Here is a 57,671-nt window from a genome sequence, read left to right as displayed (position 1 = left end):
TCTGCACCAGCCACTGCCCGGGCTCGAGCGCGAGGCTGTGCAGCAGGCTGACGGCGCTGAACGGCATGGCGACCAGCTGCGCGGCCGCCGCATCCGGCAGCCCAACGGGAGCGGGGATGAGCGCGGCCGCCTTCGCGACGAACTGCTCGGCCCAGACGCCGAAGATGCCGCCGGCGATGACCCGATCGCCCACCGCGAGGGTGTCGACGCCCTCGCCGAGGGCATCCACGACCCCTACAGCTTCGGTGCCGCTCGGTGCGGGCAGCTCCGGCACGAAGCCGTAGGTGCCGCGCACCGTCCAGAGGTCGTGGTTGTGGATCGTGGCGAGGGTCGTGCGCACGCGCACCTCACCGGGGCCGGGCTCTGGCACCGGGCGATCCTCGACGCGGAGGACGTCCTCCGGCTCGCCGAACTGGTCATGGACGATGGCGCGCATGGGCGCTCCCTTCGGTTGGGGTCTGCTGATTGCCGCTGCGGAGTCGGCGGCGGATCGCCGCCCAGGCGCCCGTCGACCACAGCGCAGCAACGACCAGCAGGGGCTGGAACAGGAGCCGGATCGCGCGGGCGGCATCGGTGTCGAGGCCGAAGCCGTCGCGCCCCTCCACCAGCTGGGCGATGTTGCCCGGGAAGACGGCGACGAAGAACGCGGCGACAATGATGCCCACGAGCGGCCGCGCGCGCCGCGGCGCGAGCACGAGCGCGAGGCCGAGCACGAGCTCGACGACGCCGGAGGCGACCACGACGAGGTCGGCCTCGAGCGGCAGCCACGGTGGCACCTGCGCCTGGAACTCCGCACGCGCGAAAGTCAGGTGGCCGGTGCCGGCGAGCATGAGGAACGCGCCCAGCAGCACGCGAACGATCGCGCGCGCCACGTCAGTCGTCCGAGACCACGACGGTGACCTCGATGTTGCCGCGCGTGGCGTTCGAGTAGGGGCAGACCCGGTGCGCGGCATCCGCGAGCTCCTGAGCGAGGCCCTCCTCGACACCCGGCAGCACGACCTCGAGGTGCACGCCGAGCTGGAAGCCGCCGTTCCCGTCGGGCATGATCTGCACGCGGCTGCCGACGCTCGACCCGTCGAGGGTCGTCTTCGTGCCGCGCGCGACCGCCTGCAACGCCGAGTGGAAGCACGCGGCGTAGCCGGCCGCGAAGAGCAGCTCGGGATTGGCGCCCGCACCCGAGCCGCCCATCTCCTTCGGCACGGCCATCTCCAGGTCGAGCCTGCCGTCGATCGTCGATACGCGGCCGTCGCGGCCCGCTCCGGTCGACAGTGCCTCTGCGGTGTACAGCACGTCCATGCTGCTCCTCTCGTCTCGACGGCGCAGATGCGTCGTCATGGTGTGCGGGTCACCGACGACGGATCGTCGGTGACGGCGTGCATCGATGCCGTGATGCCGTGCAGGGTCGCCAGCATCCGGTCGCCGTCGACGTCGCTGTCGAGGCCGAGCCCGCGGGCGACGGCCGGCGGGATGTGCGCGAGCTCGTTGCGGAGCGCGGTCCCCCGAGCCGTGGCATGCACCTCGACGACACGCGCGTCGGCGTCGCTGCGCTCACGCGCGACGAGGTCGGCGCGCTCCATGCGGGCGAGCAGCGGCGACAGCGTGCCGCTGTCGAGCTGCATCGCGTCGCCAAGGGCCTTGACGCTCTGCGGCCCCTCGACCCACAGCGTGACCAGCACGAGGTACTGCGGGTACGTCAGGCCCCATGGCTCGAGCAGCGCCCGGTACGCCTGCGTCGTGGACCGAGCCGCCGAGTAGAGCGCGAAGCACACCATCCGCTCGGTCACGGCAGGGGTGGGCATGACTCGAGCCTCCCATGGATTTCAGTTGTGCACAACCTAACGGCCGCGCGAGCCCCCTCAGGCATCCGGTTCGCGCCGCGCCCGCATCTGCGCGAGCGGCAGAGCCAGCCGCGGGTTGCTCGCGAGCGCTGCCTCGTGCCGTTGCAGGAAGTCCCAGTAGCCCTCGGTGAACGCCGACTCCTTCGCCGCGCGCGCCGACGGCCACCAGCGGCCCATGCGCTGCAGGTAGGCGCCGCCGGAGACGTAGGGCTTGGTGCCCACCAGGCCGCCGTCGGCGAACTGGCTCATGCCGAAGACGTTCGGCACCATCACCCACTCGTAGGCGTCGACGAAGAGCGCGAGGAACCACCGGTTGACCGACGCGGGCGCGTAGCCCTCCAGCAGGAACCAGTTGCCGAGCACCATGAGCCGCTCGATGTGGTGCGCGTAGCCGTGGCGCAGCACGCGCTCGAGCACCACCCGAACCGGGATCGGCAGCTCCTCGGGAATACCGGTGCCCGTGTACCACCAGGGCTCGAGCTCGCGCGTGAGAGCGAGGGCGTTCGCGCCGTCGAGCTCTGGATGCGCGCGGTACATGCCGCGCATGTACTCGCGCCAGCCGATCACCTGCCGCACGAAGCCCTCGAGCGATGGCAGCGGCACGTCGCCGGAAGTCTCGAGCACCGCGTCCACGACGTCGTGCGGCGTGAGCAGGCCGAGGTTGAGCGAGGGCGTCAGCACCGAGTGGAAGAGCACCGGCTCCTCCGCCGCCATCGCGTCCTCGAAGCGACCGAAGTCGGTAAGCCGCTCCTGCACGAAGTCGTCGAGCCACGCGCGCGCATCCTCGTGGGTGACGGGGAGCCAGAACTCCCGAGCGTCGCCCGGATGGTCCCCGAACCGCTCGCGCACCTCGTCGATCACCTCGAGGGTGATCTCGTCGGGCTCGATCCGCGGGACGGGCGGGATCTCGAGGCCGCCCTTCGGCAGCGGCTCACGGTTGTCGAGGTCGTAGTTCCAGCGGCCGCCCGCCGGGCTCTCGCCCTCCATGAGAATGCCGGTCCGCTGACGCTGCCAGCGGTAGAAGTCCTCCATGCGTGCCCGCGGGTGATCGCGGAACCACGCGTCGAGCTCGGGCTCTGGCGTCAGGAACGCGCGGTCGGCCCAGCGCCGTGTGCGGATGCCGGCGCGCGCGGCGATGCGGTCGATGCGGCGGTCGACGCCGCGATCGGCGGCGCGCATCCACGCCAGGCCGTCGGCGCCATACCGTTCGATCAGGCGCGCGACGCCGTCGGCGAAGGAGAGCCCTTCGCCGTGCCGAATGCTGCGCACGGTCCGACCGTCGCGCTCGAGCCGGTCGACCATATGGCGCATCGCCGAGAGCACGAGCACGATCTTGTGCTGGTGGTACGGCAGCCGGTCGAACAGCGCTGCCGACTCGACGAGGAACAGCTCGTCGATGTCGTCGTCGTCGAGCGCCGGATGCTGCGCGAGCAGCTGCGTGCCGAGGATGAGCGCGGCCTTCACGCTGCCTGTTCCTCCGACCGCTCGTTGCGTCGACGGTGCTGGAACAGTTCGCCCGACCGCACGATCCGCAGCGCCGTCACGAGCAGCACGCCGCCGATGACGTTGAGCAGGAGCACCGGAAAGAACCACAGCAGCCAGTCGAGATAGGTGATGTCGGCGCCGCTCAGGATGGCGGCGAAGGCGAAGAGGGTGTCGAGGATCGAGTGGAAGAGCTGGAACCCGGCGAGGATGAACCCGCCCGCCACGGCGGCGACGATCTTCGCCGGCTCCGAGTCCGTGCCCTCCTGCATCCTCGTCATGAGCGTGATCACGCCACCGCCGAGCAGCGACAGCGCGATGAACGCGCCGTCGATCGGAGCATCGAGGAAGTGCATGGCGGTCTCGGCCACGAGCTCGTGCCAGTCAGGGAAGGCGAGCGCGACGAGCCCCATCATGAGCCAGCCGCCGACGAGGTTGCCGAGCAGCGTGCCGCCCCACAGCTTGGCGAGCTGGCCGAAGGTGCCCTCGCGCGCGATGAGCGCGGCGATCGGCATGAGGAAGTTCTCGGTGAAGAGCTCGCTGTGCGCCATCAGGAGCGCGATCAGGCCGATGCTGAAGGCGAGCCCGGCGAGCAGCTCGTCACCGGTGGCGTGGAGGGTGCCCAGGTAGGCGATGACGCCGACGCCGACCTCGATGCCGCCCAGCAGGCCGGTGATCGCGGTCGCGCGGAACGTCCGGTGCAACCGCTCCGCTCCCTCGCCGACAACGTCCTCGAACTCCGCCTCGAGCTCCTCTTCGACGGGGCCGTCGTTGGCGCCGTCCTCGCGCCGCTGCGCGGCCCCAGGCCCGCCATCGTCGCTCACGGCAGCACCGCCGCGCGCCTCGCGTCGAGCGCGAGCATCCGCTCCCCTGCCGCAGTGTGGTCCGTCATGCTGGTGCCCCGTTCGCCGAGCCAAGGCTAGCGAGCGTCGACGTGCGGCTGACTCAGGTTCGCGATGCGACCAGATGGTCGGCCAGCAGGCCGAGCGCCTCGGCGCCCGCGAGGTCGCCCGGCAGCAGCGGAGTCTGCACGATGGGGATGCCTCCGACCGCGTCGCGCAGGCGCTCCAGCTGGCGCTCCTCCTGCACCCGGCGCGCGGCGAGCAGCGCACCGGCGTCAGCCGGGGACCGGCGATTCAGCACGATCGCGGCGGGGTCGATGTGGAGCGCCGTGAGCTGGCGCACGACCTCGATCGACTCGGCGACGGGCAGTCGCTCAGCGACGCTCACGACGATGAACGAGGTGTGCGCCGCATCGGTCACGAGGCGGCCCATGAGCGAGAAGCGATCGCGGCGGGCGATGAGCGTCCGCCGTAGCTCGGCATCCGCGCTCGGCTGATCGTCTCCCCTGCCGACGACGCTGCGCGCGGCGGCGGCGAACCGCTCCGACCGGTCGCGGCTCGCCAGCAGCGTCTCCATCCAGGTCGTCAGCTGCGCCGGCAGCGCGAGCAGGCGCAGGGTGTGGCCGGAGGGTGCGGTGTCGAAGAGCACCAGGTCGTGGGTGCCGCGGCTGGTCTCGATCAGCTCGGCGATGCGCTCGAGCACCGCCGATTCGTGGCTGCCCGGTGCCGCCTTCGCCTGCTCCAGGTGCTGCCGCGCCTGCGCGTGGAGTCGATCGGGCAGCAGCCGCCGCATGGTGTCCGCGACGTTCGCGAAGTGCCGCTCGATCGTCGCGTGCGGGTCGATCTCAACGGCGTCGACGAAGCCGGCACTGCCTGATCCGGCGCGGTCTGGGCTGGCGCCGTCCGGGCCGGCGCCGTGCGTGAACACGCGCGTCGGAGCATCCGAGAGCTGCGCGTCCCAGACCTGGCCGAGGTTGTGCGCCGGGTCGGTCGAGACCAGCAGCACGCGCCCGCCGTCACGGGCGCGAGCCAGCGCGAGCGCCGCCGACACGGAGGTCTTGCCGACCCCGCCCTTGCCGCCGACGAAGAGGATGCGACGCGAGCGCGCGAGGCTCAGCAGCATGCGACGTGGTCGAGGGGCGACGCGGGGATCCCGATGCGACGATGCCAGGCGTGGAAGTCGCTCCAGAGTGCGGGCGCGAGCTCTGCGGAGTAGTAGGCGGCCGGGTCGGGCACGCCCAGCGACTCCCCCAGCACCACGATCATGAACAGGTCGTCCTCGTCGCGCTGCTCTCGCAGCAGCGTCTGCCGGTACGGGCCGACGTAGAACTCGTGCAGGCCGTCGCGGAACGCGGCCCAGCGCCGGGAGCGTCGCTCCCGGCGCTGGGCCGGATCCGAAGGGACGGCCATCGGGTCAGACGCGCTCGCGTGTCGACTCGATGGAGGCGTCCTCGTCCTCGAGCTCCGCGGGCTCCTTCGCCGCTCGGCGCATCGCCATGACGGCCTCGACCGCCACCCACACGCTCGCCACGATGATGATCACGTCGAGCGCGAACAGCAGCCAGTCCTCGTTGCCGGGCGCCGTGAAGCTGAACAGCTGCTCGATCGCCGCCCAGAACGACAGCACGAACACGAGCACGAGCGGGATGAGCGCAGGCAGCGGGTTCCGCCGCTTGCGGATCAGCATCACGGCGATGATCGACAGCGACAGCGATGCCATCAGCTGGTTCGTGGTGCCGAACAGCGGCCAGATGCGCAGGCCGCCCTCGCCGCCGAGGCCCTGCGAGAAGGTCAGCCCGAGGCCCACGACCACGACGATCAGGGTCGCGGGGATCTTCCCGATCTTGACCTTCACGGCGTCGCCGATCTCCTGCACGATGAAGCGCAGCAGTCGCATGCCCGTATCCATGGTGGTGGCTGCGAACAGCACCGCCATGGTGGCGAGCACCGTCGCGCTCAGCGCTGCGGGGAGCCCCAGGCCGTTCTCCATCAGCGCACCGCCGCCCTGCACGAAGGCATTGACGCCGCCGGAGCCGAACGAGCTGTAGATCTCCTCCCATGCCGCGGTCGACTGGATGCCGCCGACGACGGCCAGGATCGTGCCGAGCGAGAGCATGCCCTCGCCGATGGCTCCGAAGTAGCCGACGAACCGGGCATCCGTCTCCTTGTCGAGCTGCTTCGACGTGGTGCCGGAGGAGACCATGCCGTGGAAGCCGGAGATGGCGCCGCACGCGATCGTGACGAACAGCAGCGGGATCATGCTCGGCGTGCCCTCAGGCAGGTTCATGTTGATCATCGGGGCGACGATGTCGGGCTTGGTCGCGCCGAACAGGGTGGCGATCACGACCGCACCGAACAGCAGGATGAGTCCGATGAAGAGCTGCACGCCGTTGATGTAGTCGCGCGGCTGCAGCAGCACCCAGACGGGCAGCAGCGATGCGATCGCGCCGTAGATGAACAGCGCGAGGATCCAGACGGTCGCCGGGCTCATGCCGAGGAACGACTCGGGCAGCACGACGGGCGTGGTGCTGCCGATGACGATCAGCCCGTAGAGCGCGATGACGCCGACGACCGTCACGGGGATGAGCGGCCACCGCATGCGGTAGACGGCCACGCCGACGAGCAGGGCGACGATGATCGCGCCCCAGGTCGGGATGACGGCGGTCGGCGTGCTGATCAGCAGGTTCTTGATCACCACGGCGAAGGCGGCGATCACCATCAGCAGCAGCAGGAAGATGACGATCAGGAACAGGTTCGCGCCGCGCTTGCCGATGTACCGGCCGGAGAGGGCTCCGATGGAGCGACCCTTGTTGCGCGTGGAGGCCCACAGCGTGCCGAGGTCGTGCATGCCGGCGAAGAACACGGTGCCGATCGTCACCCACAGCAGCGCGGGCAGCCAGCCCCAGATGACGGCGATGGCGGGGCCGACGATCGGGGCGGCGCCCGCGACCGAGGTGAAGTGGTGGCCCCAGAGGATGAACTTGTTCGTCGGCACGTAGTCGACGCCGTCCTGCAGCTCGTGCGCCGGCGTCCTGAAGGCCGGATCGAGCCGATACACCCGATTCGCCAGATACTTGGAGTAGATGAAGTAACCGGCGGCGAACATCGCCAGGCCGATCAACATGAGCACAAGGGAACCCATCGGACTCTCCCCTTCGTCGCGGATTGCGTCACTGCGTGACTGCGGCACCCCTGTTGGTGCATGCTATCGATCACCCTAGCGGCGCCTGAGCACCTCCAGAGGATTGACCGCGCCACCGGCGCAGTGTCGTCAGCCGACGGTCACCGAGACCGTGTGCCAGCCCTCCGCACCGTCCGGGACGACGGGGACGATGGCGCCGCTCTGCAGCTCGCCGGTCGCATCCGTGGCCCGCACCGAGAGCTCGTGCGCGCCGGCGGCGGCCTCCCACTCGTAGACCCACTGCACCCAGGTGTCCTCCGAGATCGCGGTGGCGAGCCGCGCCGGCTCCCACGCACCGCCGTCGACCTGCACCTCGACGCCGCGGATGCCGGTGGACTGCGCCCACGCGACGCCCGCCACGGCCACAGTGCCCGCGCTCGGCCTCATGCCGCGCGCCGGCACGTCGATGCGCGAGCCGATCTTGACGGGGCCGCGCTCCGACCATCCGCGGTCGGTCCAGTAGGCGGTGGAGCGCTCGAACGAGGTCACCTCCAGCTCGGTCACCCACTTCGTGGCCGACACGTAGCCGTAGAGGCCGGGCACGACCATCCGCACCGGGAACCCGTGCTCCGGCGGCAGCGGCTCGCCGTTCATGCCGACCGCCAGCATGCTGCTGCGGTCCTCCTCCAGCAGGATCTCGAGCGGCGTCCCGGCCGTGAAGCCGTCGACGCTGCGCGAGAGCACCATGTCGGCCCCAGCGAGCGGACCCGCCTGGGCGAGCAGCTCGCGGATGGGGTGGCCGAGCCAGACCGCGTTGCCGACGAGGTCGCCGCCGACCTCGTTCGAGACGCACAGGAGGGTGATGGTGGTCTCGGTGAGCGGCAGTGCGAGCAGCTCGTCGAACGTCAGCTCGATCTCGCGCTCGACCATCCCCGTCACCCGCAGGCGCCATTCGGATGGGTCGACGTTCGGCACGCGCAGCGCCGTGTCGATGCGGTAGAAGTCGGCATTGGGCGTGATGAGCGGCGTGAGCCCCTCGACGTCGAGCGACGCCGAGGCTGGGATCGGCGGCGCGGCGGTGGCCGGCCGGGGCAGCGAGATCGCCGCGCGCACGGCATCCACGGCGACGGTGGCAGCGTTGGCGAGGCGAGACCCGATGCCCACCACGATGGCGCCGGCGGCGGTGCCGCCGACGAGGAGCAGGAAGCCGCGGCGCGAGACGGCCGCTGCTGTCGCGGCCGGTCGACCCGAATCGACCCCGGCGCGCTGGAGCTGCGACGACCATGCTCGAAGGCGGCCGATGGTGAGGCGCAGCAGCATGCATGCACCCGCGGTGCCGATCACTGCGGGCACGGCGGAGAGTGCACTCGCCTCCGCACGCGTGACGACGGCGACGGTCGCCACCGCGCCGAGCACCGCCAGCGCGACCGTGCCCCACGGGGGTGCCGAGAGCTCGAGCCTCCCCGCTCCGGCAGCCACGACCGCGATGAGCACGATGAGCACACCGATCAGGAACGCCTTGTCGTTGATGCCGAACAGCGCGATCACCGCGTCCTTGACCGGCGGCGGCGCGAGGTCGATCACGAGCGACCCGACCGCGAGCAGCGGGCTGGCCTGCGGTGCCACCAGCAGCGCGGCGAGCTCGGCAAGGGCGAGCCCCGCGGCCCCGCTCGTCAACCCCGCGAGCAGCGACCAGAGCCACTTCCGCTGCGCGTGCACGTCCTCAGCGTACGCGCGGTGGTCGACCGAGCAGCCCGGACGCCCACTCCCGGGTGTGCGGGAGGCCTTGATCAGCATCGAGGGGTGACGCACCGTGCGAAGCGTCGTCGACATGTCCCCCGCACTCACCGCTGTGTTCTCGATGTTCACCCCCACAGGTCAGTGTTTTGACGCGATGAAGTAGACGTTGAACGGATCTGACTCCACAGTCTGCGTTTCGACGCGCCCGAATCCGGCTTCCCGCAGCATCCGGTCTGCCAGTTGCACTCCCCACGCCGCGCCAAGGCCATCGCCGCCCAGCCCGAGCGAGACGCTCATGCAGTGGAACGTTGACATGGCGTACAGGAACCCGCCCCACGGGACGTTGATGTTGTCTTCGACGTTGCTGGAGGCGTTGAACTCCACCATCAGCAGACGTCCGTCATCACGCAGTGCTGTGCGGATGTTCTCCAACACCGTGCCCGGGTGCGCCTGGTCGTGCACGGCGTCGAATGCAGTGATCAGGTCGTATCGGTCCACGGCCTGCAGTGTGGCGACATCGGACAGCGTGAAGTCAGCATTGGACAGCTGCATCTGGGTTGCCTCGGCCCGCGCCTGAGAGATCGCCGGCTCGGAGAAGTCATACCCGGTGAATCTGCTGTTCGGAAATGCTGCTGCCATCAGGTTGATGGCGCGCCCGCTGCCGCAACCGATGTCCGCGACGTCGATGCCGGCAGCCAAGCGTGACGGCAGTCCGGGAACCAGCGGCAGCACACCATGCACGAGGGCGGCATCGAAGACCGCGGCACTCACCTCGGACATGGTGCGGTGGAAGCGCGGATAGTCGCTGTAGGAGAGGCCACCGCCTGTGCGGAAGCGGTCGATGATGAGCTGCTCCACTTCACCCATCATCGCGATGTACTGCGTGATCAGCGCGATGTTGTTCGGGCCGGCGGCCCGAGTGAGAATCGCTGCGAAGTCGGACGGCAACGCGAATGTGCCCTCCGTCGGGTCATAGTCCACAATCCTCGCCGCAGTCATCCCGTGGAGCCATTCACGCACATAGCGCTCGTCGCATCCACTGACGGCGGCAATCTGCTCGCTTGAGGATGCGGGCAGATCCTTCATGCTGTCGAACAGGCCCGTCTGGTGCCCGACGCTGATGAGCAGGGCGGCAGCGGCGTCATTCAGGATGCCGATGCATCGAGGGATGCTGCGCACTGCCACGCCTTGCTCCGGCGCACGATCAATTTCTTGCTGCACCTGGGGGGTGGTCATGATGTTCTCCTTCGTCGAGCCCACAGCAGCTGTGGGGTCTCCCTCGACGGTAAGGATCTTCGGCAGCGGTCCGCGTCGGGCAAATGCTGTGCTCCGGCCAGCACCCCGTGGGTGATTTCATGCAGATGCCAACACTCGCTCCGACCAAGGTCGCAGCGCTCACCGGAGTGCAGCATCCGATCTCTGCCGTGGTGCATGCGCCCATGCCGCGGTGGCGGTGCGTCGCCCGCCCGATGCCGAGTCGGAGAGAGGCCCCATCCGTGTGATAGCAGGATGGGGCCTCTCCACGCACTTCCGGAGGTTCCCCCAGACGCGGCGACGACGACTCCAAGTCCCAGAAACCCTCAGTTTCCGGGGCTTTCGGTCGGTTCACCACATCGTTGACAGATCTGACCGGCGGTTTTCGGGGTGATTGTTGGCTGCTGAGTCGGGACATCGTTGACGGATCGGTGGTGGTGATCGTTGACCGGTGAGTCGCGACATCGTTGACACGGACGGCCGTGGACGATCGGTCATGAACTCTCCCGACAAGAACCTGGTGACCGTGCGGGCCGTGGTCGACCAGGGGCTGACCGTCGCGCAGGCAGCGGCTCGTTTCGGCGTCAGTCGCCGGTGGGTCCATGTCCTGCTCCGACGTTACGAGGCCGACGGCCGCGACGGCATAGCGCCGCGGAGCCGCGCTCGGCGCTCTCGCCCGGGCACGACCGTCGCTGCGGTGCGTGATCGGATCCTGGTCCTGCGTCGTCATCTGGCTGCTTCCGGCGCGGACGCGGGACCGGAGACGATCGCGTGGCATCTGCAGCAGGAAGGGCTGCGGGTGTCATCGAGCTCGACGATCCGACGGATCCTGCACGCCGAGGGTCTGATCGTCCCGGCACCGAACAAGCGACCCAAAGCGTCCTACATCCGCTTCGAAGCCGACCTGCCCAACGGCTGCTGGCAGGCCGACATCACCCACTGGTACCTGGCCGACGGCACCCGCGTGGAGATCCTCGACTTCCTCGACGACCATTCCCGCGATCTGCTCCACATCCGTGCCGCGGCCGCCTACAGCGGACCAATGGTGGTCGAGGCGCTGCAGTCGCTGATCGACGAGCACGGCGTGCCCGCGTCCACCCTGACCGACAACGGTCTGGTCTTCACCGCCCGCCTGGCCGGCCGCAAAGGTGGCCGCAACGGCTTCGAGCAACTCCTCCAGGCCCACCACATCGTGCAGAAGAACGGCCATCCCGGGCACCCCCAGACCCAGGGCAAGATCGAACGCTTCCACCAGACCCTGAAGCGCTGGCTCCGCGCCCGCCCACGGCCCGCGACCATCACCGACCTGCAAGCCCTGCTCGACCAGTTCGCGCACTGGTACAACCACCAACGACCCCACCGGTCGGTCGGCAGGCGCACCCCCGCGGCCGCGTACGCCGCGCTGCCCAAGGCCACGCCAGCAGCGACGACCGAGCCCGAATGGCGCGCCCGCACCGACAAGATCGCCGTCTCCGGCACCGTCTCGCTTCGCTACGCCGGCAAGCTCCGGCACCTGGGCATCGGCCGCGCCCACGCCGGACAGCCCGTCCTCATGCTCATCCACGATCGGCACGTGGTCACCAGCCTGGCCGAGACCGGGGAGGTCATCGCAGAACACCACATCGACCCGAACCGCGACTACCAACGCCCCACCCGACCACCGGCATGATCGTTGACCCGATGAGTCGCGACATCGACGACAACCCGCGCGAACCTACAGAAAAAGTCCCGAGCCGCGACACCGTGTCAACGATGTCGCGACTCAGGACAATTGTCGGGCTGACAGGATTTGAACCTGCGACCCCCTGACCCCCAGTCAGGTGCGCTACCAAGCTGCGCCACAGCCCGTCGATCTTGCGATCGAGGTGCCCGAAGGCAACCAACACAGACTAGCGCATCCAAGGACCGCGGGACGCCGTGTCAGCGACCCGAGCGGCGTCGCACGAAGTCGGCCAGATCGGCGGACTGCGCCACGCGCGATGGCTCGTGCACGTACATCATGTGGCCGGCCTCGTAGTAGCGGTGCTCGATGTTCTCGCGCAGCGATTCGGGGATCTGCAGGTGCGCGACCGAGTCCTCGGCGGCCGAGAAGGGGGTTGCGCCGTCGAACCAGCCGTAGGCGAAGTGCACCGCGAGGTGGGGGTTCTGCCGCATCGCGCGCGAGAGCTTGTCGATCACGTAGACCGGCGCGTTCTCGAATTCCTTGTAGCTCCACTGCTCGTTGACGTTCTTGCCGAATACATGGAACGGCCCGGTGTCGCGAACGCCCAGATCGTGATGCAGCGAGTGCTGGTAGGCCGCGGCGTACGGCCCCAGGATGGCGTCCATCGAGGGGTCCGCGTCCATGTGCTCGGCGATGCCGGCCGCCGCCGGCCCCGTGAAGCGCGAGTCGAGCCGGCCGACGCTCAGCCCCTGGTCGCGCAGCAGCTCGCCGAAGTAGCGCCAGTGCTCGATGCGCAGGTTCGCGCGATCCACGTACGACTCGGACAGGCCGGTCAGGCGCGCGACGGTGGCGATTGCCTCCGTCCGCTCCTCCGCCGTCAGCCGGGAGCCGCGCCCCAGCACGTACGGGTAGTCGCGAGCAGCGTAGGCGCGCGCCTCGTCGACCACGTCCTCGAGATCGCGGCCCTCGTGGAAGCCGTGCCGCCACGCGGTCGCGGCGTAGAAGGGCAGGTAGAGCGCGTGCGCGCGGTCGCCGCCGTGCGAGAAGCTGGCGGTCGAGAAGTCGAGCACACTCGAGATCATGAGCAGCCCGTTCAGGTACATCCCGAGCCCCTCCTGCAGGTGCTGGGCGAGACCCGCGGCACGCGTCGTGCCGTACGACTCCCCCGCCAGGAACTTCGGGCTCAGCCAGCGCCCCTCGGCGGTCACCCACTGGCGGATGATCTCGGCGACCGACTCGATGTCGGCGGTGAAGCCGTGGAAGTCCTTCGCCTTCCGCCCCTCGACCGGCCGCGAGCGCCCGGTCGACACCGGGTCGATGAACACCAGGTCGCTCACGGTCAGGAGGGACTCGGGATTGTCCACCACCGCGTACGGCGGCGGGGCGAGCTCCCCCGCATCGCCCATCACCACGCGCCTGGGGCCCAGCACGCCCATGTGCAGCCAGATGCTCGCCGAGCCCGGCCCACCGTTGAACGCGAAGGTCACCGGCCTCGTCGTCGGGTCAGCGTCGTCGAGCGTGTACGACGTGATCGCGACCTGCGCGCGTGCCTTCCTGCCGCGGAAGACGTCGTCCTCGACCTGCTCCTCCCACAGCACCACTCGTCCCGCGCGGGCCGTGTAGGCCAGCTCGCCGTCGGGCGTCGTCAGCGTGTGCTGCGTGGTGACGAGCTCATCGGTGACCGACGGCTCAGCATCGGTCGTCGCGGGGCTGGTGGTCTCGGTCGCAGCGTCATCACTCACGGGAGCGACCCTACGCGAGCCCTCAGACGCGCTCGATGATCATCGCGGACGCCATGCCCCCGCCGACGCACAGCGACACGAGCGCACGCTGCTGATCGCGCCGCTCGAGCTCGTCGAGCGCCGTGCCGATGAGCATCGCTCCCGTCGCGCCCAGCGGGTGGCCCATCGCGATCGCACCGCCCGAGACGTTGGTCCGCTCCGGGTCGACGCCCGTCTCGCGCAGCCAGTGGAGCACGACGGATGCGAACGCCTCGTTGATCTCGTACAGGTCGATGTCTCCGTGGCCGAGCCCGGCACGCGCCAGCACCTTCTCGGTCGCGGCGACGGGCCCGGTGAGCATCAGGGTCGGGTCGGAGCCGATCGAGGTCGCCGCGACGATTCGCGCGCGCGGCGCCAGTCCGAGCGACGATGCCGACGCCTCGCTGCCGACCACCACGACCCCGGCGCCATCGACGATCCCGGAGGAGTTGCCGGCCGTGTGCACGTGCTCGAGCCGCTCGATCTCCGGGTGCGCGCGTCGCACGACCGCATCGAATCCCGACGCCCCGAGGCCCGCGAATGCGGGTGCCAGGCCGGCGAGCGCCTCAGCTGTCGTGCCGGGGCGCGGGTGCTCGTCGCGATCCAGCAGCAGCATGCCGTCCGGGGTGGACACCGGGACGATCGAGCGCGAGAAGCGGCCCCGATCCCAGGCATCGGCGGCGCGCTGCTGCGACTGCACCGCGTACGCGTCGACGTCCGCGCGCGAGAAGCCGTCCTTCGTGGCGATCGCGTCGGCGCTCACGCCCTGCGGGATCAGGCTCCACGGCACCATGTTCGCCGGGTCGATCGCGTAGGGCCCGCCGTCGGCGCCCAGCGGCACGCGCGACATCGACTCGACGCCGCCCGCGACGATGAGCTCGTCGAAGCCCGCCGCCACCCGACCGGCGGCGGCCGTCACGGCGTCCAGACCGGATGCGCAGTAGCGGTTGACCTGCATGCCGGGCACCGAGTCGGGCAGCCCGGCGGCATGCACGGCGGCGCGCGCGAGCACACCGCCTTGCTCACCGACGGCGGAGACCGTGCCCAGCACCACGTCGTCGATGCGATCGGCGGCGATCCCACGGCCCGCGAGCGCGCCGAGCAGGCCGCCGGCGAGCTGCACGGGATGCACCTCTGCGAGCGCGCCGCGACGGCGGCCGCGCGGCGTGCGCAGGGCGTCCAGGATGAAGGCGTCAGCCATGGTGACCTCCGAGGTCCGTCGTCTCTACTGCGTGGAGGAGTCGCCCGCTGCCCACGACCGCGCGTCGCGGGGGTGTGCGCACGAGCGCATCCATTGCGTGCTCGGCGTCGACCAGCACCAGGTCGGCGCGCGCTCCCGGCACCACGTCGTGCACGTCGCGGCCGACGAAGGCCGCGGCGTCGCGCGTGGCGAGCTCCACCACCCGCCGCAGGTCCTCGTCGCGCACGAGCGATGACGCGCGGGCGAACTGCCGCGCGATGGCGAGGGTGTCGCCGTCGCCGTAGGGGCTCCACAGGTCTCGGATGCCGTCGGTGCCGAACGCGAACGCCACCCCCGCAGCGTCGAGCTCTGCCATCGGCAGCTGCGGCAGGCGCAGCGGCGCAACCGTCGTGAACGTGATGGCGAGCTCGCCCATGGCCTGCAGCAGGTCGCGCCGACGCGCCTCGGGCAGCTGCGCGATCGCGAAGCCGTGCGCGATGTTCACGCGTCCCGTGAGCTGCAGCCGCTCGGTCCGCTCGAGGATGAGCTCGAGCTGGAAAGCGCCGAGCGCCGCTTCGTCGTGCAGGTGGATGTCGATGCCGACGCCGTGGCGCTCGGCGAGACGCAAGATGCCGTCGAGCTGCCCGACGGGATCGCGGTCGATCGAGGCCGGGTCGAGTCCGCCGACGTGGTCGGCGCCCGCGGCCGCTGCGGCGTCGAGCAGTTCGAGCACGCCGGGCCGGCGCAGCACCCCGTCCTGCGGGAAGGCGACGATGGTCGCCTCGATCGCGCCGTCGTAGGCGGCGATCGCTTCGCGCACCGCGGCGATGCCCTCCAGGCGCACGCCGAGATCCACGTCGACGTGGGTGCGCATCACTGTGGAGCCGTGCCGCACGTGCGCGTCCAGCACGGCGGCCGTGCGCTCGACGCTCGGGATGCCCAGCTCGTCGCGCCGGGCGCGCTCATGCCGGATGCGCCCGTCCGTGCCGCCGTCTCCCCCGTACGGCTGCCACGGCAGTCCGAGCCACGACTTGTCGACGTGCGCATGCGCATTGACGATCGACGGCAGGGCGAGCAGGCCGCCACCGTCGAGCGTGTCGCCGCGCAGCGCACCGTCTTCGTGCGGGGTGATAGCGGCGATGCGGTCGCCGTCGAATGCCACATCGACCGCGGGGTCGCCGCCTGCCGCGGTCCACAGTCGCACGTTCGTCACACCAGCGAGCCTGCGCATGCTCATCGCTCCTTGATGGCGCGCTCGATGCGGCCGGTGAAGCTGACGACGCGGTCGAGCAGCGCCTCCGATCTGGAGGCGAGCCGGTCCGTGGTCAGCAGATGGGGTGGTCCGGTGCGGATGATGTGCGAGCAGTCGAGCGCCTCGCACATGTAGGTGCCGACGGAGCTGCCGGTGTGACCGTCGAGGTCGGCGAGCCGGGCGCTGAACATGCGCACCTGGGTCGCGGGCTGCGTGGAGTGACACATCGAGCACATGGCGGCGATCCCGGAGCGCAGCCCGCCCGGCGCGCCGCGCAGCACGACTCCGACGAGCTGATCGCTGCGCCAGTGCGCCAGGTAGCCGAGCCTGGTGAAGCGCGGATCGCGCCAGCCGAGGAACTCGCGTTCGTCCCAGATGGTCTCGTGCAGACCCGGCATCGGCAGCTGCTCGAGCTCGCGTCGCGTCGCGTTCACGAAGCACTCCCGCAGCTCGGTCTCTGTCACCTCGCGCATGCTTCGACGCTACCGGATCCGAGCATGGGAGAGCCCTCCCGCCGCATGGCGACTGCCAGCGAAGGAGGGTTTGCCGCCGCCGGGCTTCCACCCAGGAGAGTCCCGGCGGCGGCAAGTCTGTGTCACACGGGCTGCAGCTGCCGTGCCTTCGCCAGCTGGTCGGCCATGTGCTCGATGACGCGGATGACCTGCGACGAGTAGCCGTACTCGTTGTCGTACCAGACGTAGAGCACCAGGTGCTTGCCGGTCGCGATGGTCGCGAGGCCATCGACGATGCCCGCGCGGTTGTTGCCGACGAAATCCGTCGAGACCACTTCAGCCGAGTCGGTGAAGTCGATCTGCGCCCGCAGCGCGCCCGTGAGCGAGGTCTGGCGCAGCAGCTCGTTGACCGCCTCGCGGTCGACCGGCTGCTCGAGGTTCAGGTTCAGGATCGCCATCGACACGTTGGGCGTCGGCACGCGGATCGCATTGCCGGTCAGCTTGCCCTCGAGCTCTGGCAGCGCCTTCGCGACCGCCTTCGCGGCCCCCGTCTCGGTGAGCACCATGTTGAGCGCCGCCGAGCGGCCGCGGCGGGACCCCTTGTGGAAGTTGTCGATCAGGTTCTGATCGTTCGTGTACGAGTGGACCGTCTCGACGTGTCCGTGCTCGATGCCGTACGCGTCGTTGATGACCTGGAGCACGGGCGTGATCGCGTTCGTCGTGCAGGATGCGGCCGTCACGATCGCGTCATCCGCGCCGATCGTCTCGTGGTTGACGCCGAACACGATGTTCTTCAGCGGGCTCTTGCCCGGCGCGGTCAGCACGACCCGCTCGACGCCCGGGCGGGCAAGATGCTGGGCGAGCCCGGCCTCGTCGCGCCAGCGACCGGTGTTGTCGACGACGATCGCCCGCTGGATGCCGTACTCCGTGTAGTCGACCACGGTGGGGTCGTCGGAGTAGATGACCTGAATGAGCGTGCCGTTCGCGAGGATGGTGTTCTGCTCGCGGTCGATGTCGATCGTGCCGAGGAAGGCGCCGTGGACGGAGTCGCGGCGCAGCAGGCTCGCCCGCTTCTCCAGGTCGTCCTCGCCGTTCTTCCGCACGACGATCGCCCGCAGGCGCAGCCCGAGGCCGCTGCCGGCGTGGCCGATGAGGATGCGGGCGAGCAGTCGCCCGATGCGACCGAAGCCGTAGAGCACGACATCGGTGGGCTCGTCCTGCGACCACGACGGGAGCTCCGCCAGCTGCTGCCGCACTCGGGCCTCGAAGCCCTCGGCGGGCGCGTCGGCGAGCAGCAGGCCGAGGTCCAGCGAGACACCGCGCAGGTCAACCTCGTCGGCGATGCGCAGCACCATCATCGTGTCCTCGACGTCCAGCACGCCCTCGCCGATGCGGCGAGCCCACTTGTGCGCCTTGAGGATGTCGATGGGCGACTGGTTCACCAGCTTCTTGCCGTGCACGTGGGTGACGACGTCGCGCTCCCGGTAGAGGCGGCCGATGATCGGCACGGCCTGCTCGGCAAGGGCGACGCGGTCGAGCCACGCCTGATGGGCGCTGTCGACGGGCAGAGAGTCTTGGTTTGGCACATCTTCACGATAGGCAAGCGGATGCCTGCCTGCCGGTCCGAACGCGTGTCAGGTTGCCCTCAACGTGACAGCGGTGAAAGATCCAGCGAACTTTCCCGGAGACCGCTCAGGACACGTACGCCTTGCCGAGCTTCCAGTAGCCGGTGAACGTGATGCGCCGCTTGTCCACGCCGCGGTCACGCACGAGGTGGCGTCGCGTGCCCGTCGCGAGCAGCTGCTCCCCCGCGGAGTACGCGTAGCCGAGGTCTTCGGCGAGCCGGAGGCCGCGCAGCTCCTCGAGCGCCGCGTCGCCCGCTCGAGCCTCGCCGCGCTCGATCCACCGCACGTCCACCCCGTCCGGGCGCCGGATCGGCTGGATGTCGTCCCGATGGCCGACCTCGATCAGCGCGACGCCACGCACCGTGGGCTCGAGCGACCCGCAGATGCCGGCGATGGCGGGCATGGCGGATTCGTCACCGACGAGCAGCACATCGCCGGGGCGTCCGTCATCGTTGTAGAGCAGGCCCTCGTCGAGCAGCACCGCGCGCTCGCCCCGCTGGGCGCGCTCAGCCCACGCGGCGCCGGGGCCAGGGTCCTCGTGGCAGACGAAGTCAATGTCGAGTTCTCCGGCATCCAGACGCACGTCGCGCACCGTGTAGTTGCGCACCCAGGGGCGACTCGATGCCGACATCGCCAGGTACTGCGGAAACCACGTGCTCGGGCTCTTCGGCACGCGCAGGCTCTCCTGGCCCTCTCGGCGCATGAAGAAGCGGAACCACTGGTCGAAGCCCTGCGGCGTCATGGCCGAGACCTCGTCCCCGCCCAGCGTCACGCGGCGCAGATGCGGCGACAGCTGCTGGTTCGCGCGCACCTCGAGCTCGATGAACTTCGGTGCGACCGCGGCAACGCGCTCGGGTCCCGCCATCTGCATCCTCCGTCAGGGTGTCGCTCGCTTCCAGGTGAGGCAAGCCTTACCTGACCAATGTAGCAAGGCGGACGGCGCGGCGCACCCGCGTAGCATCGAGGACGATGCACCTCTCTCCCGCACGAAGGCTCCTGGCGCTGTTCACCCTCGCCCTCGGCGGCTTCGGCATCGGCACGACCGAGTTCGCCACCATGGGCATCCTGCCGCTCGCAGCGACTGAGCTCGTGCCCGGCTTCGAGGCCGACCCCGCAACCGGGATCGCGCACGCGGGTTGGATGATCTCTGCATACGCGCTCGGCGTCGTCGTGGGGGCGCCGCTCGTCTCCGTCTGGGCGGCTCGGATGTCGCAGCGCACCCTCGTGCTGCTGCTCGTCGCCGGCTTCACCGTCGCGAACCTCGCCAGCGGCCTCATGCCCACCTTCGAGCTCACGATGCTGGCCCGCTTCGTCTCCGGGCTCCCGCACGGCGCGTACTTCGGTGTCGCCTCCCTGCTGGCGGCGCGCATCATGGGCCCCGGGAGGCAGGGCGCGGGCGTCGCGCTGGCGCTGTCCGGCCTCACGATCGCGAACATCATCGGCGTGCCGCTCGGCACCTGGCTCGGTCAGGCTGCCGGCTGGCGCTGGACGTACGTCGCCGTCGCGATCATCTTCCTGACGACCCTCGCCCTCGCGTGGCTCGTGCTGCCCCACGTGCCCGGCGACCCGACCAGGAGCGCGAAGCGCGAGCTGCGCGCCTTCCGCAGCCCGAAGCTGTGGCTGATGGTCGCGGTGGGCTGCATCGGCTTCGGGGGCTTCTTCGCGGTCTACTCCTACGCCGCCGAGATCGTCACGCGCGTGGCGGGCCTGCCACAGTCGGCGATCGCGTGGCTGCTCGCGACGATCGGCATCGGCATGACCGTGGGCAACGTGATCGGCGGATGGGCGGCCGATCGCAGCCTGCGGCGCACGATCCTCTTCGGGTTCCCGGTCTACATCGCGGCGCTGGCACTGTTCGCGGTGCTCGGCTCGCAGCCCGTCGCCATGTTCGCGCTCGCCTTCCTCATCGGTGGCGCCGGCTCGGTGCTGAATCCGGCCATCCAGGCACGCATCATGCGCATCGCGGGCGACGCAGAGCTGCTGGGTGCCGCCACCAATCACGCGGCGTTCAACGTCGGCAATGCGCTCGGCGCGGCGCTCGGCGGCGCCGTCATCGCGGCCGGCTTCGGCTACCTCGCGCCCGCCTGGATCGGCGTGGCGCTCGCGGCCGCGGGCTTTGGGCTGGCGCTGTGGAGCCTTGCCGTCGACCGCGGCCCAGACACCGCGGCGCACTCCGTCATCGCGACCGTGCTGGGGCCCACCACCGCCGGCATCGAGGTGGTCGACCATGCACGCGACTGATCGGACTGCGGATGCCGACGCCACGGCGCAGTCGAGGGAGGCGGCGGTCGGCGGCGAGTGGGCGACGATGCTCTGGGACGACCCGATCACGCTCCAGCCCTACGTCGTGCGCGTGCTGATGCGTCGCTTCGGCTACAGCCGCGCGCGAGCGCACGAGCTCATGGCGCTTGCCGAGCGGGATGGGCGCACGGCCGTCGCCCACGGCGCGCGCGAGGAGCAGGAGATGCACGTGGCTGGCCTGCACGCCGATGGCCTGATCGCCACGCTCGAGCGAGTGTCGGCGTGAAGGCCTGGCGGCGGGATGGCGCCGGGGCGAGGTGCGCGATGCTGCCCGACGAGGCCGACATGCTCGCGAACCTCGGGCGACAGGTCGTGGGGCTCCATCGTGCCGTCATCGATCGGCGTGCTGCGCTCGACGATCCGGTGATGGAGCGCCTCTACCCGAGCGCGTACGGCAGCGTCGAGGACGCCGCGGAGTTCCGCCGGCTGGCGGCCGGCGACATCGCGAGCGCGCGCATCCAGACCATGATGCGCATGGTCGTCGACCTGGAGACGGCGCTGCCCACCGAGGGTGACGACCGCGACGACGCCGAGCTGCAGATCAGCGTCGATGTGGAGGGTGCAGAGGCGTGGCTGCGGTCGCTCGGCGAGGTGCGGCTGGTACTCCACGTGCGCACGACACAGCCCCGATCGGCGCTCGCCCCCGATGTCACCGACGAGGACATCGCACAGCTGGGCGACGTGATCGACTGGCTGGGCTTCGCGCAGTCGACGCTGCTGGAGGCGCTCGAGTAGTTCGCGCGTCGTCGCTGCCGCGGCGCAGTGGAAGAATCGCAGCATGAGGTTCTTGTCGATCCAGTCGCACGTCGCCTACGGGCACGTCGGCAACTCCGCCGCCGTCTTCCCCCTGCAGCGCATGGGGCACGAGGTGTGGCCCGTGCTCACCGTCAACTTCTCGAATCACACGGGCTATGGCGCGTGGGGCGGGCCGGCCATCCCCGCCGCCGATGTGCGCGCCGTCGTGGCCGGCATCGCCGACCGCGGCGTGCTCGGCACCGTCGACGGTGTGCTCTCCGGCTACCTGGGCGGTGAGGACATCGTGGATGTGGTGGTGGATGCCGTGACGCGCGTGAAAGCGGAGAACCCTGCCGCCACATTCACGTGCGACCCCGTGATGGGGAACGCGAACTCCGGCTGCTTCGTGGCCCCGACCATCCCGCCGCTGATCCGCGAGAAGGTCGTGCCGCACGCCGACATCATCACGCCGAACCAGTTCGAGCTCGGCTACATGACCCACACCGAGCCCGAGACGCTCGACGCCACACTCGAATCGGCCGATCGCGCGCGCGACCTCGGCCCCCGCTCGGTGCTCGTGACGAGCGTGCTGCGCCCCGACCGGGAGGCGCTCGAGGACGGCACCGACACGATCGAGATGCTCGCGGTCGACGACGCGGGCGCGTGGATCGTGCAGACGCCGCGGCTGCCGATCAAGGCGAACGGATCTGGCGACGTCACGAGCGCGCTGTTCACCGCGCACTACCGGGTGACGGGCTCGGTTGCGACGGCGCTCGAGCGCACCGCGTCGAGCGTGTTCGACCTGCTGCAGCTGACGATCGATTCGGGCGAGCGCGAGCTGCGCATCGTGCAGGCGCAGGATGCGTTCGCGAACCCGCGCATGCAGTTCAGCGCGCGCCAGGTGCGCTAGCGCGATCTCGTGACGCGCACGACTTTGCCGCGCGCTCCTCGATCGACGAGCATTCGTAGGTCGAGGAGGATGCGGCGCAGCCGCAGCCGTCACGAGACCGGAACCGCCGCACGCGCTCGATCTCGTGACGCGCACGGCTTTGCCGCGCGCTCCTCGATCGACGAGCATTCGTAGGTCGAGGAGGATGCGGCGCAGCCGCAGCCGTCACGAGACCGGTCGCACCGCGCGGGCGATCTCGTGACGCGCACGGCCTTGCCGCGCGCTCCTCGACCAACGGCAGTGAGCCTACGTGCGGCGGGTGCGCTTCTCGCGCACGCGCATGTTCACGACGATCGGCGAGCCCTCGAAGCCGTAGTCCTCGCGCAGGCGGCGCTGGATGAAGCGGCGGTACTGCGGGTCGAGGAATCCGGTCGTGAACAGCACGAAGGTCGGCGGCCGGGTCGACGCCTGCGTCGCGAACAGGATGCGCGGCTGCTTGCCGCCCCGCAGCGGGTGCGGGTGCGCGGCGGTCAGCTCGGCGATGAAGCCGTTGAGCTTGCCGGTCGGGATGCGCGTGTCCCACGCGTCGAGCGCAGTCTCCAGCGCAGGCACGAGCTTCTCGAGGTGCCGACCCGTGCGAGCCGAGATGTTCACGCGCGGCGCCCAGTCGACGTGCGCCAGATCCTTCTCGATCTCGCGCTCGAGATAGCGGCGGCGCTCGTCGTCGAGCTGATCCCACTTGTTGAACGCCAGCACGAGCGCGCGGCCGGACTCGAGCACGAGGTCGATGATGCGCACATCCTGCTCGCTGAGCGGCTCGGTGACGTCGAGCAGCACGACGGCGACCTCCGCCTTCTCGAGCGCCGCCTGCGTACGCAGCGTCGCGTAGAAGTCGGCGCCCTGCTGCAGGTGCACCCGGCGACGGATGCCGGCGGTGTCGACGAAGCGCCACACGCGGCCGCCGAGCTCGATCTGCTCGTCGATCGGGTCGCGCGTGGTGCCCGCGACCTCGTTGACGACCACGCGCTCCTCCCCCGCCGCCTTGTTCAGCAGGCTCGACTTGCCCACGTTCGGGCGACCCAGCAGCGCGACCCGACGGGGCCCGCCGAGCTCCTCCTTCGCGACGGCAGAGATCTCGGGCAGCGCCTCCATGGCGATGTCGAGCATGTCGGCGACGCCGCGTCCGTGCACGGCCGAGACCGGCAGCGGCTCACCGAGCCCGAGGCTCCAGAGCGACGAGGCCTCCAGGTCGCGGCGCGCATCGTCGGCCTTGTTCGCGACCAGGATGACCGGCCGGTTCGACTGCCGCAGCATCCGCACGACGTGCTCGTCGGTGGAGGTCGGGCCGACGTTCACATCGACGACGAACAGCACGGCGTCGGCGAGCTCGATCGCGATCTCCGCCTGCTGCGCAACGGAGCGGTCGATGCCGCGGGCATCCGGCTCCCAGCCGCCCGTGTCGACGATCGTGAACCTCCGGCCCGCCCACTCGGCCTTGTAGGAGACGCGATCGCGCGTGACGCCCGGGGTGTCCTCCACGACCGCCTCACGGCGGCCGAGGATGCGGTTCACGAGCGCGGACTTGCCGACGTTCGGGCGGCCCACGATCGCGAGCACCGGCAGCGCCGGCAGGATCCGGATGGCGTCGGGATCGAACTCCTCGAGCTCCAGCAGCGCGGCGTCCTCGTCGTCGAGCTCGTAGCCCGCGAGTCCTGCGCGCAGCGCGTTGACGCGCGCCTCGTCGGTCTCGAAGTCGATCTGCTCGACCTCGACGTCGCCGGTCGTGTCCGGCTCGACGCCGTCCGGCTCGAAGCCGTCGTCGGTGGTGTCCGGCTCGATGCCGTGCTGGTCAGTCATGGTGCTCCTCGGTCGCAAGACGGACGATGGCGTCAACCGTCTCGTCGAAGGTCAGGTCGGTGGAATCGACGACCGTCACGCCCTCTGCGGCGTTGAGGAAGTCGACCACCCGGGAATCGGAGGCGTCACGAGCCGCGAGGCTCGCACCCACCTGGTTCGCGTCTCCACCGACATCGCCGAAGCGGCGCCGGATGCGCACGGCCTCGTCGGCGGTCAGCAGCACGCGCACGTCGGCATCGGGCGCGACGACGGTGGTGATGTCGCGTCCCTCGGCAACGATGCCGGGGTCCGCGTCCGCGATGATCTCGCGGAATCGCACGTTGACGGCCTCGCGGGCCGCGAGCGTGCGTGCGACGCCGGAGACCGCGCCGGAGATGCGCTCGCTGCGGATCGGCTCGGTGACATCGGTGCCGTCGATCGCGACGTGCTCGCCGGCAGCATCGACCGTGAGCTCGAGCGACTGCAGCGCGCTCAGGCTGCCGATCACGGTGGCCTCGTCGTCGGTGTCGCCGCCGCGCTCGAGGATCAGCCAGGTGAGCGCGCGGTAGGCGGCACCGGTGTCCAGGAACTGGAAGCCGAGCGCGCGCGCGACGGCACGCGCCACGGACGACTTCCCGCTGCCGGCGGGGCCGTCGATCGCGATCACGGTGCCGCGGCCTGGAGGCGTTGCGCCACTCATGCGACCACCTGCCAGCCGAGCCGCTCCAGCGTCTCGTGCAGGTGCACGACAGCCTCCGGCAGCAGCGTGATCTCGGCGACGCCGAACTGCGCGCCCTCCGCGTGCTCGAGCCGCAGATCCTCGAGGTTGACGCCCGCATCGCCGATGTCGGCCAGCAGCCGGGCGAGCTGCCCGGGGCGGTCGTCGACGCGCACCTGCACGGGCGTGAAGCGCGTGTGGGTGCCGTGCTTGCCCGGCAGGCGCGACACGCCCTCGTTGCCGGCGCGCAGCGCATCCGCGACCGCCTTCCGGTTGCCGGGTGCGTCCGGGGCGTCGAGCGCATCGACGAGCGCCTGCAGGTCGAGCTGCATCGCGCGCAGCTGCTCGACCACGGCCGGCGCGTTGGCGCTGAGGATCTGGATCCAGAGCGAGGGGTCGCTCGCCGCGACGCGCGTCACGTCGCGCACACCGCCGCCGGCGAGCCGCAGCGCCTCATCGGGCGCGTCAGCCAGGCGCGCAGCCATGAGCGAGGAGACGAGCTGCGGCACGTGGCTCACGATCGCGACGGCACGGTCGTGCTCGTCGGGCGTCGACTCGATCGGCACGCCGCCGAGATCCAGGATCAGGTCGTCGATGAGGCTGCCGCGGTCGTAGGAGATGTCGTCGTGGCCGGCGATCACCCAGGGCCTGCCGACGAACAGGTCGCCGGCGCCGGCGATCGCGCCGCTCTTCTCCCGCCCCGCCATCGGGTGGGTGCCGAGGTAGCGGCTCACGTCGGCGCCAAGCTCGCGCAGCTGCGCGAGCGGCACGGCCTTGACGGATGCGACGTCGGTGACCACGGCATCCGGGTACGCCGCGAGCTGCGCGGCCACGACCTGCGCGGTGACATCCGGCGGCACCGCCACGACGATGAGCTCCGGGGCGTCGCCGGGCGCGGCCAGGCGGCCCGCGCCGTAGTCGGCGGCGAGTCGCATCGCGGTCGGCGAGGCGTCGTCGAGCTGCACCTCGACGCCGCGGGCGACGAGCCCGAGGCCGATGGAGGTGCCGAGCAGACCCGTGCCGACGATGCGGACAGGCCCGCGCAGTCGGTGAGTCACGAGCGCTCCTTCAGCTACGGCGCCGGCCTCGAGAGCGTGAGGAGGGCACCGCGCTCCATCGTACTGAGTTCGCGCACGCGGCCCGACCGGAGGGTGCCGAGGTGGAGCGGCCCGAACGAGCGCCGGACGAGCTCGACCACCGGGTGGTCGACGTGCTCGAGCATCCGCCGCACGATGCGGTTGCGGCCGGAGTGCAGGGTGAGCTCGACCATCGAGAAGCCTCCCGACGGCGTGCCGATGATGCGTGCGGCGTCGGCGTGGATCTCGCCGTCCTCGAGCTCGAATCCGGCGAGCAGCACGCGGATGACGCGCTGGTCGACACGGCCGCGCACCTTGGCGACATACGTCTTCTCGACACCGAAGGATGGATGCGCGAGCACGTGCGCGAGATCCCCGTCGTTCGTGAGGATGAGCAGGCCGGAGGTGTCGGCGTCCAGGCGGCCGACGTTGTAGACGCGCTCCGAGATGTCGGCGACGAACTCGCGCAGGTCGGGGCGGCCGCGCTCGTCCGACATGGTCGAGACGACGCCGGTCGGCTTGTTGAGCATCAGGTAGCGCTTCGTGGTGTCGAGCTGCACCGCGGTGCCGTCGACCGTCACCATGGCATCGGGGTGGATGCGTGAGCCGAGCTCCGTGACGACGCGGCCGTCGACCGTGATGCGGCCGGCGACGATCATGTCCTCCACCGCACGTCGGCTCGCGACCCCGGCTGCGGCGAGCACCTTCTGGAGCCGCTCCCCCTCGCTGCTTGCGTCACTCATGCGAACACATCCTCTTCCCCATCGGGCAGCAGCGGCGAGATCGGCGGCAGCTCGTCGAGCGAGTTGAGGCCGAGCTGGGTGAGCAGCAGCTCCGTGGTCTCGTAGTTGATGGCGCCGGTCTCGGAGTCGGCGAAGGCCTCGCGGATGAGCCCGCGGCTGAGCAGCGTGCGCACCACAGAGTCGACGTTGACGGCGCGGATGGCCGCGACGGCGCCGCGCGTGATCGGCTGCTTGTAGGCGATCACGGCGAGCGTCTCGAGGGCGGCCTGCGACAGCTTCGTGGGCGTCTGCGTGAGCACGAAGTCTGCGGCGTCGGTGTCGTAGGCGGCGCGCACGTAGATGCGCCATCCGCCGCCCACCTCTCGCAGTTCGAAGCCGCGCTCTGGGCCCGCGGGCCGGTTGCCGACGGCCACACCGTCGTAGTCGTCGCGAAGCGCCTCGATCGCGGCCTTGACTGCCTTGACGGGGGCTCGCAGCGCGGTCGCGAGGTGCACGGCACCCTGCGGCTCGTCGGCGACCATCAGGATGGCCTCGATGCGGCGCTCGAGCTGCAGGTGCGAGCGGTCCTCGGGCGCGGGCGTGTCGGCGGCGGGCTCGTTCACCTCGGCCTTCGCGGCATCCGTCTCATGCATGGTCATAGTCTGCCCCCAAGCTCACGAGGTCCTCGTCGCGGAAGTCGTGGCCGGTCCAGCTGATGGAGAGCTCACCGAGCGGCTCGAACTGCTCGAACGTGATGGCCGCGTGGCGGTAGAGCTCGAGCACGGCGAGGAAGCGCGCCACGATCACCCCGCGCGTCGCCTCCCCCGCGATGAGCTCGCGGAAGGTGGTGGTGCCCTTCGATCGCAGCGACGCGACGATGTGCGCCGCCTGCTCGCGGATCGACACGAGCGGCGCGTGCAGGTGCGTGAGGCCGAGCGTCGGCACCTCTTTCGGCGTCATCGCCAGCAGCGCGAGCGCCGCGAAGTCGTCGGCCGAGAGCGTCCACTTGAGCTCGGGCGTGCGCTGCCGGAATCGATCCTCGAGCCGCACCGAGCGCGCGTGACGGCTCGACTCCTCGCCGATGCGCTCGGCCGCCCAGAGCGCCGCCTGCTTGAAGGCGCGGTACTGCAGCAGGCGGGCGAACAGCAGGTCGCGCGCCTCCAGCAGCGCCACATCCTGGCTGTCGACGACGTCGCCCGCGGGCAGCAGCGAGGCGATCTTGAGGTCGAGCAGCGTCGCGGCGACCACGATGAACTCGCTCGCCTGCTCGAGCTCCTCGTGGGTGTCGAGCGTGCGCACGTACGCGATGAACTCGTTCGTGACGCGCGAGAGGGCGATCTCTGTCACATCCATCGACCGGTTGCCGATCAGCGTCAGCAGCAGGTCGAAGGGGCCGTCGAAGTTGTCGAGCGCGAGGCGGAAGCCGCTCTGGTCGCCGGTGCCGTCTGCCTCGACCGGCGTGTCGGTGCCGTGCTGCGGCACCGCGTCAGGAGACGACGCGGCGTCGGTAGACACAGCGCCGATCAGGCGATCGCGCCGCGCGCGATCAGCTCGCGCGCGAGCTGGCGGTGCACCTCGGCGGCCGCGTGCTCGGGGGCGAACTGCGTCACCGGCACCCCGGCAACGGATGCGTCGGGGAACTTCACGGTGCGGCGCACCACGGTGTGCAGGACGGTGTCGCCGAATGCCTGCACGACGCGGTCCATGACCTCACGGGCGTGCAGCGTGCGGGAGTCGAACATCGTCACGAGGATGCCGTCGAGCTCGAGCGCCGGGTTCAGGCGGTCCTGCACCTTCTCGATCGTCTCCTTGAGCAGGGCGACCCCGCGGAGCGCGAAGAACTCGCTCTCGAGCGGGATGAGCACACCGTGTGCGGCGGTGAGCGCGTTGACGGTGAGCAGGCCGAGCGAGGGCTGGCAGTCGATGAGGATGAGGTCGTAGTCGTCGGAGACCCGGCGCAGCACGCGCGCGAGGATCTGCTCGCGCGCGACCTCATTGACGAGGTGCACCTCGGCGGCGGAGAGGTCGATGTTGGCGGGGATGACGTCCAGGCCCTCGACGCTCGTGCCCTGAATGGCCTCGCGTGGGTCGAGCTTCGGGTTGAGCAGCAGGTCGTAAATGGTGGTGGAGTCGTGATTGTCGACGCCGAGGCCGGCGCTCAGCGCACCCTGCGGGTCGAAGTCGATCGCCAGCACCCGCCGGCCGTACTCGGCCACGGCGGCACCCAGGTTGATCGACGTGGTGGTCTTGCCGACGCCGCCCTTCTGGTTGCACATCGTGATGATGCGCGCCGGGCCGTGGCTCTTCAGTGGCTCTGGCATCGCGAAGTCGCGCTCGGGACGCCCGGTCGGCCCGAGCGCGGGCGCCTCCATGCCGGCCAGGGTCTCGGTGCTGTTGCTCACGCCCCCGAGTCTAGGAACTCGCACCAACTTCCCGGGGAGCCCGGTGCGGCGTGTATCTCAACCTCTAGTTGAGGCTCGGCCGCCGCCTGCCGCCCGTCGAGGAGCCCCTGCCGCCCGTCGAGGAGCCCCGAAGGGGCGTCACGAGACGAAGCCCGCCAGCCACCGAGCGGGTCAGCTCCAGGGAAAGATCCCCGAGTACGCATTGAGCGCTGGCTGCCCGCCGAGGTGCGCATAGAGCACCGTCGAGTCGCGCGCGATCTCGCCCGAGCGCACCAGGTCGATGAGCCCCGCCATCGACTTGCCCTCGTACACCGGGTCGATGATCATCGCCTCGGTCCTGCCCGAAGTCAGGATCGCATCCACCGTCGACTCCACCGGGATCCCGTAGAGGTCACCCGCCCAGCCTTCGAGCACGGTGATCTCGTCGTCGCGGAGCTCGCGCTCCAGGCCGATCAGCTGTGCCGTGTGGCGCGCGATGCGCTCCACCTGCGCGCGGGTCTTCTCGATGGTGGCGGATGCGTCGATGCCGAGCACGCGCCTCGGCCGCCCACCGGCATCTTCGAGCGCCGCGAACCCGGCGATCATGCCGGCGTGTGTCGAGCCGGTCACGGTGCAGACGACGATCGTGTCGAAGAAGATCCCGAGCTCGCGCTCCTGCTCGACCACCTCGTAGGCCCAGTTCGCGAAGCCGAGACCGCCGAGCTTGTGCTCGCTGGCACCGGCCGGGATCCCGTAGGGCGTGCCGCCCGCGGCTTGGACCTCCGCGAGCGCCTCCTCCCATGATGAGCGGATGCCGATGTCGAAGCCCGCCGGATCGAGCCGGCTGTCTGCGCCCATGATGCGCGAGAGCAGCAGGTTGCCGACCTTGTCGTTGACGGAGTCGTCCCAGTCGACCCACTGCTCCTGCACCAGGCGGCACTTCAGGCCCAGCTTCGCCGCGACCGCCGCGACCTGGCGCGTGTGATTGGACTGGTAGCCGCCGATCGACACCAGCGTGTCAGCACCGGAGGCGAGGACGTCGGGCACGATGTACTCGAGCTTGCGCGTCTTGTTGCCGCCGAACGCAAGGCCGGAGTTCACGTCCTCGCGCTTCGCCCACAACTCGGCGCCACCCAGGTGCTTCGTGAGGTTCTCGAGCTTGTGCACGGGGCTCGGCCCGAACGTCAGCGGATAGCGGGCGAAATCGGTGATGGCCATAGCCGACCCTAACCCGGCAGCCAGGGCAGGCTGGTCCGCGCCGGCGGACGCCTGCGCGACCGCTACGTCCGCCGACCGCTCACCGCCGTCGCTCATCGGGCCCGCGGGTGCGCCGTCGTGTACATGTCGCGGAGGGTGTCGGCTGTGATGTGCGTGTAGATCTGCGTCGTCGCCACCGAAGCGTGCCCGAGCAGCTCCTGCACCACGCGCACATCCGCCCCACCCTCGAGCAGGTGCGTTGCGAACGAGTGGCGGAAGGTGTGCGGCGACACGTGCGGGATGCCCGCCTCCTCGGCAACGCGCTGGATGATCTCCCACGCCGCCTGGCGGCTGAGCCTGCCCCCGCGAGCGCCGAGCAGCAGCGCCGGGCCGCCGCGACCCTTCGCCGCGAGCGCCGCCCTCCCTCGCACGAGCCACGCATCCACCGCCGTCCTGGCGTAGGAGCCCACGGGCACGAGCCGCTGCTTCGCGCCCTTGCCGGTCACGCGGATGAGCCCGTGCTCCTCGAGCGACGACACGTCGTCGACGTCCAGCGCGATCAGCTCCGAGATGCGCGCGCCGGTGGCGTAGAGCAGCTCGAGCAGGGCATGGTCGCGCAGCCGCGCCGGATCGACCGCTGCGCCGTCACTCGTCCTGCCCTCGGTCGGGGTCGCGACGACACCCGGGGCATCCCCGCCCGCGACCTCCAGCAGCCGCTGCATCTGCGACACCGAGATCGCCTTCGGCAGTCGCTGCGGCAGCTTCGGCGGCCGCTGGTCCTTCGCGATATCTTCGCTCGCGACACGCTCGTCCACGAGCCAGCGGTGCAGCGCCTTCACCGCCGACAGGTGCCGCGCGACCGACGAGGCTGCGAGCCCGCGGTCGGCGAGCGCACTGCGGAACGCTGCGACGTCCTCACCCGAGATCGCCGACGCATCCGCGACGCTCCGCTCCTCGAGCACGGCGAGGTAGCCCGAGAGGTCGCGCCGATAGGCAGCGACGGTGTGCTGCGACAGGCCGCGCTCGATCGCGAGCTGCCGCAGCAACCGCTCGACGGCCTGCTGCGGAGTCACTCCCCCGGTCTCGGTTCGGTCCGTTGCCGCGACGCGGGGTGCCAGTCGAACGGCAGCTCGGCCGAATGCGCGGCGGCACCCGCCGTGCGCAGCTGCGTGAGCGCGAGCATCGCCGACAGCAGCGTCGCGTTGTGCAGCCGCATGCTCGCCGCGGCCTCCAGGATCTCGCCGAGCGGCACCCAGCGGCGCTCCATCTCGGCCTCCTCCGCCTCTCGCTCGAAGGCCTCCGGCAGCTCGCGCACGCCCGTGGCGAGATAGACCCGGATCCATTCGGTCGAGCCACCGCCGCTGGTGGAGACGTCGATGAGGCTCTGCCAGGTGTCGGCCTCCAGGTCGACCTCCTCGGCGAGCTCGCGCTGCGCGCCGACGAGCGGGCTCTCGCCATCGACGTCGAGCAGTCCGGCCGGCAGCTCCCACAGCGTGCCGCCGGCGGGATGCCGGTACTGGTGCACGAGCATCACCTCGTCCGCGTCGTTCAGCGCCACCACCGCGACGGCGCCCGGGTGCACGATCACCTCGCGTCGGATGCGGGCACCGCCGAGCTCGAACTCCTGTGCCTCGACATCCCAGACCCGCCCGTCGAAGAGCCGCTCACGGGCCAGCACGGGCTGCGCGCCGAGCGTGTCCTCGATCATCGCGGCGTCACTCGGCCGATGCCTCGACGGATGACTCGTCGGTCTCGTCGAAGAGCTTCGACGCGCGCTGACGGTCGAGCGACGCCTCGACCAGACCGCGGAACAGCGGATGCGCGCGGTTGGGCCGGCTGCGCAGCTCGGGGTGGGCCTGCGTCGCGATGTAGAACGGGTGGTCCGGCAGCTCGACGTACTCGACGAGCGTGCCGTCGGGCGAGAGGCCCGAGAAGGCGAGCCCGGCCTCGGCGATCTCGTCGCGGTAGGCGTTGTTCACCTCGTAGCGATGCCGGTGGCGCTCATGCGAGACGGTGTCGCCGTAGAGCCGTGCGGCGAGCGAACCCTCGTCGAGCCGTGCCTCATACAGGCCCAGACGCATCGTGCCGCCCAGGTCGCCGCCGTGGATGTGCTGCTCCTGCTCGGCCATGGTCGCGATCACGGGCGCGGGCGCCGCCTCGTCGAACTCGGTCGAGGATGCGCCCTCGATGCCGGCCAGGTTGCGCGCGGCCTCGATCACCATGCACTGCAGGCCGAGGCAGATGCCGAGCGTGGGGATCTCGTTCTCGCGCGTGAACTTCAGCGCGCCCAGCTTGCCCTCGATGCCGCGGATGCCGAAGCCGCCGGGCACGACGATCCCGTCCAGCTCGCCCAGCTGCGCCGCCGCGCCCTCGGGGCTCTCGCACTCGTCCGACTGGATCCACCGCAGGTTGACCTTCGTCTGGTTCGCGAAGCCACCCGCCTTCACCGCTTCGGTCACCGACAGGTAGGCGTCGGGCAGGTCGATGTACTTGCCGACCAGGCCGATCGTCACCTCGTGCTTGGGCTTGTGCACGGCGTCGAGCACCGGCTGCCAGTGCGACCAGTCGACCTCGCCGGCGGTGAGGCTCAGCTGACGGATGATGTAGGCGTCGAGGCCCTGCTCGTTCAGGCTCGTGGGGATGTCGTAGATCGAGGGCAGGTCGACGGTGTTGACGACCGCCTCCTCCTCGACATCGCACATGAGGGCGATCTTCTTGATGTTCGACTCGCTCACCGGGCGGTCGCTGCGCAGCACGAGGGCGTCGGGCTGGATCCCGAGGGAGCGCAGCGTGGTCACGGAGTGCTGCGTCGGCTTCGTCTTCTGCTCGCCCGATGCGCCCAGGAAGGGCACGAGCGAGACGTGCACGAAGAACACGTTCTGCCGGCCGAGCTCGTGACGGAGCTGACGCGCCGACTCGATGAACGGCTGCGACTCGATGTCGCCGACCGTGCCGCCGATCTCGGTGATGATGACGTCGGGCTGCGGGTCCTGCTCGGACTGCAGGCGCATGCGGCGCTTGATCTCATCGGAGATGTGCGGGATGACCTGCACCGTGTCGCCCAGGTACTCACCGCGGCGCTCGCGCTCGATGACGCGCGAGTAGATCTGGCCGGTGGTGACGTTCGCGGCCTGCGAGAGGTTCACATCGAGGAAGCGCTCGTAGTGACCGATGTCGAGATCGGTCTCGGCGCCGTCGTCGGTGACGAACACCTCACCGTGCTGGAACGGGTTCATCGTGCCCGGGTCCACGTTGAGGTACGGGTCGAGCTTCTGCATCACCACGTGCAGCCCGCGCGCGGTCAGCAGATTGCCCAGCGACGCCGCCGTCAGGCCCTTGCCGAGCGACGAGACGACACCGCCGGTCACGAAGATCTGCTTGGTCACCTTGGCGGCAGGTCGGCCGGTGACCGGGGCGGTCTCCGAGGCGGAATCCGTGGTTTCCGTGGGCTGCTGGTCGGCGTCTTGCGCAACGAGGTTCACGGGCTTCGAGCCTAACCCACCACGCGCGCATCTTCGAGCAACTCGCGGGCATGCGCGAGCGCGGTCTCGGATGCCGTGCCCGAGAGCATGCGCGCGAGCTCCGCGAGCCGTGCCTCACCGTCCACGCGCGAGACCTGCGAGGCGGTGATGCGGCCATCCGTCCCCTTCTCGACGCGCACGTGCTGCTCGGCGAACGCGGCGACCTGCGCGAGGTGCGTGACGACGATGACCTGGCAGTGCTCGGCGAGCCGCGAGAGGCGGCGGCCGATCTCGATCGCCGCGGCACCGCCGACGCCGGCGTCGACCTCGTCGAAGACCATCGTCGGCACGCTCTCGTCGGCGAGCGCCACCTCGAGCGCGAGCATGATGCGGCTCAGCTCGCCGCCGGAGGCGCCCTTCTGCACGGGGCGCGGCGGCGCCCCGGGGTGGGGAGCGAGCAGCATCGTGATGCGATCGCGGCCGAAGGGTCCCAGCGCATCGGTCTGCTCGACCTCCACCACGAGCCGGGCATCCGGCATCGCGAGCGCCTTGAGCTCCGCACCGACTGCGTCCTCGAGCGCGCGGGCCGCCGCCCGGCGCAGCTCGGTCAGCCGGTCGGCGAGCGCCGTCGCGCCGTCGAAGTGCCGCTGCTCCTCGTCGGCGAGGCGCGCGAGCTCCGAATCGTCGTCCTCGAGCTCGGCGAGTCGCAGCGCCGACTGCGGTGCCTCTTCCAGTGCCACGTCGAGCGGCCGCCCCAGCCTGCGCTCAAGACCGGAGAGGTCTGCGCGCCTGTCCTGCACCTCGTCGAGGCTGCGCTCTGGGCGTTCGAGGTCGTCCAGCGCCTTCACGATCGAGGCGGATGCCTCCTGCAGCAGCGCATCCGCCTGCACGAGCAGCTCGAGCGACTCCGCAAGCGCGGCATCATCCGCCGACGCCCGCTCGACCAGCCTCCTGGCAACACCGGCCTGCGTGATCGCACCCTGCGCGAGCGCACCGGGCGCCATCGCCTCGAGCCCATCGTCGCCCGCGAGCGCGGCATGCGCTTCGGCGAGCTCGGCGCGCAGCCCCTCGGAATGCTCGAGCCGATTCGCGATCGCTGCGAGCTCCGCCTGCTCCCCCGGCTGCGGGTCGAAGGCCTCGAGCTCCTCGAGGTCGGCGCGGATCGCGGCCGCCTCCTCCGCTCGAGCGTCGTGCTGCGTGCGGATGCGCCCTGCGGCCGCGCGCGCTGCATCCCACGCCGCGTGCTCCTGCCGATACTCGACGAGCAGCGACTGCAGCGCAGCTCCAGCGGCTCGATCGAGCGCGGCCGCCTGCGCGTCCGCCGACCGCAGCCGCTGCTGATCGGCCTGTCCGTGCACAGCGACCAGACGGTCGGCGAGCTCGCGCAGCAGCCCCGCGGGCACCGCGGCTCCGCCGGCCTGGGCGCGGGAGCGAGCGGCCCCGTCCTGCCCCCGCGACAGCGCGCGGCCGAGGATCAGCTCGTCGTCGTCGAGGCTGCCGCCGGCGTCCTCGACCAGCCCTGCGGCATCCGCGTCATCGACGATCCAGACGCCCTGCACCGCGGCACGATCCTCACCCGCGCGGATCACACCGGCGTCGGCGCGCTCGCCGCGCAGCAGCGCGAGCGCCTGCACCACCATCGTCTTGCCCGCGCCGGTCTCACCGGTGATCGCCGTGAAGCCGGGACCGAAGGGCACCCGCGCCTCATCGATCACGCCGAGCGAGCGGATCGTGAGCTCGTCGAGTCGGGTCATGCGCGCTTCCGCCGGAAGCCCTCGACGGGCAGGTGGAACTTGGCGACCAGCCGGTCGGCGAAGGGCGCGCGCGACAGTCGAGCCAGGCGCAGCGGACGCTCGTCGCGGGTGCCCTCGACGCGTGAGCCCTGCGGCAGGCCGAAGGAGCGTCGCGAGTCGCACCACAGCATCGCGGGGCTCGTCGAGTCGTCGGCGATCGTGACGGACATCGTCGAGGTGGGCGCGACGACGAGCGGCCGGGAGAACAGCGCGTGCGCACCAAGTGGCACCATGAGCAGCACCTCTGCGGTCGGCCACACGATCGGCCCTCCGGCAGAGAACGAGTAGGCGGTGGAACCGGTCGGCGTCGCCATCAGCACCGCGTCGGTGCCGTACGACGAGATCGGGCGCCCATCGATCTCCAGCAGCGTCGTGATCATGCGACCGGACCCGGCCTTCTCGATCGACGCCTCGTTGATCGCCCAGGTCTCGTGCATCAGCCTGTCGCCCTGGAAGACCCGTACGCGCAGGACGAGCCGATGCTCGACCTCGTAGTCGCGGCGCAGTGCACGCTCGACCACCTCGGCGGTCTCGGCGACCTCGGCCTCCGCGAGGAAGCCGACGTGCCCGAGATTGATGCCGAGCAGGGGCGCGTCGATCGCGCGCTGCAGCTCGGCGGCGCGGAGGATCGTGCCGTCGCCACCCAGCGTCATGATCAGCTCGATCTCCGGCAGGTCCGGTGCGGCGTAGGGCTCGACCGCGTCCAGTCCGTCGTGCGCGTCGAGCAGCACCTGGCGATCCTCGGCGAGCACCACCGGCGTCACCGACGCGGCGAGCAGACGCCGGGCAATGGTGGCTGCGGCGTCGACGGCTGCCGAGCGCCCGGGGTGGAACGCGAGCAGGAACCTGCGTTCGCTCACCACGCCTCCTTCGACAGTCGGACGGACTCCTCCAGCCATTCTGTCGGATTCGTGCCGGTCGTCGCCGAGAGGTGGGCGAGGTACTCGATGTTGCCGCGGCCGCCGACGATCGGACTGCCCATGAGTCCTACGGTGCCGAGGCCCACATCCCATGCCGCCCACAGCACCTGCTCGATGGCCTGCGCGCGCAGCGTCGGGTCGGTGACGATCCCCTCGCGCACGCCCGCGCGCCCCACCTCGAACTGCGGCTTGATGAGCACGATCCAGTCGGCATCCGCAGCCGCGACGCCCACGAGCGGCTCGATCGCAAGTGAGAGCGAGATGAACGACAGGTCGGCGGTGATGAGGGATGGGGCCGGATCCAGCGAGCCGGGCACGAGGTCGCGCACGTTCTGCCCCTCGACGAGGGTGATCGGATGCGCATCGACGTCGAGCTGGAACTGGCCGTGCCCGACATCCAGCGCCGTCACGTGCGCGGCACCGCGCGCCAGCAGCACCTGCGTGAATCCCCCGGTGGAGGCGCCCGCGTCCAGCGCGATGCGACCGGTGGGATCGACGTCGAACGCGTCGAGGGCTGCCAGCAGCTTGTGCGCGGCGCGCGAGACCCACGCGTCACCGCCGTCGACCGACAGCGCGGCCTCGGAGCCCACCTTGTGGCTGGGCTTCAGCACGCCGCGGCCGTCCACCGACACCAGTCCTGCGGCGATGTGCTGCTGTGCCTGGGTACGGCTGCGGGCGAGCCCGCGCTGCACCAGCGCGTGATCGAGCCTGGTCGGCTGCGACGGATCCGTCACGCGCGGACCGCGCCGAGCTCGGCCTGCAGCCGGTCGTGGATCCGAGCGAGCTGATCGGCTCGTTCGTCGAGCGGCTGCTGCTCGAGCAGCTCGAGCTCGTCGACCAGGCCGTCGGTCGCGAAATCCTGCGCTTCAGTCATAGGAGCGAGGCTAGCGAATCGATGGCAGCGCGCTCGTCGGCGCGCGACAGCCGGTGCGGACTGCGTCGGCTGGTCACGAGCCGGCAGGAGCACGGGGCGGGGTGCGGGCTCACGCGTCGCTGTCGACGAAGCCCTCCCCCACGGATTCGGTGGAGGTGCTGAAGCCCACAAAGCGAATCGCGGGCGAACCGGTCTCGTAGGCCGTGAAGTAGACGGGCTTCTCTGTCTGCAGCAGGTGGTACACCTCATCGAACTTGTGGGATGCGAGCTCGACCTGGTGGAAGCTGCTGCCGATCGACACGAAGTCCCCGGGCGGCGACCCGGGGAACTTCACAGAGACCGTATCTCCACCATCCAGCGCCAGCCGGATGCTGCGGTCGTAGTTCAGGGTGCTGGAGGCGAACACATCGACCTCGTAGGAGGTGACCTCTTTGTTCCAGACGAACGGCATCGGAACCTGCTCTCGCTCGAGATCCTTTGGATTTCGAGTCCATCGAGGCCTCGGCCCGATCTCATCTCCCGACCCGCTGCAGAGACCTTGCGAACGCCCCGCCGATCGGTCCGGGCGTAGCCGCACAGTACCGACGCGCGAGAGGTGCATCAAGACCTCGGTTTCCGGCAGCTGGGAAACGCTGGCGACGCAGCTGACGTCTCAGAGCGCGAGCAGCTCGTCGGCGATGCGCAGCCCCAGCACGGGGCGATCCGCGCTCCACACGGCAGCGCAGGCGGCACGAATCGTGTCGACCGGGCGCACGCCGGCTCGCACGAGCGTGATGTCGATGCCGCTGCGGCGCACCGCCGCCTTCCCTACCTCGAAGTAGGTGTCGCCCGTTGACCGCTCCAGCGTCTCTCGCACCGGCGCGATGGGCTCGGTGAGACCGCGCAGATCCTCGATCACATGATCGGGACGCATCGATTCGTCGGCGCCGATGAGGTGCGCCCCGCGGTCGACGCCCGTGAGCACCATGATCGAGCCGATGCCCGCACGGCGCGCGCCCAGGATGTCGGTGTCGAGCCGATCGCCCACCATCATGGGCGCGGCGGCGCCATAGCGCTCGGTCGCGACGTCGTACATGTGGCGCTCGGGCTTGCCCGCGAACTCCGCCAGGCGTCCGACGGCGGTGTGCACTGCCGACACCAGGGTGCCGTTGCCGGGTGCGATCCCTCCGGCGACCGGAATCGTCCAGTCGCCGTTGGTTGCGACCCAGGGGATCCCCGTGTGCAGCGCGAACGACGCCTCCGCGAGCTCCTGCCACCCCACCGAGGGGTGGAAGCCCTGCACCACCGCCTTCGGCCGCTCGGCGGCGGTGCGCACGACCCGCCAGCCGCGCGCCTCGACCTCGACGACGACGCCCGCACCACCGACCACGAGCACCGGGTCACCGGGCTCCAGATGTGCCGCCAGCAGTCGCATCGCGGCCTGCGGGCTGGTCACCACGTCGTCCGGAGACACCTCGAGGCCGAAGGACGAGAGGTGGGCGGCGACGTCGGCGTCGGTGCGGGAGGCGTTGTTGGTCAGGTACACCGAGCGCACGCCGGCCCCGCGGATGCTGTCCACGGCATGCGGGATCGCGTCCGGCCCCTTGTAGACGACGCCGTCCAGGTCGAGGTAGAGGCAGTCGACGCCGTCGATCGGCGTCGGCTCGTGCTGCGGCGACCTGCGGAACAGCGCCATCAGCGCTCGTCGCCGTCGCGCTCCGCGGGGTCGGCCTCCCCCGCGGTGTCGGCCGCGATCAGCTCATCGCCGAACAGCGCGTCGCCGAACAGCGCATCGCCCTGGTCGAACGCTGCTGCGTCCGGCGCGGCCGCCTCGGCAGCGGTGTCGGCGGTCGCGGGCTCGGCGGCATCCGGCGTGTCCGTCGACTCGACCAGCGGATCGGTCGCCGAAGCAGCAGCCACCGTGTCGGCCTCAACCTCCGGCACATCATTCGCCCGGATGAGCGCGTCGGCCTCGTCCTCCGGCACATCATTCGCCCGGATGAGCGCGTCGGCCTCGTCGACGTCGTCTCCCTCGAGCGAGCCGTCGAACTCGACGCCCTCATCCTCGTCGGCGTCATCCGTCTCCAACCGCTCGGTGACGATGCCCATCGACTCGAGCTCACCAGGAGCCATCGAGGCCTCCAGCGCGTCGATGGCGCGGTCAGCGAGCGCGAACCACTCGGCCGCCTCAGCATCGCGCCCCAGCTCCTCCAGCACGCCGGCAAAGCTCGCGAAGAGCGCCGGGCTGTACTCGAACGCCTTGTCGCGCCGCAGCTCCGGGATGCGCAGCTCTTCGAGCGCGGCATCCTTCTGATCGAGATCGAGGCGCGCTCCGGACTTCACGATCGCGAGCTCGACGCGCACCGCGGCCTCCAGGGTGGAGGCGTCCACGGATCGCGCCAGCTCGAGTGCCTTCTCTGGGCGCCCAAGGCCCCGCTCGCAGTCGGCCATGAGTGGCAGCTGGTCATCGCGTCCCGTGATGCGCCGATAGGTGCGCAGTTCGCGCAGCGCCAACGTGAAGTCGCCCAACTGGTAGGCGGTGATCGCGAGGGTCTCGCGCACCACGCCGATGCGACCGGCACGACGAGCCGCGGCCAGCGCGTGCTGATGCGCCAGCTCGGGGTTCTCGTCGATCAGCTCCGAGGCGCGCGCCATGTGCTTCGCGACATAGTCGGCGTTGTCCTTCGTGAGGGTCTTCAGCTGCGCGCGGGCGCCGATGTCGAGATCCTCAGCCTGGATGTCGTCCGGCAGGTCGGGCGCGATGAACTCGTCGTCCCGCACTTGCTTGAAGCTCTCGCCCGAGCCGTCGCCTCTGTGCTCGAAGTCACGCCCCGGACGCGCTGCGTCCCGCTGCGGACCCTGGTTGCGGGCGCGCTGGTCATCACGGCGACGCTGGTCGCCGCGGCCGAAGTCCTGTCCGTCCCGCTGCGGACGACGGTCGCGGTCGTTCGAGCGGCGGTCGCCATCGCGCGGCGGCTTGCGATCGCTGGACGTGCGGTCCCCATCGCGCTGCGGACGCTGATCGCGGCCGCCGAAACGACGCTCACCGTCACTCTGCGGACGCTGATCGCGATCGGCGGAGCGACGCTCACCATCGCGCTGCGGCTTGCGGTCGCCGAACCTACGGTCTCCGTCACGCTGCGGACGCTGATCGCGGTCGCCGAAACGACGCTCACCATCGCGCGGCGGCTTGCGGTCGCCGAACCTGCGGTCGCCATCTCGCTGTGGACGCTGATCGCGATCGCCGAACCTGCGATCGCCGTCCCGCTGAGGACGCTGATCCCGATCGCCGAACCGACGCTCACCGTCGCGCTGCGGCTTCCGGTCGCGGAACGAGCGGTCGCCGTCGCGCGGAGGACGACGTTCGGCATCGCTCGAGGGACGCGCACCATCCGGACGGTAGCCACGGTCGCCGGGGCGGAGCTTGCGCTCGCTCTCGCCGGCTGGCCGGCGGTCGCCATCACGCTGCGGTCGGGAGTCGCGGTCACCGAAGCGACGGTCGCCATCACGAGGGGGCCGACGGTCGGAGTCACGCGGCGGCTTGCGATCGCCAAAACGACGATCCCCATCCCGCGGGGGGCGACCCACTCCGCCGGAGCTGCGGTTGCGGTCGTGGTCCCGACCGGAGTTGCGGTCTGCCTCGTCGTTCATGGCTCCATGCTCTCATTGGGTGGGACAAATGAAAAAGGGGCCCCAGACGAATCTGGGGCCCCTTTCCAAAAGAAGTCCGGCGGTGTCCTACTCTCCCACAGGGTCCCCCCTGCAGTACCATCGGCGCTGAGAGCCTTAGCTTCCGGGTTCGGAATGTGACCGGGCGTTTCCCTCTCGCTATGGCCGCCGAAACACTATTGATGTTTCGATCTGCACAGCACTTCGCAATCAAGCGAAGGGCTGCGGTTCTCGACCGTACATCGAGAACCACAAAGTGGACGCGAGCAGCAAGCTCATATATATGTTATCAAGTCATCGGCTTATTAGTACCGGTCAGCTTCATGGGTCTGTAGTCCCCACTTCCACATCCGGCCTATCAACCCAGTAGTCTAGCTGGGAGCCTCTCGCCCGAAGGCATGGAAGTCTCATCTTGAGGCCGGCTTCCCGCTTAGATGCTTTCAGCGGTTATCCATCCCGAACGTAGCTAATCAGCGGTGCTCCTGGCGGAACAACTGACACACCAGAGGTTCGTCCAACCCGGTCCTCTCGTACTAGGGTCAGATCCTCTCAAACTTCCAACGCGCGCAGCGGATAGGGACCGAACTGTCTCACGACGTTCTAAACCCAGCTCGCGTGCCGCTTTAATGGGCGAACAGCCCAACCCTTGGGACCTACTCCAGCCCCAGGATGCGACGAGCCGACATCGAGGTGCCAAACCATGCCGTCGATATGGACTCTTGGGCAAGATCAGCCTGTTATCCCCGAGGTACCTTTTATCCGTTGAGCGACAGCGCTTCCACAAGCCACTGCCGGATCACTAGTCCCGACTTTCGTCCCTGCTCCAGTTGTCACTGTCACAGTCAAGCTCCCTTGTGCACTTACACTCGACACCTGATTGCCAACCAGGTTGAGGGAACCTTTGGGCGCCTCCGTTACTTTTTGGGAGGCAACCGCCCCAGTTAAACTACCCACCAGGCACTGTCCCTGAACCGGATTACGGTTCGAAGTTAGATATCCAGAGTGACCAGAGTGGTATTTCAACAATGACTCCACCCGAACTAGCGTCCGAGCTTCACAGTCTCCCACCTATCCTACACAAGCCACACCGAACACCAATACCAAGCTGTAGTAAAGGTCACGGGGTCTTTCCGTCCTGCTGCGCGTAACGAGCATCTTTACTCGTAGTGCAATTTCGCCGAGTTCGCGGTTGAGACAGCTGGGAAGTCGTTACGCCATTCGTGCAGGTCGGAACTTACCCGACAAGGAATTTCGCTACCTTAGGATGGTTATAGTTACCACCGCCGTTTACTGGGGCTTAAATTCTGAGCTTCGCTTGCGCTAACCCTTCCTCTTAACCTTCCAGCACCGGGCAGGCGTCAGTCCGTATACATCGACTTGCGTCTTCGCACGGACCTGTGTTTTTAGTAAACAGTCGCTTCCCACTGGTCTCTGCGGCCTTCAAACGCTCGGGCAGCTAGTGCCGTCACGCCTCAGGCCCCCCTTCTCCCGAAGTTACGGGGGCATTTTGCCGAGTTCCTTAACCACGATTCTCTCGATCTCCTTAGTATTCTCTACCTGACCACCTGAGTTGGTTTGGGGTACGGGTGACTAAAACCTCGCGTCGATGCTTTTCTTGGCAGCATAGGATCACAGACTTCCCTCTAGGGTTCGGCAAAGCTCTCAGGCTTAATGTGGAACGGATTTGCCTATCCCACGCCCTACGGCTTACCCGGACTCAACCATCGGCCCGGTTCTGCTACCTTCCTGCGTCACACCTGTTAATACGCTAGCCGCCCCAGCATAGGGTCGAGTGCTAGGCCAAGGACGTCACCCCGAAGGGATCGGTCCAAGGATTCAGACTCTTAGCATTACTGGTTTAGCTTGGGCGGTTTTTCGTCAGCTCAGGATTATCAACCTGATGTCCATCGACTACGCCTGTCGGCCTCGCCTTAGGTCCCGGCTTACCCAGGGAAGATTAGCTTGACCCTGGAAACCTTGGTCTTTCGGAGGACTGGTTTCTCGCCAGTCTTTCGCTACTCATGCCTGCATTCTCACTCGTGTGGCGTCCACGGCTGGATTACTCCGCCGCTTCACTCGCCACACGACGCTCTCCTACCAATCCGTACGCCTGGACAGACAAGCTGCCGAGCTGTTGTACGAATTCCACGACTTCGGTGGCGTGCTTGAGCCCCGTTACATTGTCGGCGCAAAATCACTTGACCAGTGAGCTATTACGCACTCTTTCAAGGGTGGCTGCTTCTAAGCCAACCTCCTGGTTGTCTAAGCAACTTCACATCCTTTTCCACTTAGCACGCGCTTGGGGACCTTAGTCGGTGGTCTGGGTTGTTTCCCTCTCGACGATGAAGCTTATCCCCCACCGTCTCACTGCTGCGCTCTCACTTACCGGCATTCGGAGTTTGGCTGACGTCAGTAACCTTTTGGGGCCCATCGGCCATCCAGTAGCTCTACCTCCGGCAAGAAACACGCAACGCTGCACCTAAATGCATTTCGGAGAGAACCAGCTATCACGAAGTTTGATTGGCCTTTCACCCCTATCCACAGCTCATCCCCTCAGTTTTCAACCTAAGTGGGTTCGGTCCTCCACGAGGTCTTACCCTCGCTTCAACCTGGCCATGGATAGATCACTTCGCTTCGGGTCTAGGACATGCGACTGAATCGCCCTATTCAGACTCGCTTTCGCTACGGCTACCCCACACGGGTTAACCTCGCCACATATCACTAACTCGCAGGCTCATTCTTCAAAAGGCACGCTGTCACAGCTACTAAGGCTGCTCCAACGGTTTGTAAGCAAACGGTTTCAGGTACTATTTCACTCCCCTCCCGGGGTACTTTTCACCTTTCCCTCACGGTACTTGTCCGCTATCGGTCATCTGGGAGTATTTAGGCTTACCAGGTGGTCCTGGCTGATTCACACGGGATTTCTCGGGCCCCGTGCTACTTGGGATAAACCTCACGCCATTGCGCGGTTTCGGCTACGGGATTGTCACCCTCTGTGATGGACCTTTCCAAGTCCTTCGCCTACCGCGGTCTGTAACGTTTGCTGATCGGCAGATCAACTGAGATGTCCCACAACCCCGATCGTGCAACGCCTGCCGGCTATCACACACGATCGGTTTAGCCTCTTCCGCGTTCGCTCGCCACTACTTACGGAATCACTGTTGTTTTCTCTTCCTGTGGGTACTGAGATGTTTCACTTCCCCACGTTCCCTCTACCCGCCCTATATATTCAGGCGGGAGTCACTGGGTCAGCACGCTGCCCAGCGGGGTTTCCCCATTCGGAGACCCTCGGATCAAAGCTCGTTTATCAGCTCCCCGAGGATTATCGCAGATTACTACGTCCTTCATCGGCTCCAGATGCCAAGGCATCCACCGTTTGCTCTTAGAAACTTGACCACATACATGAGTATTGGTTAATCGGCAGCCCGAAGGCTGCTGACCAATGATCTAATTATTAGATCTTGTGATCCGAGCCGAAGCTCGAATCTAAGATGCTCGCGTCCACTGTGTAGTTCTCAACTTACGGTCGGTACCGACGACTTCAGCGCAATGCGCTTCTGCCGGCCGGTCCGAGGGTTCTTCCGACGCCAAAGGCGCCGTCCGGTCCCTCAGGACCCAACAGCGTGCATGCACCCGATCTCCTGAGCCCTGCGGTTCCGAGCTGCCTAAGCAGCTGTACTGAGCTGGACTCGATCAATCGAGTGCCAATGTCAATGTTCCACCCATGAGCTGACCACCGGTCGACGTATGCGACCGAAGTGGCTCTGCGCCGGCAAGCCGGCGAGATGCTCCTTAGAAAGGAGGTGATCCAGCCGCACCTTCCGGTACGGCTACCTTGTTACGACTTAGTCCTAATTACCGATCCCACCTTCGACGGCTCCCTCCAAAAGGTTAGGCCACCGGCTTCGGGTGTTACCGACTTTCATGACTTGACGGGCGGTGTGTACAAGGCCCGGGAACGTATTCACCGTAGCGTTGCTGATCTACGATTACTAGCGACTCCGACTTCATGAGGTCGAGTTGCAGACCTCAATCCGAACTGAGACCAGCTTTTTGGGATTCGCTCCACCTTACGGTATCGCAGCCCATTGTACTGGCCATTGTAGCATGCGTGAAGCCCAAGACATAAGGGGCATGATGATTTGACCTCATCCCCACCTTCCTCCGAGTTGACCCCGGCAGTATCCCATGAGTTCCCACCATTACGTGCTGGCAACATAGGACGAGGGTTGCGCTCGTTGCGGGACTTAACCCAACATCTCACGACACGAGCTGACGACAACCATGCACCACCTGTATACGAGTGTCCAAAGAGTTCACTGTCTCCAGTGCGTTCTCGTATATGTCAAGCCTTGGTAAGGTTCTTCGCGTTGCATCGAATTAATCCGCATGCTCCGCCGCTTGTGCGGGCCCCCGTCAATTCCTTTGAGTTTTAGCCTTGCGGCCGTACTCCCCAGGCGGGGAACTTAATGCGTTAGCTACGACACGGAGACCGTGGAATGGTCCCCACATCTAGTTCCCAACGTTTACGGCATGGACTACCAGGGTATCTAAGCCTGTTTGCTCCCCATGCTTTCGCTCCTCAGCGTCAGTTACGGCCCAGAGATCTGCCTTCGCCATCGGTGTTCCTCCTGATATCTGCGCATTCCACCGCTACACCAGGAATTCCAATCTCCCCTACCGCACTCTAGTCTGCCCGTACCCACTGCAAGCCCGAGGTTGAGCCTCGGGATTTCACAGCAGACGTGACAAACCGCCTACGAGCTCTTTACGCCCAATAATTCCGGACAACGCTTGCACCCTACGTATTACCGCGGCTGCTGGCACGTAGTTAGCCGGTGCTTTTTCTGCAGGTACCGTCACTTTCGCTTCTTCCCTGCTAAAAGAGGTTTACAACCCGAAGGCCGTCGTCCCTCACGCGGCGTTGCTGCATCAGGCTTGCGCCCATTGTGCAATATTCCCCACTGCTGCCTCCCGTAGGAGTCTGGGCCGTGTCTCAGTCCCAGTGTGGCCGGTCACCCTCTCAGGCCGGCTACCCGTCGTCGTCTTGGTGAGCCATTACCTCACCAACTAACTGATAGGCCGTGAGCTGATCCTTGACCGAAATTCTTTCCACCCCCTGGAGATGCCTCCGAGGGTCGTATCCGGTATTAGACGCCGTTTCCAGCGCTTATTCCAGAGTCAAGGGCACATTGCTCACGTGTTACTCACCCGTTCGCCACTAATCCGGAGGAGCAAGCTCCTCCTTCATCGTTCGACTTGCATGTGTTAAGCACGCCGCCAGCGTTCGTCCTGAGCCAGGATCAAACTCTCCGTAAAGAAAATTTGCGTACCAACCGGGGAAAACCGGATGGCAGCGAGTTTGATGCTGACAAAATAGACTGTCTACTGACAATCTGTCTTATCCAAAGGAATCGTTCTGTCCGAAGACAGGACGAGTTAATAATTTGGCATTTGACATTGTGCACGCTGTTGAGTTCTCAAGGATCGGACGCTCTCGTGCTTTCCCTTCCGGGTCAGCGCCGAGGCAACTTCTCTATCGTAACCACTTCCTAGCGAGTGTCAATTCGACACGCCGTGCGGAGCTTGACTCCCACCGGACTTTCAGTTTCGGCTCGTGGCAACCTGTCTAGGTTACACGATCCGGAGTGACTGTCAAGTCGGCTTCTGCTGACTCTCGGTCTGTCCCGGGTGGTGGCAACCTGTCTAGGTTACGCGATCCGGGGCGACTGTCAAGTCGGCATGTCGCGCTGCCGGCTGCTGTTGCCGCCGTCGTGCGCTCCGCACTTTCACCATTGAAGTGGATTGTCACCATACTCGCTGTTCGGCCCAACACGCAAACTGCGCGGTGCCTTGCGGCGAGGAGGTGGTCCCTCTTGATCCGCTGGCCTTTCGGCTCTGCGTCTTTGGGGTGACAGGTAGAAACATTACATGCAGTCAGGTGCGGGTGCGCAAAGCAGCTGCATCCCGGGCGTGTCTTGCCGTGATTCCGCGGAAAACGGCAGCGGGGGCCATCAGGCCCCCGCTGTGTCTGCTGCTTCGACCGCGGTGTCGACACCGGCGAGTGTCTTCTTCCCGCGGCGCAGGATGGCGAACCTTCCGTGCAGCAGCCGTCCATCGAGCGTGGCTGCCGCGTCGTCGATGCGCTCGTTGTTCACGCTCACCCCACCTTGCGCGATCGCCCGCCGGCCGTCGGAGAGTGTGTCGACCAGCCCCGTCTCGAGCAGCAGCTGCAGCACGGGAGCATCCGGTGTCGCCACCGCCTGCTTGTCGAGCGAGCCCACCGCAGCACGGAGGGTCGCCTCATCGAGAGCCGCGAGATCCCCGGATCCGAACAGCGCCTGCGAGGCATCGATTGCCTGCTGTGTCGCCTCCGGACCGTGGATGAAGGACGTCGCCTGCACCGCGAGCTCGCGCTGCGCCTCCCGGCGGAACGGCGCATCCGCCGTCACCCGCGCCAGCTCCTCGATGCGGGTCGACGGCAGGAACGTGAAGGACTTCAGCAGCTGCACCACGATCGCGTCGTCCTGGTTGAGCCAGAATTGGTACATCGCGTACGGCGTGGTCAAGTGCGGGTCGAGCCAGACGGCATTGCCCTCGCTCTTGCCGAACTTCTTCCCGTCCGCGTCGGTGATGAGTGGCGAGCCGAACGCGTGCGCATGGGCACCCTCGGCCTTCCGGATCAGCTCGGTGCCGGCGGTGAGGTTGCCCCACTGGTCGCTGCCGCCGAGCTGCAACGTGCAGCCGTACCGCAGGTAGAGCTCTCGGAAGTCGAGGCCCTGCAGCACCTGGTAGCTGAACTCCGCGTAGGAGATGCCCTCGTCGGACTCCATGCGCGAAGCGACGGCGTCCTTCTTCAGCATCGTGCCGACGCGGAAGTGCTTGCCGATCTCTCGGAGGAAGTCGACGGTCGACATCGGCGCCGTCCAATCGAGGTTGTTCACGAGCCGCACGGCGTTGTCGCCCTCGGCGGAGAGGAAGCGCATCGTCTGCTTCCCCAAGTAGGTGACCCATTCGGCGACGGTGTCCCGCTCGTTCAGCTGTCGTTCGCTCGTCGGCTTCGGGTCGCCGATCAGTCCGGTCGAGCCCCCCACGAGCGCGAGCGGCCGGTGGCCCGCGAGCTGCAGGCGCCGCATGATGATGAGCTGCGCGAGATTGCCCAGGTGCAGGCTCGGAGCGCTCGGGTCGAAGCCGCAGTAGAAGGTCATCGGCTCGCCGCCGAGTGCTGCGGCGAGCGCCTCGGGGTCAGTCGAGACGTGCACGCTGCCGCGATACTGCAGCTCATCCCAAACATTGTCGAATGCGGGGTCGAGCTGGATGCGGGCGGGTTCGATCACTCGACGAATCTACCCGAGGCGCCCGAGCCGCTCGTCCAGCGCACGGCGTTGCGCTGCGACCGCTGCGGCCGCGGTGCCGCCGATCCCGGAGCGGGAGGCGATCGCGCCGTCGACCGTGAGCACCTCTCGCACTTCGGGCGTCAGGTGCGGGGAGATCGATCGGTACTCCTCGTCGCTGGCCTCGTCGAGCTCGATGCCGCGTCGCTCGCACAGGCGCACGAGCTCACCGGAGATCTCGTGCGCGTCGCGGAACGGGACCCGCCGGCGCACGAGCCACTCGGCGACGTCGGTGGCGAGCGCGTACCCGGCGGCCGCGCCCTCGCGCATCCGGGCCTCATCGAACGCGAGCGTCGCCACCATGCCGGCGAAGGCCGGCAGCAGCACCTGCAGCTGGTCGACCGCGTCGAAGACGGGCTCCTTGTCCTCCTGCAGGTCGCGGTTGTAGGCGAGCGGCAGCGCCTTGAGCGTTGCCAGGAGCCCGGCGTGGTCGCCGATCAGGCGCCCGGCCTTGCCGCGCGCGAGCTCGGCGATGTCGGGGTTCTTCTTCTGCGGCATGATCGACGAGCCGGTGGAGAAGCCGTCGTGCAGCCTGACGAAGCCGACGTCACGCGTCGACCAGAAGATGACCTCCTCGGCCAGCCGCGACAGGTCGATGGCCGTCATCGTGAGCACGAAGGTCAGCTCGGCCACCACGTCGCGCGCGGCGGTGGCGTCGATCGAGTTGGGGCTGGGCGAGGCCAGGCCCAGCTCGCGGGCGACCAGCGCCGGGTCGAGGCCGAGCGTCGAACCGGCGAGCGCACCGGCTCCATAGGGCGACTCCCCCGCGCGCACCCGCCAGTCGGCGAGTCGCTCGAGGTCGCGCAGCAGCGGCCACGCGTGCGCGAGCAGGTGGTGCGAGAGCAGCACCGGCTGCGCGTGCTGCAGGTGCGTGCGCCCGGGCATCGGCGCGTTCGGGTGCGCATCGGCCTGCATCCGCAGCGCCTCGATGACCGCACGGATGCCGCGGGCGACCTCCTCGGTCTCCTCCAGCATCCACACCCGCACGAGCGCGGCGATCTGGTCGTTGCGCGAACGGCCGGCGCGCAGCCGGCCACCGAGATCGGACCCGGCGATCTCGATGAGTCCGCGCTCGAGTGCGCCGTGCACGTCCTCGTCCGACTCGGCCGCGACGAACGCGCCGGATCGCACCCGTTCGCTCAGCTCATCGAGCGCTGCGCGCATGGCTGCCAGCTGCTCGTCGTCGAGCAGGCCCGCTGCGTGCAGGGCGGTGGCGTGCGCCTTCGAGCCGCGGATGTCGAGCTGCGCCAGCCGCCAGTCGAACTGCGTCGACTTCGACAGCCTGGCCATCTCGGGGCTCGGGCCCGACGCGAACCGACCGCCCCAGAGCGAGCCTTCATTGGTGCCGTGGCCCTGCTGGGGCTGCCGACCCTCGTTGCCGCTCACGCGTCTGCCTGCTCGAGGAGCCATGCCAGCAGCGCCTTCTGCGCGTGCAGGCGGTTCTCCGCCTCGTCCCAGATGATCGACTGCGGGCCATCGATGACGTCGGCCGCCACCTCGAAGCCGCGATCCGCCGGCAGGCAGTGCATGAAGACCGCGTCGGGCTTGGCCTGATCCATCAGCGCCTGATCGACCTTGAAGTCGCCGAAGGTGGCGACGCGCTCTGCCTTCTCCTCCTCCTTGCCCATCGACACCCAGGTGTCGGTGACGACCACGTCGGCGTCGGCGACGGCCTCGGATGCGTGCAGCACGACCTCGGCGCTGCCGCCTGTCTCTGCGGCGATGCGTTGCGCATCGGCCACGACGGCCGGCTCAGGCACGTGCTCGGGGGGCGACGCGAGGCGCACGTGCATGCCGGCCGTCGCGCAGGCGAGCAGGTAGGACTGGCCCATGTTCGACCGGCCGTCGCCGATGAAGGCGACCCTGAGTCCGGCGAGTCGGCCCTTGTGCTCCTGCATCGTCAGCAGGTCTGCGAGCAGCTGGCAGGGGTGGAAGTCGTCGGAGAGCGCATTGACGACCGGCACCGTGGTGGTCGCCGCCATCTCCTCGAGGCCGGCCTGCGCATAGGTGCGCCAGACGATCGCCGCGACCTGCCGCTCGAGCACGCGAGCGGTGTCGGCGGCGGTCTCCTTGCCGCCCAGCTGGCTCGAGGCGGTGGAGATGATCAGTGGCGAACCACCCATGTCGGAGATGCCCACGTGGAACGAGACGCGGGTGCGGGTCGACGACTTGTCGAAGATGACCGCGACCGTCTTCGGGCCCTCGAGCGGGCGCTCGGCCCAGCGATCCCGCTTCATGCGCACTGCGCGGGCGAGCACCTCCCGCTGCTCGGCGGGGCTCAGGTCGTCGTCGCGGAGGAAGTGGCGCGTCATGCGTGCTCCTTGTCGGAGATCGGGGTCTGGGCAGGTGCCGTGCTGGCCGATGCGGTGTCGGGTCCCGTGGCGGAGGCCTGGACCACTTCGGTGCCGGAGCCCGCGGTCGTGAAGATCTCGGCGAGGATCGAGTGGGGTGCCCGGCCATCGATGATGGCCGCCTTCGGCACGCCCGCGCGCACGGCCGTGAGGCACGCCTGCATCTTCGGGATCATGCCCGATTCCAGGCTCGGAAGCAGCGCCTCGAGCTCGGCGTCGGTGATCTCGCTGATGAGCGAGCCGCGGTCGGGCCAGTCGCGGTAGAGGCCTTCGACATCGGTGAGGATGACGAGCTTCTGCGCACCCAGCGCGGCCGCGAGCGCCGCCGCAGCGGCGTCGGCGTTCACGTTCAGCGACTCCCCCGGTGCATCGCCGTCGGGCGCGATCGACGAGACCACGGGGATGAGGCCAGCGTCCAGCAGCCGCTGCACGGGCGTCGGGTCGACGGCCACGACGTCGCCGACCTGGCCGAGGTCGACGTCCTCGCCATCCACGACGGTGCCGCGGCGGCGCCCCGTGAAGAGCCCCGCGTCCTCGCCCGAGAGCGTGGCCGCGAGCGGCCCGTGCCGGTTGATGAGCGAGACGAGCGTGCGAGCGACCTGGCCGGTGAGCACCATCCGCACGACGTCCATGGCCGCACGGCTGGTCACGCGATAGCCGCCGCGGAACTCGCTCTCGATGCCGTGGATGCGCAGCGCCTCGCTGATCTGCGGGCCGCCGCCGTGCACCACGACGGGCGAGATCCCCACGTGACGGAGGTACACCATGTCCTCGGCGAAGGCGCGCTGCAGCTCCTCGCTGATCATCGCGTTGCCGCCGTACTTCACGACCATCGTGGCCCCGCGGAACCGCTCGAGCCACGGCAGCGACTCGATGAGCGTCTCGGCCTTGTGGGCGACGTCGCCGGATCTAGCTCGCATAAGCCGAGTTCTCGTGCACGTAGTCGTGGGTGAGGTCATTGGTGCGGATGCTCGCGGTCGCGTCGCCGGCGAAGAGATCGATGCCGATGTGGGTCGCGCGCGGTGTCAGGTCCACCTCGTCGCGGGGCCGATCCGGCGTGCCGGCGTGGCACAGGCGCACGCCGTTGAAGGTGACGTCGACCGCGTAGGGGTCGAAGACTGCATCCGTCGTGCCGATCGCGGCCAGTACGCGCCCCCAGTTGGGGTCATTGCCGAAGATCGCCGCCTTGAACAGGTTCGAGCGCGCGACCGAGCGGGCGACCGTGACGGCGTCGTCCTCGGTTGCGGCGGAGCGCACCTCGATCGTGATGTCGTGGCTCGCCCCCTCCGCGTCGAGCTGCAGCTGCTCGGCGAGGTCATCGCACACGGCGGTGACGGCAGCCGTGAGCTCGGCCTCGTCGGCGCTGGCGCCGGAAGCGCCGGAGGCCAGGAGCAGCACGGTGTCGTTCGTGGACATGCAGCCGTCGGAGTCGAGCCGGTCGAAGGTGACGCGCGTGGCCGCCCGCAGCGCCCGATCGAGCACCTCGGATTCGGCGACGGCGTCGGTGGTGATGACGACGAGCATCGTCGCCAGCCCCGGCGCGAGCATGCCCGCGCCCTTCGCCATGCCGCCGACCCTGAATCCGGTGCCGGTCGCCACCGCCTGCTTGGCAACCGAGTCGGTGGTCATGATCGCCTGCGCCGCGCGCAGCCCCGCCGCGTCGCTCGCGACGAGCGCCGCCGCGGCCGCGTCGACACCTGCCAAGACGCCCTGGCGGAACGTCTCATCGCCGGTGCCGATGAGTCCGGTCGAGCAGACCTGCACGTCGATGGCGCCGATCTGCAGGTGCTCGGCAACGCGCTCGGCGGTCTGGTGGGTGGTCTGGAAACCGAAGGCACCGGTGAAGCAGTTGGCGCCTCCGGAGTTGAGGATCACTGCGCGGGCGCTGCCGGTCTGCAGCGCCTGCTCGCTCCACAGCACCGGGTTCGCCTTCGCTCGGTTCACCGTGAAGACGCCAGCGGCCGCCGAGAGCGGCCCATCGTTGACGATGAGCGCGACGTCGAGCGCTCCGGTGGACTTGAGCCCGGCTGCGACGCCCGCGGCGCGGAAGCCGGAGGCTGCGGTCACGCTCACGGCGCGACCCCGTCGATCGAGAGGCCGAGATCCTCCTCGAAGCCGAGCGCGATGTTCGCCGACTGGATGGCGGCACCGGCCGTGCCCTTGCCGAGGTTGTCGATCGCGGCGATCACGACCACTCGGCCCGCGGCCTCATCCAGTCCGATGCCGAGGTGCACCGAGTTCGAGCCGACGACATCCGCGGTGCGCGGGTAGTGGCCCGCATCGGTCACGTGGATGAACGTCTCGTCGCCGTAGGCGGTGAGCCACGCGGAGCGCACCTGCTCGGCCGTGGCGTCGCCGATCAGTGGCGCCGTCACGGTCGCGAGGATCCCGCGCGCCATCGGCACGAGCACGGGCGTGAAGGAGAGACGGATGTCGCCGCCGCCCGCGGCCCGCAGGTTCTGGGCGATCTCCGGCAGGTGGCGGTGCGTGCCGCCGACCCCGTAGGGCGTCGCGGAGCCCATCAGCTCGCCCGCGAGCAGATGGGTCTTGGCGGCGCGGCCCGCGCCGGATGATCCGACCGCCAGCACCGAGGTGATCTGGCCCGTGTCGATGATGCCGGCTGCGACACCGGGCGCGAGGGCCAGCGTCACGGCCGTCGCGTTGCAGCCTGGCACGGCGATGCGGCGCGCGGCGCGCAGCTCGCGACGCTGACGTCCGCCATCGGCGAGGATCAGCTCCGGCATGCCGTACGGCCAGGTGCCCGAGTGCTCGGAGCCGTAGAAGGCCTGCCACGCATCGGCGCTCTCCAGTCGGTGGTCGGCACCCGCATCGACGACCAGCGTCGACTCCGGCAGGCTGGCCGCGAGCGCACCGGAGTGTCCGTGGGGCAGTGCCAGGAAGACGACGTCGTGGCCCGCGAGGAGCTCCGGCGTGGTCTCCTGAAAGGTCAGGGAAGCGAGGGAGCGCAGGTTCGGGTGCACGGAGACGAGGGGCTGCCCGGCGTTCGAGTGCGCGGTGACCGTGCGCACCTCCAGCTCGGGGTGCTGCGCGAGCAGCCGCAGCAGCTCACCACCTGCGTATCCGCTCGCGCCTGCGACGGCGACGGAGAGGCTCATGCTCTCCAGGCTACTGCGCCGTCGATCCCTGGATGTGCCGCAGCTGCTCGGCGATGAATCGAACCTCCACCTCGGCGTGCACCTCGATCTCCCCAGCCTCGAACGCGATGGCGGGGCCGGAGTCGGCGGCGCCGGCGAATGCCATCGCCTCCATCCGCGCCCCGCGCGCCAGCGGCGCCGGCGGTGCCGTACCGGGCTCATGGATGCCGTCGACCACCGGCGCGCCCAGCCCCGCGGCCGCCGCGTAGTCAGCGGCGCGCTCGACCGCATCGGCGATCGCCCTGGTTCGGGCGGCCTTGGCTCGCGCACGTTCCGTCTGCTCCGAGAGCGACCACTGGATGCCGCCCACCTCGTGCGTCTGATGCATCCCGACCCGGCCGATCCAACCGCCGAGCGCCTCGAAGTCGATGAATCGCACCGTCACCGACGCGGCAGCGGTGTAGACGGATCGGCGCGGCTGGCGCTCGCCCACCCACTCCTGACTGTGGGTGATCCAGAGCCGATCGGCGTGCCACGACTCCGCTGCGCCCGCCGCCCGATGCTCCTTGGCATCGGCGACCAGCCGATCGTGCGCCTCCGTCACCGCCAGCATCGCCGCTTCGGCGCTCGGGGCGCTCCAGCGCGACTGCACCGTGACGCTCGCCCGCTCCGCGCTCGCGCGCTCGACCGCCTCGCCCCGCACCGTGATCTCGACCATGGCTCGGATGCTACCCTCGCCGGCTGGCGGGGTCCCGTCACCTACTCGCGCAGCCTGGCGCCGAACCGCTCGGTCGCGACGGCGAGCCCGGCGAGCTTCGCCTCCGAGGCTTCCGCAGCCGTGAGGGTGCGATCGAGCGCACGGAACCGCAGCGCGAATGTGAGCGACTTCTCGCCGTGCTCGAGGCCGGCCCCGCGGTAGTCGTCGACGAGCGCGATGCGCTCCAGGAGCGCGCCCGCGCCGCTCTGCACGGCGCGCCGCACGTCGGCAGCCGGCACATCGATCGGCACGACGACGGAGAGATCCTGCGTCGCCGCTGGCACCGGTGCGATCGCTCTGGTCTCGACGGTAACGCGAGCGAGCCCGATGAGCGCGCTCAGGTCGAGCTCGGCGACCGCGACGACGCGGGGCAGGTCGGCGTCCGCGGCGATCGCAGGCAGCAGCTCGCCCGCGACCCCGACCACGGCACCGCCGACCAGCAGCTCTGCGGCGCGACCCGGGTGCAGCCAGTCGCGCTGGGCCTGCCGCACGTCGAGCTCCAGTCCGAGCATGCGCGCGACGCGCTCCGCGACCTCGATCGCGTCGGCGACGCCGTAGCGCTCGACAGCACGGCCGGGCTGCTTGCCGACGCGCTCGCCGACGAGCAGCACGCCCGCGTGATCGGGCTGCTCCGGCAGCCGGTCGAGGCTCTCGAGCACGTCGTCGGCGGGTCTGGCCTCGGCGGTCGGCAGCGCATCCGTGCCCTGGCCGTCAACGGCGTGGAAGACGCGGCCGAGCTCGAACAGCGCCAGGTCGGTCAGCCCTCGCCCGAGGTTGCGGTGCGCGGTGTCGAGCATCGCCGGCACGAGCGCGGTGCGCAGCCACCCTCGCTCGCCGTCCAGCGGGTTCTCGAGCCGCAGTGGCGCCTCGCCCGTCATGCGCGCCTGCGCCTCGCTGACGAAGGGAGCGACCAGCACCTCGGTGAGGCCGGCGGCGGCCAGCCCGTTGGCGACGCTGCGACGGAGTCGCTGGGCGCGCGTGAGGCCGCGGCCGGGCGGCGCGACCGGCAGCACCGAGGGGATGCGGTCGAACCCGACAATGCGGGCGACCTCCTCCACCAGGCTCTCCCGGTCGACGATGTCGGGCCGCCAGGTGGGCGGCGTCACCGACCAGGCATCCGGCGCCTCGTCGATGACGGCGCCGATGGAGACGAGCGCCGCGCGCGCCTCGTCGGTCGTGTAGTCGGCGCCCGTGAGCGCGCTCCAGAAGCCCACAGGGATCGTGATGGGCTGCATCGCCGGCACCCCGCCGACCTCGGCGCCGAGCTCGGTGTCGATGGTGCCGCCGGCCAGTTCGACCAGCAGCTGAGCGACGCGCGCGGCAGCGGCATCCGCGATGGCGGGGTCGACGCCACGCTCGAAGCGCTTGGATGCCTCGGAGATCAGCCGATGCCTGCGCGATGCACGGCCGACCGACACCGCGTCGAAGGTCGCCGCCTCAATGAGCACGTCGGTCGTCGTCGCATCCATCTCGGTCTCGGCACCGCCCATGACGCCCGCGATGCCGATGGCACCGCGGGCATCGGTGATGAGCAGATCCTCGACGTGCAGCGCGCGGTCGACATCGTCGAGCGTCGTGAGGCGCTCGCCGGGGTGCGCGCGGCGCACGATGACGCCGCCCTGCAGCTTGTCGAGGTCGTAGGCGTGCGTCGGCTGGCCGAGCTCGAGCATCACGTAGTTCGTGATGTCGACGCCGATCGAGACCTGGCGCATGCCCGCCAGGCGCAGGCGCGAGACCATCCAGGCCGGGCTCTGACGCGACTGGTCGATGCCGCGCACGATGCGCGCGATGAAGCGGGTGCAGCCGACGCGGCCGCGGATCGGCGCATCGTCCTGGATCGCGAGCGGGAAGCCCGAGGGGTTGCCGACGTCGACGGCGGCTCGTGCGGTCTCTGCCGGATCGGTGAAGGGTGCGCCGATGGAGGAGGCCAGCTCGCGGGCGACGCCGCGGATCGAGAGCGCGTAGCCGCGGTCGGGCGTGACGTTGATCTCGACCGCCTGGTCGTCCAGGCCCAGCGCGGCCAGCGCATCCGACCCGACCTCGCCGCCGATGCCGAGCTCATCGAGCCGCATGATGCCGTCGTGGTCCTCACCCAGGCCGAGCTCGCGCTCCGAGGCGATCATGCCGTCGGAGACGTGGCCGTAGGTCTTGCGCGCGGCGATCTCGAAGCCGCCGGGCAGGGCGGAGCCGGGCAGCGTCACGACGACGCGGTCGCCGACGACGAAGTTGAGGGCGCCGCACACGATGCCGCGCACGCCGCCGTTCGCCTCGCCGACGTCGACCTGGGCGTAGCGGATGGTCTTGCCGTTCTTCTGCGGCTCCTCCGTGAACTCGAGCACCCGGCCGATGACGATCGGGCCGCGCAGCTCGCCGCCGTGCACCGTCTCCTCCTCGAAGCCGACGCGCACGAGCTGCGCGTGCAGCCACTCGGCGGCGCCCTCCTTGGGCAGCTCGACGTGCTCCGCGAGCCATGACAGCGGAATCCGCATCAGATCACCATCCCGAACTGCTCCGTGAAGCGCACATCGCCCTCGATCATGTCCCGCATGTCGTCGAGCTGGTAGCGGAACTGCAGGGTGCGCTCGATGCCCATGCCGAACGCGAAGCCCGAGTAGACCTCCGGGTCGATGCCTGCGGCGCGCAGCACATTGGGGTTCACCATGCCGCAGCCGCCCCACTCGACCCAGCGCGGTCCACCGCGCATGCCGGGGTGCCACACGTCCATCTCGGCGCTCGGCTCGGTGAAGGGGAAGTAGTTGGGGCGCAGGCGGATCTTCGCCTCGTCGCCGAACATGATGCGCGCCAGGTGCTCGAGCGTGCCGCGCAGGTTCGCCATCGTGAGCCCGACGTCGACGGCGAGACCCTCGAGCTGCGTGAAGACCGGCAGGTGCGTGGCGTCGATGTCGTCGGTGCGGTACACGCGACCGGGGGCGACGATGTAGATGGGCAGCTCGCGCGTGAGCATCGAGCGCATCTGCACGGGGCTGGTCTGCGTGCGCAGCACCATGTGCCGGTCGGCTGGCGCGACGTAGAAGGTGTCGGACTCCCCGCGCGCGGGGTGGTCGGGGGCGACGTTGAGCGCGTCGAAGTTGTACCACTCGTGCTCGAGCTCCGGGCCCTCCGCGACCTCCCAGCCCATGCCGACGAACACGTCGCTCATCTCGTCGACGAGCATGGTGAGCGGATGCCTGCCGCCGGCCGTGCGGATGCGCGGCAGCGCGGTCACGTCGACGCGCTCCGCCTCCAGCTGCGCGCGCTCCTCGGCCTCGGCGAGCTCGCGCTGGCGCGAGGCGATCGCCTCGGCGACCCGGCCG

49 protein-coding genes, 1 tRNA gene and 3 rRNA genes (2 of these 53 running past the window's edge) are annotated in these 57,671 nt (G+C 69.1%); 5 read left to right on the top strand and 48 right to left on the bottom strand.

What is annotated here, in order from left to right:
* The 11 genes from ACJJVL_RS05645 to ACJJVL_RS05595 all read right to left on the bottom strand — a co-directional run.
* Nucleotides 1-436: the 5' end (the start) of a zinc-binding dehydrogenase gene (locus ACJJVL_RS05645; RefSeq protein WP_405217366.1), read on the bottom strand. Its footprint begins 542 nt before the window's first position; the window shows 436 of its 978 coding nt (coding positions 1-436); the start codon lies at nt 434-436; its stop codon lies off the left edge, out of view.
* Complete coding sequence (locus tag ACJJVL_RS05640; RefSeq protein ID WP_405217517.1) at nt 417-830, bottom strand: hypothetical protein; 414 nt, start codon at nt 828-830, stop codon at nt 417-419. Before ACJJVL_RS05640 ends, ACJJVL_RS05645 begins: the two co-directional genes overlap by 20 nt.
* A gap of 43 nt (nt 831-873) precedes the next feature.
* A complete protein-coding gene (locus tag ACJJVL_RS05635) occupies nt 874-1,296 on the bottom strand; it encodes an organic hydroperoxide resistance protein (protein WP_405217364.1) in 423 nt (140 codons plus the stop codon).
* A gap of 35 nt (nt 1,297-1,331) precedes the next feature.
* Nucleotides 1,332-1,799 carry a MarR family winged helix-turn-helix transcriptional regulator gene (locus tag ACJJVL_RS05630; RefSeq protein WP_405217362.1) on the bottom strand — a complete coding sequence of 156 codons (468 nt, stop codon included), beginning with the start codon at nt 1,797-1,799 and terminating at the stop codon, nt 1,332-1,334.
* A 57-nt stretch (nt 1,800-1,856) separates the two neighbouring features.
* Complete coding sequence (locus ACJJVL_RS05625; protein ID WP_405217360.1) at nt 1,857-3,302, bottom strand: cryptochrome/photolyase family protein; 1,446 nt, start codon at nt 3,300-3,302, stop codon at nt 1,857-1,859.
* Nucleotides 3,299-4,144, bottom strand: a complete 846-nt coding sequence (locus ACJJVL_RS05620) for a formate/nitrite transporter family protein (protein ID WP_405217358.1) — start codon at nt 4,142-4,144, stop codon at nt 3,299-3,301. Before ACJJVL_RS05620 ends, ACJJVL_RS05625 begins: the two co-directional genes overlap by 4 nt.
* Before the next feature lie 121 nt (nt 4,145-4,265).
* Nucleotides 4,266-5,285 carry an ArsA family ATPase gene (locus ACJJVL_RS05615; RefSeq protein ID WP_405217356.1) on the bottom strand — a complete coding sequence of 340 codons (1,020 nt, stop codon included), beginning with the start codon at nt 5,283-5,285 and terminating at the stop codon, nt 4,266-4,268.
* Nucleotides 5,276-5,572, bottom strand: a complete 297-nt coding sequence (locus ACJJVL_RS05610) for a cory-CC-star protein (protein ID WP_405217354.1) — start codon at nt 5,570-5,572, stop codon at nt 5,276-5,278. The genes ACJJVL_RS05615 and ACJJVL_RS05610 overlap by 10 nt, the downstream gene beginning before the upstream one ends.
* A 4-nt stretch (nt 5,573-5,576) precedes the next feature.
* Nucleotides 5,577-7,304, bottom strand: coding sequence for a carbon starvation protein A (locus ACJJVL_RS05605; protein WP_405217352.1), 1,728 nt, complete (start codon nt 7,302-7,304; stop codon nt 5,577-5,579).
* A 129-nt stretch (nt 7,305-7,433) separates the two neighbouring features.
* Nucleotides 7,434-9,002: a molybdopterin-dependent oxidoreductase gene (locus ACJJVL_RS05600; protein ID WP_405217351.1), complete on the bottom strand. Its 1,569-nt coding sequence runs from the start codon at nt 9,000-9,002 to the stop codon at nt 7,434-7,436.
* A gap of 159 nt (nt 9,003-9,161) precedes the next feature.
* On the bottom strand, nt 9,162-10,259 hold the full coding sequence (locus ACJJVL_RS05595) for a methyltransferase domain-containing protein (protein WP_405217350.1): 1,098 nt from the start codon (nt 10,257-10,259) through the stop codon (nt 9,162-9,164).
* Between the two features lie 514 nt (nt 10,260-10,773).
* On the opposite strand from ACJJVL_RS05595, the gene ACJJVL_RS05590 reads away from it, so the two are divergent.
* A complete protein-coding gene (locus ACJJVL_RS05590; RefSeq protein WP_405217349.1) occupies nt 10,774-11,946 on the top strand; it encodes an IS481 family transposase in 1,173 nt (390 codons plus the stop codon).
* 105 nt (nt 11,947-12,051) lie between these two features.
* On the opposite strand, the gene ACJJVL_RS05585 is transcribed toward ACJJVL_RS05590, so the two are convergent.
* The 7 genes from ACJJVL_RS05585 to ACJJVL_RS05555 all read right to left on the bottom strand — a co-directional run bounded on the left by ACJJVL_RS05585 (nt 12,052) and on the right by ACJJVL_RS05555 (nt 19,074).
* Nucleotides 12,052-12,125, bottom strand: a tRNA-Pro gene (locus tag ACJJVL_RS05585).
* A gap of 72 nt (nt 12,126-12,197) precedes the next feature.
* Nucleotides 12,198-13,682, bottom strand: coding sequence for a S10 family peptidase (locus tag ACJJVL_RS05580; RefSeq protein WP_405217348.1), 1,485 nt, complete (start codon nt 13,680-13,682; stop codon nt 12,198-12,200).
* Nucleotides 13,683-13,704: 22 nt separating this feature from the next.
* On the bottom strand, nt 13,705-14,901 hold the full coding sequence (locus tag ACJJVL_RS05575; protein ID WP_405217347.1) for an acetyl-CoA C-acetyltransferase: 1,197 nt from the start codon (nt 14,899-14,901) through the stop codon (nt 13,705-13,707).
* Entirely contained in the window at nt 14,894-16,111 is a 1,218-nt protein-coding gene (locus ACJJVL_RS05570; RefSeq protein WP_405217346.1) for an amidohydrolase family protein, read from the bottom strand. The genes ACJJVL_RS05575 and ACJJVL_RS05570 overlap by 8 nt, the downstream gene beginning before the upstream one ends.
* Nucleotides 16,112-16,113: 2 nt before the next feature.
* Nucleotides 16,114-16,605 (bottom strand): FBP domain-containing protein, encoded by a 492-nt coding sequence (locus ACJJVL_RS05565; RefSeq protein ID WP_405217344.1) that lies wholly within the window; start codon nt 16,603-16,605, stop codon nt 16,114-16,116.
* Nucleotides 16,606-16,727: 122 nt separating this feature from the next.
* A complete protein-coding gene (locus tag ACJJVL_RS05560) occupies nt 16,728-18,170 on the bottom strand; it encodes a glyceraldehyde-3-phosphate dehydrogenase (RefSeq protein WP_405217343.1) in 1,443 nt (480 codons plus the stop codon).
* Nucleotides 18,171-18,276: 106 nt separating this feature from the next.
* Complete coding sequence (locus ACJJVL_RS05555) at nt 18,277-19,074, bottom strand: siderophore-interacting protein (protein ID WP_405217341.1); 798 nt, start codon at nt 19,072-19,074, stop codon at nt 18,277-18,279.
* A 104-nt stretch (nt 19,075-19,178) separates the two neighbouring features.
* Here ACJJVL_RS05555 and ACJJVL_RS05550 point away from each other — a divergent pair, with 104 nt between their 5' ends.
* From ACJJVL_RS05550 to pdxY, 4 genes are read left to right on the top strand one after another with little or no spacing between them, the layout of a single operon-like run.
* Nucleotides 19,179-20,450: an MFS transporter gene (locus ACJJVL_RS05550; RefSeq protein WP_405217339.1), complete on the top strand. Its 1,272-nt coding sequence runs from the start codon at nt 19,179-19,181 to the stop codon at nt 20,448-20,450.
* Nucleotides 20,437-20,736, top strand: a complete 300-nt coding sequence (locus tag ACJJVL_RS05545; protein WP_405217337.1) for an ATP-dependent Clp protease adaptor ClpS — start codon at nt 20,437-20,439, stop codon at nt 20,734-20,736. Before ACJJVL_RS05550 ends, ACJJVL_RS05545 begins: the two co-directional genes overlap by 14 nt.
* Nucleotides 20,737-20,774: 38 nt before the next feature.
* Complete coding sequence (locus ACJJVL_RS05540; protein ID WP_405217335.1) at nt 20,775-21,245, top strand: DUF2017 family protein; 471 nt, start codon at nt 20,775-20,777, stop codon at nt 21,243-21,245.
* A gap of 43 nt (nt 21,246-21,288) precedes the next feature.
* The gene (gene pdxY / locus ACJJVL_RS05535) at nt 21,289-22,155 is read left to right on the top strand and encodes a pyridoxal kinase PdxY (RefSeq protein WP_405217334.1); all 867 of its coding nucleotides are present in this window, start codon (nt 21,289-21,291) and stop codon (nt 22,153-22,155) included.
* Nucleotides 22,156-22,440: 285 nt separating this feature from the next.
* On the opposite strand, the gene der is transcribed toward pdxY, so the two are convergent.
* From der to pheS, 30 genes are all read right to left on the bottom strand, one after another.
* A complete protein-coding gene (der, locus tag ACJJVL_RS05530; protein WP_405217333.1) occupies nt 22,441-23,991 on the bottom strand; it encodes a ribosome biogenesis GTPase Der in 1,551 nt (516 codons plus the stop codon).
* Nucleotides 23,984-24,670 carry a (d)CMP kinase gene (gene cmk, locus ACJJVL_RS05525; protein ID WP_405217331.1) on the bottom strand — a complete coding sequence of 229 codons (687 nt, stop codon included), beginning with the start codon at nt 24,668-24,670 and terminating at the stop codon, nt 23,984-23,986. Before cmk ends, der begins: the two co-directional genes overlap by 8 nt.
* On the bottom strand, nt 24,667-25,746 hold the full coding sequence (locus tag ACJJVL_RS05520; RefSeq protein ID WP_405217329.1) for a prephenate dehydrogenase: 1,080 nt from the start codon (nt 25,744-25,746) through the stop codon (nt 24,667-24,669). Before ACJJVL_RS05520 ends, cmk begins: the two co-directional genes overlap by 4 nt.
* A gap of 14 nt (nt 25,747-25,760) precedes the next feature.
* On the bottom strand, nt 25,761-26,507 hold the full coding sequence (locus ACJJVL_RS05515) for a pseudouridine synthase (RefSeq protein ID WP_405217327.1): 747 nt from the start codon (nt 26,505-26,507) through the stop codon (nt 25,761-25,763).
* A complete protein-coding gene (gene scpB, locus ACJJVL_RS05510) occupies nt 26,504-27,145 on the bottom strand; it encodes an SMC-Scp complex subunit ScpB (RefSeq protein WP_405217326.1) in 642 nt (213 codons plus the stop codon). The genes ACJJVL_RS05515 and scpB overlap by 4 nt, the downstream gene beginning before the upstream one ends.
* Nucleotides 27,132-27,968: a segregation and condensation protein A gene (locus tag ACJJVL_RS05505; RefSeq protein WP_405217325.1), complete on the bottom strand. Its 837-nt coding sequence runs from the start codon at nt 27,966-27,968 to the stop codon at nt 27,132-27,134. The genes scpB and ACJJVL_RS05505 overlap by 14 nt, the downstream gene beginning before the upstream one ends.
* 41 nt (nt 27,969-28,009) lie before the next feature.
* The gene (locus ACJJVL_RS05500) at nt 28,010-28,858 is read right to left on the bottom strand and encodes a ParA family protein (protein WP_405217516.1); all 849 of its coding nucleotides are present in this window, start codon (nt 28,856-28,858) and stop codon (nt 28,010-28,012) included.
* 201 nt (nt 28,859-29,059) lie between these two features.
* Nucleotides 29,060-30,085: a 1-aminocyclopropane-1-carboxylate deaminase gene (locus tag ACJJVL_RS05495; protein ID WP_405217324.1), complete on the bottom strand. Its 1,026-nt coding sequence runs from the start codon at nt 30,083-30,085 to the stop codon at nt 29,060-29,062.
* Nucleotides 30,086-30,177: 92 nt separating this feature from the next.
* Entirely contained in the window at nt 30,178-31,137 is a 960-nt protein-coding gene (locus tag ACJJVL_RS05490) for a site-specific tyrosine recombinase XerD (protein ID WP_405217323.1), read from the bottom strand.
* Nucleotides 31,134-31,772, bottom strand: coding sequence for an NUDIX domain-containing protein (locus ACJJVL_RS05485; protein ID WP_405217322.1), 639 nt, complete (start codon nt 31,770-31,772; stop codon nt 31,134-31,136). The genes ACJJVL_RS05490 and ACJJVL_RS05485 overlap by 4 nt, the downstream gene beginning before the upstream one ends.
* 7 nt (nt 31,773-31,779) lie before the next feature.
* Nucleotides 31,780-33,450, bottom strand: a complete 1,671-nt coding sequence (locus ACJJVL_RS05480; protein ID WP_405217514.1) for a CTP synthase — start codon at nt 33,448-33,450, stop codon at nt 31,780-31,782.
* A 107-nt stretch (nt 33,451-33,557) separates the two neighbouring features.
* Nucleotides 33,558-35,279 (bottom strand): DNA repair protein RecN, encoded by a 1,722-nt coding sequence (gene recN / locus ACJJVL_RS05475; protein ID WP_405217320.1) that lies wholly within the window; start codon nt 35,277-35,279, stop codon nt 33,558-33,560.
* On the bottom strand, nt 35,276-36,178 hold the full coding sequence (locus ACJJVL_RS05470; protein WP_405217319.1) for an NAD kinase: 903 nt from the start codon (nt 36,176-36,178) through the stop codon (nt 35,276-35,278). The genes recN and ACJJVL_RS05470 overlap by 4 nt, the downstream gene beginning before the upstream one ends.
* Nucleotides 36,175-36,972, bottom strand: coding sequence for a TlyA family RNA methyltransferase (locus tag ACJJVL_RS05465; protein WP_405217317.1), 798 nt, complete (start codon nt 36,970-36,972; stop codon nt 36,175-36,177). The genes ACJJVL_RS05470 and ACJJVL_RS05465 overlap by 4 nt, the downstream gene beginning before the upstream one ends.
* Nucleotides 36,969-37,112, bottom strand: a complete 144-nt coding sequence (locus ACJJVL_RS05460) for a hypothetical protein (RefSeq protein ID WP_405217316.1) — start codon at nt 37,110-37,112, stop codon at nt 36,969-36,971. The genes ACJJVL_RS05465 and ACJJVL_RS05460 overlap by 4 nt, the downstream gene beginning before the upstream one ends.
* Before the next feature lie 109 nt (nt 37,113-37,221).
* On the bottom strand, nt 37,222-37,563 hold the full coding sequence (locus ACJJVL_RS05455; RefSeq protein WP_405217315.1) for a hypothetical protein: 342 nt from the start codon (nt 37,561-37,563) through the stop codon (nt 37,222-37,224).
* Nucleotides 37,564-37,764: 201 nt separating this feature from the next.
* Nucleotides 37,765-38,787: an HAD-IIA family hydrolase gene (locus tag ACJJVL_RS05450; RefSeq protein WP_405217314.1), complete on the bottom strand. Its 1,023-nt coding sequence runs from the start codon at nt 38,785-38,787 to the stop codon at nt 37,765-37,767.
* Entirely contained in the window at nt 38,787-39,872 is a 1,086-nt protein-coding gene (locus tag ACJJVL_RS05445) for a hypothetical protein (RefSeq protein ID WP_405217313.1), read from the bottom strand. Before ACJJVL_RS05445 ends, ACJJVL_RS05450 begins: the two co-directional genes overlap by 1 nt.
* Before the next feature lie 944 nt (nt 39,873-40,816).
* Nucleotides 40,817-40,933, bottom strand: a 5S ribosomal RNA gene (rrf, locus tag ACJJVL_RS05440).
* Nucleotides 40,934-41,045: 112 nt separating this feature from the next.
* Nucleotides 41,046-44,156, bottom strand: a 23S ribosomal RNA gene (locus ACJJVL_RS05435).
* Nucleotides 44,157-44,556: 400 nt separating this feature from the next.
* A 16S ribosomal RNA gene (locus ACJJVL_RS05430) occupies nt 44,557-46,079 on the bottom strand.
* Together the 16S, 23S and 5S rRNA genes form the textbook arrangement of a ribosomal RNA operon.
* A 695-nt stretch (nt 46,080-46,774) precedes the next feature.
* The gene (gene tyrS / locus ACJJVL_RS05425) at nt 46,775-48,097 is read right to left on the bottom strand and encodes a tyrosine--tRNA ligase (protein WP_405217312.1); all 1,323 of its coding nucleotides are present in this window, start codon (nt 48,095-48,097) and stop codon (nt 46,775-46,777) included.
* Between the two features lie 9 nt (nt 48,098-48,106).
* The gene (argH, locus tag ACJJVL_RS05420) at nt 48,107-49,564 is read right to left on the bottom strand and encodes an argininosuccinate lyase (protein WP_405217311.1); all 1,458 of its coding nucleotides are present in this window, start codon (nt 49,562-49,564) and stop codon (nt 48,107-48,109) included.
* The gene (gene argF, locus ACJJVL_RS05415) at nt 49,537-50,466 is read right to left on the bottom strand and encodes an ornithine carbamoyltransferase (RefSeq protein ID WP_405217309.1); all 930 of its coding nucleotides are present in this window, start codon (nt 50,464-50,466) and stop codon (nt 49,537-49,539) included. The genes argH and argF overlap by 28 nt, the downstream gene beginning before the upstream one ends.
* A complete protein-coding gene (gene argB / locus ACJJVL_RS05410; protein ID WP_405217307.1) occupies nt 50,463-51,425 on the bottom strand; it encodes an acetylglutamate kinase in 963 nt (320 codons plus the stop codon). Before argB ends, argF begins: the two co-directional genes overlap by 4 nt.
* Complete coding sequence (argJ, locus tag ACJJVL_RS05405; protein ID WP_405217306.1) at nt 51,415-52,578, bottom strand: bifunctional glutamate N-acetyltransferase/amino-acid acetyltransferase ArgJ; 1,164 nt, start codon at nt 52,576-52,578, stop codon at nt 51,415-51,417. Before argJ ends, argB begins: the two co-directional genes overlap by 11 nt.
* The gene (argC, locus tag ACJJVL_RS05400) at nt 52,575-53,621 is read right to left on the bottom strand and encodes an N-acetyl-gamma-glutamyl-phosphate reductase (RefSeq protein WP_405217305.1); all 1,047 of its coding nucleotides are present in this window, start codon (nt 53,619-53,621) and stop codon (nt 52,575-52,577) included. Before argC ends, argJ begins: the two co-directional genes overlap by 4 nt.
* A 10-nt stretch (nt 53,622-53,631) precedes the next feature.
* Nucleotides 53,632-54,318 carry an SIMPL domain-containing protein gene (locus ACJJVL_RS05395; RefSeq protein ID WP_405217304.1) on the bottom strand — a complete coding sequence of 229 codons (687 nt, stop codon included), beginning with the start codon at nt 54,316-54,318 and terminating at the stop codon, nt 53,632-53,634.
* Between the two features lie 41 nt (nt 54,319-54,359).
* Nucleotides 54,360-56,846, bottom strand: a complete 2,487-nt coding sequence (gene pheT / locus ACJJVL_RS05390) for a phenylalanine--tRNA ligase subunit beta (protein ID WP_405217303.1) — start codon at nt 56,844-56,846, stop codon at nt 54,360-54,362.
* Nucleotides 56,846-57,671: the 3' portion of a phenylalanine--tRNA ligase subunit alpha gene (pheS, locus tag ACJJVL_RS05385; RefSeq protein WP_405217302.1), read on the bottom strand. Its footprint extends 221 nt past the window's final position; only the last 826 of its 1,047 coding nucleotides appear in the window; its start codon lies off the right edge, out of view; its stop codon occupies nt 56,846-56,848. Before pheS ends, pheT begins: the two co-directional genes overlap by 1 nt.

It is taken from the genome of Agrococcus sp. Ld7, assembly GCF_045064095.1.
Taxonomy (GTDB): domain Bacteria; phylum Actinomycetota; class Actinomycetes; order Actinomycetales; family Microbacteriaceae; genus Agrococcus.
Note: the sequence above shows the minus strand (reverse complement) of the source record. Positions and strands in the feature narration are given on the sequence as shown.

Bases quoted from the DNA above. Each gene is read 5' to 3' on its own strand.
- ACJJVL_RS05570 (WP_405217346.1), bottom strand. From the start codon at position 16,111: ATGCGCAGGCTCGCTGGTGTGACGAACGTGCGACTGTGGACCGCGGCA.
- ACJJVL_RS05395 (WP_405217304.1), bottom strand. From the start codon at position 54,318: ATGGTCGAGATCACGGTGCGGGGCGAGGCGGTCGAGCGCGCGAGCGCG.
- pheT (WP_405217303.1), bottom strand. From the start codon at position 56,846: ATGCGGATTCCGCTGTCATGGCTCGCGGAGCACGTCGAGCTGCCCAAG.
- ACJJVL_RS05605 (WP_405217352.1), bottom strand. From the start codon at position 7,304: ATGGGTTCCCTTGTGCTCATGTTGATCGGCCTGGCGATGTTCGCCGCC.
- ACJJVL_RS05495 (WP_405217324.1), bottom strand. From the start codon at position 30,085: ATGGCCATCACCGATTTCGCCCGCTATCCGCTGACGTTCGGGCCGAGC.
- argH (WP_405217311.1), bottom strand. From the start codon at position 49,564: ATGGCTCCTCGAGCAGGCAGACGCGTGAGCGGCAACGAGGGTCGGCAG.
- ACJJVL_RS05595 (WP_405217350.1), bottom strand. From the start codon at position 10,259: ATGACCACCCCCCAGGTGCAGCAAGAAATTGATCGTGCGCCGGAGCAA.
- ACJJVL_RS05460 (WP_405217316.1), bottom strand. From the start codon at position 37,112: ATGACTGAAGCGCAGGATTTCGCGACCGACGGCCTGGTCGACGAGCTC.
- ACJJVL_RS05640 (WP_405217517.1), bottom strand. From the start codon at position 830: ATGCTCGCCGGCACCGGCCACCTGACTTTCGCGCGTGCGGAGTTCCAG.
- argC (WP_405217305.1), bottom strand. From the start codon at position 53,621: ATGAGCCTCTCCGTCGCCGTCGCAGGCGCGAGCGGATACGCAGGTGGT.
- cmk (WP_405217331.1), bottom strand. From the start codon at position 24,670: ATGAGTGGCGCAACGCCTCCAGGCCGCGGCACCGTGATCGCGATCGAC.
- der (WP_405217333.1), bottom strand. From the start codon at position 23,991: ATGACTGACCAGCACGGCATCGAGCCGGACACCACCGACGACGGCTTC.
- argB (WP_405217307.1), bottom strand. From the start codon at position 51,425: ATGCGAGCTAGATCCGGCGACGTCGCCCACAAGGCCGAGACGCTCATC.
- ACJJVL_RS05565 (WP_405217344.1), bottom strand. From the start codon at position 16,605: ATGCGCGAGGTGACAGAGACCGAGCTGCGGGAGTGCTTCGTGAACGCG.
- ACJJVL_RS05575 (WP_405217347.1), bottom strand. From the start codon at position 14,901: ATGGCTGACGCCTTCATCCTGGACGCCCTGCGCACGCCGCGCGGCCGC.
- recN (WP_405217320.1), bottom strand. From the start codon at position 35,279: ATGACCCGACTCGACGAGCTCACGATCCGCTCGCTCGGCGTGATCGAT.
- ACJJVL_RS05630 (WP_405217362.1), bottom strand. From the start codon at position 1,799: ATGCCCACCCCTGCCGTGACCGAGCGGATGGTGTGCTTCGCGCTCTAC.
- ACJJVL_RS05615 (WP_405217356.1), bottom strand. From the start codon at position 5,285: ATGCTGCTGAGCCTCGCGCGCTCGCGTCGCATCCTCTTCGTCGGCGGC.
- argF (WP_405217309.1), bottom strand. From the start codon at position 50,466: ATGACGCGCCACTTCCTCCGCGACGACGACCTGAGCCCCGCCGAGCAG.
- ACJJVL_RS05550 (WP_405217339.1), top strand. From the start codon at position 19,179: ATGCACCTCTCTCCCGCACGAAGGCTCCTGGCGCTGTTCACCCTCGCC.
- ACJJVL_RS05545 (WP_405217337.1), top strand. From the start codon at position 20,437: ATGCACGCGACTGATCGGACTGCGGATGCCGACGCCACGGCGCAGTCG.
- ACJJVL_RS05540 (WP_405217335.1), top strand. From the start codon at position 20,775: ATGCTGCCCGACGAGGCCGACATGCTCGCGAACCTCGGGCGACAGGTC.
- pdxY (WP_405217334.1), top strand. From the start codon at position 21,289: ATGAGGTTCTTGTCGATCCAGTCGCACGTCGCCTACGGGCACGTCGGC.
- scpB (WP_405217326.1), bottom strand. From the start codon at position 27,145: ATGACCATGCATGAGACGGATGCCGCGAAGGCCGAGGTGAACGAGCCC.
- ACJJVL_RS05485 (WP_405217322.1), bottom strand. From the start codon at position 31,772: ATGATCGAGGACACGCTCGGCGCGCAGCCCGTGCTGGCCCGTGAGCGG.
- ACJJVL_RS05590 (WP_405217349.1), top strand. From the start codon at position 10,774: ATGAACTCTCCCGACAAGAACCTGGTGACCGTGCGGGCCGTGGTCGAC.
- ACJJVL_RS05515 (WP_405217327.1), bottom strand. From the start codon at position 26,507: ATGAGTGACGCAAGCAGCGAGGGGGAGCGGCTCCAGAAGGTGCTCGCC.
- ACJJVL_RS05455 (WP_405217315.1), bottom strand. From the start codon at position 37,563: ATGCCGTTCGTCTGGAACAAAGAGGTCACCTCCTACGAGGTCGATGTG.
- ACJJVL_RS05610 (WP_405217354.1), bottom strand. From the start codon at position 5,572: ATGGCCGTCCCTTCGGATCCGGCCCAGCGCCGGGAGCGACGCTCCCGG.
- ACJJVL_RS05635 (WP_405217364.1), bottom strand. From the start codon at position 1,296: ATGGACGTGCTGTACACCGCAGAGGCACTGTCGACCGGAGCGGGCCGC.
- ACJJVL_RS05555 (WP_405217341.1), bottom strand. From the start codon at position 19,074: ATGGCGGGACCCGAGCGCGTTGCCGCGGTCGCACCGAAGTTCATCGAG.
- ACJJVL_RS05500 (WP_405217516.1), bottom strand. From the start codon at position 28,858: ATGGAGGCGCCCGCGCTCGGGCCGACCGGGCGTCCCGAGCGCGACTTC.
- ACJJVL_RS05450 (WP_405217314.1), bottom strand. From the start codon at position 38,787: ATGGCGCTGTTCCGCAGGTCGCCGCAGCACGAGCCGACGCCGATCGAC.